We start from the raw sequence: 57,671 nt of genomic DNA, 5'->3' as shown, positions 1-57,671 counted from the left end.
CATGCACGCGAGTCGCGCGCTCCCACTGCGTTTCGTCGACTTCGTCGGCGACGTCGCGGGCGGCGACCTCGGTCACTCGCCCGTGATCGGCGCGGATGTCGGCGCGGTGGTGGGCGAGCGCACCGTCGAGAGCCTTCTGTTCGCGGCCGTCGCGCTCGCGGTCGCGTGGAGCCTGCGGCGGTGGCGGCGCACTCGCTCGCGAAGGCGCGCGACGGGCGCGGTTCCCGGCGTGGTCGTCGCGCTGCCGGTGCTCGCGGCGCTGGTCGTCGGCGCCCGTTTCGGGGCCATGCCGTTCTCGGCACCGCACGCGGCGCTCGTGTCGCGCGCCGGCGCGAGTCTGTTGCCCGCGCTCGCGCTCGGTGCCGGCCTCGCGGCGTGGATGGCCATCGGGCGACGGTCGACGCGCGAAGTCGTCGCCGCGGTCGCGCTCGGGACGATCGTCACCGAGGCCGTCTTCGCGCTGCCCGGCCTCGGGTCGACGTTCGCGCAGTCGACCGCAGGCCTCGATCCGATGACGACGCGCGGTGTGTTCTTCGCGATCGCGGTCGCCGTCCTGCTCGCGCTCGTCGTGCTGCCGGGTGTCGAGCGGGGTGAGACGAATACGGGCTCGCTCGGTGGGCGCGCGGCGCGCGGGGTCGTCGCAACCGCGTGGGTCGCGGCTGTGGTCGTCGCGATCGCGGCGCGTCTCCACCTCGGACTGCCGGCGGCCGCGCGCATCGGCGCCGACGGTCCGAGCGGTAGCTCGGGCGCGCATCCGTTCGGCACGGACGCGGTCGGTCGCGACGTGCTCGCGCGCGTGCTCGCGACCGGGCGCGGCTCGCTGCTGCTCGTCGTCGCCGCGGTCGTGATCGCCACGGTCGTGGGCTCGGTCATCGGCGTGGTGATCGGCTTCGCGGGCGGACCGCTCGAACGCATCGGGGTTGCGGCGTTGAAGGGGTGGGCCGCGTTCCCAGGCGAGCTCGTCGCGCTCGTGCTCCTCACGTTCAACGGCCGCAGCGGTGCGCGCGCCGCGGTCGCGCTCGCGTTCGTCGCCGCGCCCGCGATCGCACGGGGCGCGCAGCAGCGCACGCTCGCCGCGGTGCAGGAGTCGGACCCGGATCTCGCGACCGGCGCGTGGGTGCGGAGCTTCGGCTCACACGTGTCGTTCGGCGTCGTGCGCGCCACGCTCGCCACCGTGTTCGTCGCCGCGGGGCGCGTGCTCGCGGCGGAGATCATCGCCGGGTTGCTCGGCGTCGGGCCCGCGGCGACGCAGACGTGGAGCCGCGAGATCGCGAGTCAGCTCCCGTTCGCCGCGCACGCGCCCCAGGCCGTCGCCGCGCCGCTGCTGGTCGCGCTCGTCACCGCCGCTGCGCTCGCGGCGCTCGGAAATGCGATCCGACCGAGCTCCCCGGTCGCGCTCGCTGCGCCCCCGGTCGACGATCGGTAGCGATCCGGGCGGGAGCAGCGACTCCGCGGAACCGCCGCGCCGACCATCAGGAACGCGGCATACCGAGGATGCGCTGGGCGAGGATGTTCTTGTTCACCTGGGTCGTGCCGCCCGCGATGGTGAGCGCCCGCGAGTAGACGCGATCGCGCGCCCACGCGCCCGACAATGCGTCGGGACCGAGCACGTCGGACGCGACCTCGGTGAGGTGCTGCTCGGTCTCGCTCCACACGAGCTTGGCGATGCTGCCCTCGGGACCCATCGCGCGCCCGTGCAGCTCCGCCGAGATCGCGCGCTCGGAGATGAGCTTCAGCAGCTCGGCCTCGAGGTAGACGCGCGCGAGCTTCTGCCGCAGGACCGGATCCTCGGAGACCGGCGCGCCGTCGCGACCGGGCGTCTCACGCGCCAGCGTCAGCAGCCGCTGCACCTTCGACCGCAAGCCCATGTGGAGCTTCGCGACGGTGCCCCGCTCGTACGCGAGCGTCGTCATCGCGACGCGCCAGCCTTCGTTCACCGGCCCGAGCGTCTGGCTCACCGGCACGCGCACGTCGGTGAAGAAGATCTCGTTGAACTCGACCTCGCCGGTGATCGTGACGAGCGGCCGGACCTCGACGCCCGGCAGCGTCATGTCGACGAGGAGGCACGTGATGCCCTTGTGCTTGGGCGCGTCGGTGTCGGTACGGACGAGCAGCTCGCACCAGTTCGCGAGGTGCCCGAGCGTGTTCCACGTCTTCTGCCCGTTCACGATCCAGACGTCGCCGTCGCGCACCGCGCGGCATTGCAACGACGCGAGGTCGGAGCCCGCGTTCGGTTCCGAGAATCCCTGGCACCAGATGTCGTCACCGCGCAGCATGCGGGGAAGGAGCGTGCGCTTCTGCTCGTCGGTGCCGTGCTCGATGATCGCGGGTGCGATGTTCGACAGGCCGAGCGGGTTGAGCGTGCCCGGCGCGCCGGCGCGGTGCATCTCCTCGGCGAACACCACCTGCTCCATGAGTCCCGCGCCGCGCCCACCCCACTCGTCGGGCCACGCGATCGCGGCGTAGCGCGCGTCGGCGAGCGTGCGGTTCCACGCGCGCAGCCCTTCGAGGCGCTCACCCTCGAGGTCCATCGACCAGCTCGCGCCCGCGCGCACGTCGTCGGTGAGGTTGGCGTCGAGCCAGGCGCGGAACTTTTTCCGGAACGCTTCCGCTTCCGGCGAGTAGTTGAAGTTCATACTTATGGTCGCACTCGCTGCGCTCGCCGCTCCGTGACGCGGGATGGGATGGAGTCGGGTCGCATGCTCGCTCCGCTCGCTGCTGTGCCGGTCAGGTGTCTACTCGCGCACGCCGCCGGCGGCGAGTTGCGCCTCGACCTCGGCCTGACGCGCGACGTTCTCGGCGTGCAGCTCTTCGGTCGTGCGGACGTGCCCGTCGACCTTCAGCTCGCCCATGACGTGGACCTCACCGAGGGTCTCGGTCATGTAGCCGGGGCCCTCACCGGTCGGGATGAACCAGCCCGTCGGGCACATCGTGAGCACCTCGACGAACGAGAACCCCTCGCCGCGAATCTGACTCTCGAACGCGCGCCGGAACATCTTCTTCGTGCGCGCGACCGCGCCCGCGTTGTGCACCGACCCGCGCGCGACGTACGCCGCGCCTTCGAGCCGCGCGATGAGATCGCCGATGAGGATCGGGTAGCCGTGGTATTCGGCGTCGCGTCCGTCGAGCGAGCTCTTCGTGCGCTGCCCGATCACGCTCGTCGCGGTCATGTGCCCGCCGGTCTCGCCGAACACACCGTTGTTCAGCAGGATGCACGTGACCTTCTCACCGCGCGCCGCGGTGTGGATCACCTCCTGCAGACCTTCGTTCACCATGTCGCCGTCGCCCTGGAGCGTGAACACGACCGCGTCGGGACGCATGCGCTTCACGCCCGTCGCAAGCGACGGCGCGCGTCCGTGCAGCGCCTGCACGAGGTCGACGTCCATCGTGCTGCTGAAGCTCGTGTAGCAGCCGATACCCGCAACTCCGATCGAGCGCGGCGCGACTCCGAGCTCGGTGAGCGCCTCGAGGAATCCGCGCACGGCGATCGGCTCGCCGCAGCCGGGACACATGTGGTGCTGCTGCGTGAGCAACAGGTCGGGCAACAGTGGTTCGACGACGCGGGCGCGCTCGGGTGCGCGCGTGGTGTCGAGCACCGGGCCGAGAGTGTGCGAGGTCGTCACGGTGTCGCCTCCTGCTGATGGGCTGCGAGCTCGTAGTGGAAGGCGTCGGTGCCGGGGATGATGCCGAGCGGCTTGCCGGTGTGCACGGCGAGGATGCGCTCCTCGATGACGTCGACGTCGAGCAGCCGCCCGACGCCGAAGCCCGAGCCGTCGGTCGACACGCCGCCGAGGAACTCGACCGGGGCCTGCCCCGCAACGCCGATGCGGACGTCGTCGATCATCTGCCCCGCGCAGAGCTCGAACGAGCCGACGACGTTCGCGCCTCGTGCCGCGTCTCGAACCACCTCGTAAGGGAACGGCCACAGCGTGATCGGACGGACCATGCCGATCTTGTGACCGGCTTCGCGCAGCCGTCCGATCGCGTAGCGCACGAACTTCGACGGGGTGCCGAACGCGACGATCACGGTCTCGGCGTCGTCGAGGTACGCGGTCTCGACGCGCACCTCGCGCTCCATGAACGGGATCTTGCTCGCGGCGTACTGCGCGCGCCCTTCCTGTCCGAACGCGCGCTGGCCGTGCTTGGCGACGCCGAGCGGTGTGACGCCGCGCGAGTGGCCCGATCCGCTCGCGGTGCCGTCGACCGCCCAGTCCTTCGCCGGGAGCGAGGGATAGGGGATCGGCTCGACGGCGACCGCCTCCTGCGTGTGCGCGAGCAGATAGTCGCCGTAGATCAACACCGGATTGCGCCACTTGTCGGCGAGGTGGAACGCGAGCTGCACGAGTTGGACGCCTTCGGTGATGTCGTGCGGCGCGAGCACGATGTGCCGGTAGTCGCCGTGGCCGCCGCCGCGCGTCGCCTGGTAATAGTCCTGCTGGCCGCGCGCCATGTTGAAGATCACGAGCGGCAGCTCGGCGAGCGTGATCTCGGAGAACGACTCCTGCATGAGCGACAGGCCCTGGCCCGTCGAGCCGGTCGCGGCGCGCGCGCCGGTCGCGAGCGCACCCCACGCCATGCCGACGGCTTCGAGCTCCGACTCCGCGTTCACGCACGCGCCGCCGACGTCGGGCAGCAATCGTGCGAAGTGTTCGAGCACCTCGGTGAACGGCGTCATCGGGTAACCCGCGAAGAACTTGCAGTCGGCCGCGATCGCGGCCCGCACGAGGGCTTCGGAGCCTTCCATCAGGGTGCGCTCGGCGCGCGGCCCTGCGGTCGTGGTCGCGGTCACGACGCCTCCTCGATCTCGTGCAGCACCGGCTCGGAGAATCGGAACACCTCGAACACGAAGTCGGGGCAGACGAGCAGGCACGCGGCGCAGCCGGTGCAGCCGGCGTGCAGCTCGGGCCAGCGATAGCCCATGCGGTTGACGGCTTCCGACATCGTGAGCACCGCGGGCGGGCACGCGGGGATGCAGAGCTCGCAGCCCTTGCACGTCTCCACGTCGATCGTGACGGTGCCGCGCGATTTCACAGTGATCGACACGCCGGCCTCCTCAGCTCGCGGCGACGGTCGCGGGCGACCACGCCGGACAGGTGTTGGGTTCCACCGCATCGAACCCGGCGCGTAGCGCGCGCTCGTTCGCGGTGATGTGCTGCGTGCGGTACGACGGGATCGAGTCGGTCATCGCGGCGACGAGCGCGTCGACGGAGACGATGCCGGTGATGGCCGCGTAGGCGCCGGTCATCACCATCGACCCGCCGAGCGCGTGGCCGAGCTCGGTCGCGATCCCCGTCGCGTCGATGCGGTGCAGCACACACGGCACCGCGACGTCGCTCGCGAACGTCGAATCGTTCACGAGCACGAGCGCGTCGGGCCGCAGCCTCGCTTCGATCGGCTCCCAGAACTCGTCGTGCATGCCGATCGCCGACCACGAGCGCGACACGAGCGGCGGCGTGAGCAACGGCGCGTCGCCGATCACGACCGTGCCGTCGGTGTTGCCGCCTCGCATCATGCCGCCGTAGAGGCCGAACAGCATCACGTAGCGATCTTCGAGCGTCGCCGCGCGCGCGAGCACCTGGCCCGCGAGCTGGACGCCCTGCCCGCCGATGCCGGTGATGAGCAGCTCACGTTCCATGCGGTGCCCCCTTGGTTGCGGATGCGCGGATGCCGGCGAGCGCGAACTGCACGACATGCTCGACGTCGGCGCGAGTGGGGGGCCGCCGCTCGACGAGGAAGCGGTGCATCGTGCCCATCGCGAGCTCGCGGACGGCCTCGGTGTCGCGCTCGGCGTCGCCGCCCGCGTCGACGACCGCGGCCCGCAGCGGTGCGAGCAGCCGGTCGAAGCTCGCCGCGGTCTCGGTGGGGAAGCGGTCACGCAGCCGCACCGCGTTGATCGCGAACGGTCGCGTGTTCTCGGCGGCGTCCTTGTTGCGCGCCTGCTCGAGCACGCCCTCGATCCACGCGCGCACGCGCGGCGCGCCGGGCTCGACCTTCTGCATGCGCCGTTCGAGGGTTGCGACCAGCCGGCGCTGGCCCTCGTCGAGGACCGCGACGAGCAGCGCGTCCTTGCCCGCGAAGTGGCGGTAGAAGGCCTGGTTCGACAGGCCGGCTTCCTTGACGATGTCGCCGACGCGCGGGTCGATGTCGCCGCTGCGGGCCATCACCGCATACGTCGCGTCGAGCAGCCGCCGCACCTCGCCGGCGTAGCCCTCGAGCCGGCCGGCGACCGCCCGCCCCGCCAGCTCGTGCTCCAGGCTCGGAACTGCGTTCTGCATCGCCGGAATCATATTCTCGCGAGCGGCCCCGCGCGGTTCAGCGCGGCCACCGGCTCCCGGATCGCTGGACCCCACCCGCCCGCCGGCGTCCGCGCTCACTGGGCGTCCGCCCGGGTCCCGTGGTACTGCGTTATCGGCGTATGGCCGAAGAACGCAGTACCACCTGGAGGGCGGCGGGCTCAGGAAGCGACGATGCGCTCGACGATGAGGGTGCGCTGGACCTGGCCGGTCGCGGGGGTGCGGGGCAGCGCGTCGACCACGACGATGCGGCGGGGATGCTTGAACGACGCGAGCCGGTCGCCGCACCAGGCCCGTAGCGCATCGACGTCGGGCACTTCGGCCGCGTCCGTTGCGATCACCACGCACGCGGTCACGATCTCGCCCCACTGCGCGTCCGGCACACCGACGACCGCGACCTCTGCGAACGCGGGATGAGCCGCGAGCACCTGCTCGATCTCGACCGGCGCGATCGTCTCGCCGCCGCTGCGGATGACATCGCGCGCCCGACCGACGATCGAGAGGTAGCCGTCGTCGTCGAACGCGCCCAGATCACCCGTGTGGTACCAGCCGTCCGCCAGTGCCTCGGCGGTCGCGTCGGGGTTGTCGAAGTAGCCGTCCATGAGGAAAGGGTTGCGCACGCACACCTCACCGCGCGCGCCGAGCCGCACCTCGCAGGTCGGCTGTGCGCGCCCGACCGCGCCCGGATGCGACGCGAGATCGTCGGTGCCGAGGATCGTCGCCGGCCCGGCCTCGGTCGAGCCGTAGAAGATGCGCGTGACCGTGTGCGGCAACGCGTCTCGGATCGCGGCGATGAGCTCGGGCGGCGTCGCCGACGTGCCGGTGTCGGCTTCGTGCAGCGACGACAGGTCGTAGCCGTCGACACCGTGGTCGAGGATGCGCGCCCACACCGCAGGGATCGCGTACAGGCGACCGGCGCGGTGGCGCTGCGCGGTCTCGAGCAGCGTCGCGGGGTCGGCGGGGGCGAAGTGCACCGGGCGCCGGGCCTGCCACGCGCCCAGCGCGATCGTCCAACCCGCCATGTGGAACAGCGGGAACATGCAGACGACGCCGGCGCCGCCGGGCTCAGTCGTCGCGCCGGGAAACGAGCGCAGCCAGTTCGTGCGGTGCGAGAGCACGACTCCCTTTGGTCGTCCGGTGCTGCCGCTCGTGAAGAAGATGACGTGCGGGTCGAGCTCGTCGGGACCGTCGACGGTGAGCGGCGCGGTCGAAGCGGCGGCGGCGGGCCCGAGCGCGTTGTCGTCGACGTGCGGAACGCCGAGTCGCGCCGCGAGCGCCTCCCCGTCGGCATCGTGCACGCGATCCGTCAACACGAGCCGCGGTCGCACCAGCTCGACGACGGGATGCGCCTCCTCCAAGCCGATGCGCGCGTTCACGGGCGCGAACACCACACCGAGCCGCGCAAGCGCGAAGAAGATCGGGATCGCGTCGAGCGACGTCTCACCCCACCACGCGACGCGATCGCCGCGCGCGACGCCCGCGTCGAGGAGGACGCGCGCGACCTGGTTCGCTCGCGAGTCGACTTCGCCGAAGGTCAGCGCGCCGTCGCCGAGGGTCGCGGCGACCGAACGCGGTGCGACCCGCGCCGCGTTGTCGAGGATCGCGCCGACGACGAGCGGAGCGACCATCTTCATGGTCGCGCTCGCTTCGCTCGCCGCTCCGCGACGCGAGGTGGGAGTGAGTCGGGTCGCCCTGCTCGCTGTGCTCGCGGGCTCGGCCACTCACGCGAGGTCGCCCGCAGGAAGCGGCCCGATCGCGCGCCGGTCGAGTGACCATCGCGCGTCGCGACCACACCGTTCACGACCGACGCCGCGACGCCGGTGGCTTCCGACACGAGGCGTCGTCCGCCTGCGGGTTGGTCCGCGACGAAGCGGACGCCGGTACGCGCGATGCGATCGGGGTCGAAGAGCACGAGGTCGGCGACCTGCCCGACCGCGATGCGGCCGCGCTCCGGCATGCCGAGCAGGTCGGCCTGGTCGGCGGTGAGCATCTGCACCGCGCGCTCGAGCGTGAGCACCCCGCGCTCGCGGCACCAGTGCTGGAGCGTCCACACTGCGTACGCGGAGTCCGTGTTCGACAGCACGTGCGCGCCCGCGTCGGACGCGCCGATGCGCGCGAGGGGATGCGCGAGCATGCGTCCGATCTCGTCGTCGTCGGTGTTGCGCATGAGCGTCGAGAACTGCGTGGCGAAGTCTTCGGCGATCGCGGTGTCGAGCAGCACGTCGACCGGCTCGACGCCCTGCTCGCGCGCGAGCGTCGCCAGGTCGCGGTCGACGAGCGCGCCGAACCGGGCGCCATCGACGACCTGGCGCACGAACACGTGGTCCCAACGGCCGGAGAACACGGGAAACGGCGTGATCGCGCGGGCTTCGTCGCGCAATCGCGAGCGCGCCGCCGGATCCGCGGCGACGCGCCGCAGCCCGTCGACACCGTCGTCGCGCACGGCGCGCCGCAGCGTCGGCAGCACGCGCACGAGCAGCGGGTTGTCGTCGAGTCGCTGCCACAGCTCGAATACGAACACCGAGACCTGCGGCACCACGGTCACGCCGGGCCGACGCGAGCGCGCGGTCGCCTCGATCAGGTCGAAGCCCACCCCGGGCTGTTCGAAGTGGTCGAAGCACGGCCCGATCACGACCGGTTTGGCGCTCGCCGCCGCGAGGCGTTCGTGGAAGCGCAGGTCGTCCTCGCGTGCCGCGCGGTCGAGCAGCAGCGCGCGCGGCGCCATCGCGAGCCACCCCGGTCCGGAAGCCGACGCGAGCACGCGCGCGAACGCGAGCAGCTCGTCGTCGCTGCACACCTGACCGGGAAGCTGCGTGCCGCGCGGACCGACGTTGCCGACGACCTGATCGGTCGTGACGCCGAGCGCGCCGAGCTCGAGCGCGTGGCGCAGCAGCGCGCTCATGCGCTCGATCTCGTCCGGTGTCGCGGTGCGGTCGTGCACCGCGTCGGGACCCATCACCGCGGTGCGGATCGGCACGTGCCCCGCGTGGGTCGCGAAGTTCAGGAGCGCGGGCGTCGAGTCGAGGCGCGCGAAGTAGTCGTCGAGCGTCGACCAGTCGAGCGGCACGCCGGCACGGATCGCCTCGATCGGGATCTGCTCGACCTCGCTGAGCGTCTCGACGACGTAGTCCCGCGAGGCACCGGTGCCGAGCGGTGCGAGCGCGTAGCCGCAGTTCCCGGTGACGACGGTGGTGACGCCGAAGCTCGACGACGGCGTGAGGTCGGGATCCCAGAAGAGGTTGGCGTCGAGGTGCGTGTGCGCGTCGATGAAGCCGGGTGCGAGCACGAGGCCGCGGCCGTCGAGCTCCTCGGCGCCGCCCCCGGGGCCGACCGTCCCGATCGCCGTGATCACGCCGCCGGTCACGCCGACGTCGGCCGCGAACGGGGGCCCGCCGCGGCCGTCGACGACGGTGGCGCCCCGCACCACCAGGTCCGCGTCGCTCACCCGCCGATCGTCCCACAGCGCCCGCCGTGGCGCCTCGACTCGGACAAATGCGGCGCAACCGCACTCATCGCCTCAAGGAGGTCCGGCTCCCGGTCGATGAGGACGGGTCGGTGGGGACCCGTGAGCCGGGGGAGCGAATGCCCAAGCGAGTACGGAAGAAGCCGACGCGCGACCAGCGCGGGCACAGTGCGTGGGAGCGCGCGCTCGGTCTCGCCCCCGGTGAGTCGGCGTCGGAGTCGTTCGTCGCCTACTACGAGGACGAAGAGATCGAGGGCGAGCTCGCACGCGCGTTCGGCGTGCGCGAGCGCGGCGCCCTCGTGAACGCGGTGTTCACGGATCGCGGCCGGCTCGTCCTCCGCGAGCCCGACAGCCCCGCCGAGCCGATCGCGTTCGACGCGAAGCTGCCCGCGCGCGTGGCGGTGCTCGGACCGAACAACCGCCGGCTGACCGGGCTGCTGGGTGGTGCCGAGCGCACGCACCTCGTGGAGCTGAGCAGTCACGGCATCGACCCGGTACGCATCATCGTTCCCGAGAGCGGCGTCGCGGTGCTGCTGCGGTGGGGCGACGAGCGCCCCGGTCACGACGAGCGGGAGCGCGTCAGCGCCTGAGCGCGGCTGCGCGCCACAGCTTGCTTCCTGACAATCATTGTCAGTAAGTTCGACGGCGTGAGGAACGCCGCCGAGTTGATGAGCGCGATGCGCGAGCAGGGCCTGCGGGTCACGCCCCAGCGCATGGCGATCGTCACGCAGCTCGCCGGCAACACCGAGCACCCGACCGTCGAGTCGTTGTTCGACGCCGCGCGCGTCGCGATGCCCGCGATCTCGCTGAAGACCGTGTACCAGACCGTGCACGATCTCGAAGCGCTCGGCGAGGTGCGACTCCTCGACGTCGGTACCGGTCAGGTGCGCGTCGACCCGAACGTCGAGCACCGGCACCACCACGTCGTGTGCAACTCGTGCGGGCGCGTGCGCGATGTCCCGGTCGACTTCCCCGACCTGACGCTGCCGCGCCGCCACCGCGCCGGCTTTCGCGTCGACGCCGTCGACGTGATCTTCCGCGGCTCGTGCGACACGTGCGCGAGCGCGCCCGATCCGCAATAGATCCGAACCGATTCGAATCGATCCAGTCAGCCAAGAAGGAGCAACGATGCCCGAGCTCAACGGGTCGCAGACCCACGACAACCTCAAGACGGCCTTCGCGGGCGAGAGCCAGGCGAACCGGCGCTACCTGTACTTCGCGCAGAAGGCGGACGTCGAGGGCTACCCGGACGTCGCGGCGCTGTTCCGCTCGGTCGCCGAGGGTGAGACGGGACACGCGTTCGGCCACTTCGACTTCCTCGCCGAGGTCGGCGACCCGGTCACCGGCGTGACCGTCGGCGCGACCAGCGACAACCTGAAGTCCGCGATCGAGGGCGAGACCTACGAGTACACCGAGATGTACCCGGGCTTCGCGAAGACCGCGCGCGACGAGGGCTTCGAGGACGTCGCCGAGTGGCTCGAGACGCTCGCCCGCGCCGAGAAGAGCCACGCCGGACGCTTCACGCAGGGACTCGAATCGCTCGCCTGAGTTGATTGGTCGCACTCGCTGCGCTCGCCGCTCCTGACTCCCCAGTCGGAGAGGCGGGCACCACCGACGGCCCCGGCAGTGTCCGGGGCCGTCCGCGTTCTCAACGGAGGAGGGCGGCATGCGCAAGCTCACGGTCGACGACATCCTCGACGGCCGCGCTTACGAGCGCGAGCGTGCCGAGATCCGCGCGTCGGTCATCGCGCTGAAGAAGCGCCGGCGCGTCGCGCTCGGCGACTACGTCAGCGTCGTCTTCGAGAACACCGAGACGATGCGCTGGCAGGTGATGGAGATGGCGCGTGCCGAGCGCATGTTGCGCGACGAGCAGATCGAGCACGAGGTCGCGACGTACAACGAGCTCGTGCCCGACGACGGCGAGCTGTCGGCCACGCTGTTCCTGGAGCTGCGCACCGAAGCGGAGCTGCGCGAATGGTTGCCGAAGTTCGTCGGTATCGACCGATGTGTCGCGCTCGTGCTCGACGACGGCACGACGATCCCCGGCGAGCCGCGCGACGAGGAGCGGCTGACGCGCGAGGAGATCACCGCAGCCGTGCACTTCCTGCGCTTCCGCGTCGGCGCGGCGGCGGATCGGCTCGCGTCGGGTCCGGTGAAGCTCGTCGTCACACACCCTGATTACTCGGTCGAGACGCGGCTCGACGACGCGCAGCACGCCGAGCTCGTGCGCGACCTCCGTGGCTGAGCCCACGATCGACCTCGCGGCGGCGCAGCGCGTCGAACCGCTCGCGATCGCGATCCGGCAACTCGATCCCGGCCTGTCGCTACCCACACGCCAGCACTCGCACGACGCCGGCTACGACCTCGTCGCGCGCGGCGACGCGGTGCTCGCTCCGGGCGGCGGGCGCGCGCTCGTGCCGACCGGTGTCGCGATCGCGATCCCGCCCGGCTACGCGGGATTCGTGCAGCCGCGCTCGGGGCTCGCGCTGCGCCACGGCGTCACGGTGCTCAACACGCCCGGGCTCGTCGACGCGGGCTACCGCGACGAGCTGAAGGTGCTGCTCGTGAACCTCGACCCGCACGAGTCGTTCACGGTGACGCGCGGCGACCGCATCGCGCAGCTCGTGATCCAACGCGTCGCCGCCGTCGAGTGGCGCGCGGTCGAATCGCTCGACGACTCCGACCGCGGCCTCGGCGGGTTCGGCTCGACGGGCACCTGAGGCGCGCCACCCTCTAGCGTGCGGCCGGCAACGACCGGCGGCGACAGGGGGCGTGGTGGAGAGGCGGTTCCGCTTCGGGGTGATCGTTCCGAAGACGGGCTCGGCGCAGGAGTTCGCGGAGACCGCGCGCCAGGCCGAGGCGCTCGGCTACTCGACGCTGTACGTGCCCGACCACTTCGTCGAGCACCCCCTTGCGCCGATCCCTGCGCTCGCGACCGCGGCCGCGGTCACCACGACGCTGCGCGTCGGTCCGCTCGTGCTCGGCAACGACTACAAGCATCCGGTCGTGCTCGCACGCGAGGCCGCGACGATCGACCTCCTCTCCGACGGCCGGCTCGAGATGGGCATCGGCGCGGGGTGGATGACGGTCGACTACGAGAAGGCGGGGATGCCGCTCGATCGTGCCGGCGTGCGCATCGCGCGCCTCGCGGAGTCGATCACGATCCTCAAGGGTCTGTTCGCCGACGGACCGTTCTCGTTCCACGGCGAGCACTACACGGTCACCGAGCTCGACGGTGAGCCGAAGCCGGTGCAGAAGCCGCATCCGCCGTTCGTGATCGGGGGCGGCGGTCCGAAGGTGCTCGCGCTCGCGGCGCGCGAGGCGCAGATCGTCGGCGTGAACGCGAATCTCCGTTCGGGCGACGGCAACTCGAGCGACGCCGCGAGCTCGCTCACGAGCGCGCGCACCGACGAGAAGATCCAGTGGCTGCGCGACGCCGCGGGCGCGCACTTCGACGACCTCGAGATCCAGACGCTCGTCGGCTTCGTGCACTTCACCGACGATCGCACGGGCATCGTCGAGGCGATGGCGGGCAGCTTCGGTGTGCCCGCCGACGACGCGGTGATGGCGCCGGTGACGCTCGTCGGCTCCGAGTCGGAGATCGTGGAGTTGCTCGAAGCCCGGCGCGAGCGGTGGCACATGAGCTACACCGTGATCCCGCACGAGGCGATAACCCAGTTCGCGCCGGTCGTGGCGAAGCTCGCCGGCCAGTAGAGGAGTGCGACGATGAGCCATCCGTTCCGGTTCGGCGTGCAGGCGAGCGGCATCGAGAACGCGGACTGGCGCGGCTTCGCGGGTCAGGTCGAGGACCTCGGCTACTCGACGCTCTACATGCCCGACCACTTCATCGACACGCGGCTCGCGCCGATGCCCGCGCTCGCGATGGCCGCCGCGTACACGACGACGTTGCGCGTCGCCGCGCTCGTGTTCGACAACGACTACAAGCACCCCGCGATCCTCGCCAAGGAGATGGCGACGATCGACGAGATCTCCGGCGGTCGCTGCGAGCTCGGCATCGGCGCGGGCTGGATGAAGTCCGACTACGACGCGCTCGGCCTCCCGTACGACTCCGCGGGGACGCGCATCGCGCGGCTCGACGAAGCGCTCCAGGTGATCAAGGGCTGCTGGGCCGACGGCGCGTTCTCGTTCCAGGGCAAGCACTACACGATCACCGATTACGACGCGATCCCGAAGCCGGTGCAGCAGCCGGGCCCGCCGATCCTCATCGGCGGTGGCGCACCGAAGGTGCTCCGGCTCGCGGGGCGCGAGGCGAACATCGTCGGCATCAACCCGAACCTGCGCGCCGGCGCGGTGACGACCGACGCCGCGAAGAGCGCGAGTCGCGAAGAGACGGCGAAGAAGATCGGCTGGATCCGCGAAGGCGCGGGCGATCGCTTCGACGCGATCGAGCTACAGATCCGCTACTTCGTCCTCGCGATCACCGACGACGCGCCCTCGTTCGCGGCCGCGGTCGCACCCGGCTTCGACACGACGCCCGAAGAGGTCCTCGGCTCGGGCGCCGCGCTCATCGGCACGATCCCGGAGATGATCGACGAGCTGCAGAAGCGGCGCGACGAGTGGGGCGTCAGCAACGTCGTCGTCGGGGGCGACAACTTCGAGGACTTCGCGCCCGTCGTCGCCGCGCTCGCGGGCACATAGCGCGCGAGCGCGCGGCTCGACCACGCGCGATCCCGACCCGTCAGATCGCGCCTTCGAGGTATGCGGCGACCGCGTCGGGGTGCGAGAGCGCAGCGAGGTGGCCGCCGGGAACGGAGTCGACGGCGAGCCCCAATCGCTCGCGCGCGACGCGGCGCTGGAAGTCGAGCGGGAAGAAGCGGTCATCGGCACCCGCGGCCACGCGGATCGGGATCGCGGGCCACGCGTCGAACTCGCACGGCGACGCGAACACCGCGTCGGCTTCCGCGCCTTGGTGCTGGCCGCTCTCGGCGACGACCGCGGCCGGCACGTCGTGGAGGAAATAGGTGACCTCGTCGAAGTCGCCGTAGCCACCCGTGGCCGCGGCCGCCTCGCGCGCCTCGACCGCGCCGACGTTGCCCCACCACGCTCCGGGTGTCTCACCCGGTACCGGGATCATCGCGTTGAGGAGTACCAGCGCGCGCACCGGTGTCGTCGCGCACACCATCGCCGCGGTGAAGCCGCCGAGCGATTGCGCGGCGAGGACGACGTCGGACGCGTCGCCGATCGCGTCGACGACGAGACGCGTGTACTCGGGGAGCGCCGCGTGCTCGTCGGCGCCGGGAAGGTCGACCGCGGTCGCGCGATGACCGGCGCGCTCGAGTCGCGACGCGACGAGGTTCCAGTACCAGCCCGAACCACCCGCGCCGGGCACCATCACGAACGTCGCCATACGCGCTCCTTCAGGACGCACCGAGCCGCGCGGGAATCCATTCGGTGAGCAGCGCGCGCAGCTCGTCGCGAGCCTCTTCGAGCAGATGGCCCGCGCCCGCGTAGAAGCGAAGCTCGCCGTGACCCGCGAGCATGCGCACGACCTCGCTCGTCTGCGCCGGCAGGATCTCGTCGCGATCGCCGTGGCACAGCAGCAGGGGAGTGTTGCCGAGCTGCTCGGCGTCCTCGCAGCCCGCGGACTGCGTCGCGAGCGTGACGACACCGCGCGCGAGCGCGCCGAACGCGATCGCGGCCTGGACCGCGACCGCGCCGCCGAAGCTGTGGCCGACGGTGACGACACCCTTCGCGCCGCCTTGTACCGCGAGGTCGGCCGCGGCGGCGGCGTCGTGCACGCAATCGGGAAGATGGTTCGGCTTGCGGTAGCCGACGCGGATCGTCGCGATGCCGTCGGCCGCGAACGTCTCGCCGAGGTAGTGGTAGATCCCGCCCGCGGGACCGAGCAGGCTGCCCATCCCGCCGCCGACGGTGATGACGACGCGATCGGTGTCGCGCGGTCCGTGCCACAACAGTGTGAGCAATCCGCGCAGCGTGTACACCTCGACGTGATGCAACCACGGCGTGATCTCGACCTCGGTCACCGCGAGCGGCTCGAGCAGCATGAGTGGCGACCGGGCCCGGCCTTCGCTCGACGGGGACGCGCCGGTCGCATCGGTCATGATGGGGACGCTACGTCAGGGGGACGACGATGACGCCCGACGACCGCGTGCTCGGAGCCGTGGGGACCCGCCTCGTGTGGGAGAACGACCGCGTCCGGATCTGGGAGATGGTGCTGGAGCCCGGCGCGCGCTCCGACGTGCACGAGCACACGCTCGACTACCTGCTCGTGCCGCTCGCCGGTGATCGCATCGGCGTGGAGGTCGAGCCCGACACCGCGGGTGCGTATCGCGACTCCGGTGACTTCCCGGTACCCATCGGCAAGGCGACGTTCGTCGCGCGCGGCGGCGTCGAGACCGCGGTCAACACCGGAACCCAGAGATATCGCGAGATCCTCGTCGAATTGAAGGATTGAGACGCGACGACGGGAGCGCAGCGCCTTCGGTCGGGCTCGCAAGCTTCGCCCTCCTGACGCCTCACGCGACGAGGCGGGCGGGCCGCAAAGCGACCCGCCCGTGCTGGTGGAAACGACGGCGCGCTCCCTTCCCGCGTGTGAGATTGCTGCCGTGGTCGGTGACTAGGCCGCGGCGGGGCTCGGTGCCCACTCGCGCTTGTCGCGGTACTGGTAGTTCGTGACGAGGCTCACCGCGAGCACCGCGATGCCGGCCACGATGTAGAAGGCGGTCAGCCCCGCGTCGCCACGGTGGAAGTTCAGCGCGAACGGCGCGATCACGAGCAGCGCGACGGCGAGGTAGTCGCCGGCCGAGTGCACGGTGAACGGCAGCACCTTCACGACACCGAGTGGGTACTTCGTCAGCATGCTCACGAGGAGCACGACGGCACCGACGACGACGCCGGTTGCGACGGCACCGTTGCTGCCGCCGACGGCAAGGGCGACGATGACGAGCAAACCGCCGACCGCGTAGTCTGCGATGGCGTGCAGCCACGCCGGGAGAAGTCGAACGATCGACATGGGTTTTCTTGCCCCCTGTTCGGTGCACGGCTCCGGGCCGTGCAATCGGGGGTTATTCGAAGCGCGAATCGAGCGGGATGATGTCGCAACGCGCCTTCACACAACCTCGACACGCGAGGGTCGGGGGCTACAACAGGCTCGCGAGCAGGTCGCGTGTTGCGCGGGCCTCGTCGGGCGACCCGAAGAGCGCGGGAGCGAAGTCGGTGACGCCGATGTCGCCGAGTTGGTTCACCGCGTCGCGTACCGTCGCTGCGTCGCCGACGATCGCGACATCGGCGGGGCCGGCCGCGCCTTCGCGGTCGAGCATCGCCCGGTACGACGGCAGCATGCCGTAGACCGAGAACTCTTGCGCGGCGCGTGCACGCGCCGCATCCGTGTCGTCGGTGACACACACGGGCAGCGACGCGCAGACGCGCGGCGCGGGCCGGCCGGCGTCGCGTGCGGCTTTCGTGATCGACGGGATCGTGTGCTCGGCGAGCGTCGCGGGACCCGTCATCCACGTGATCGTGCCGTCGGCGACCGCGCCCGCGAGCTGGAGCATGCGCGGCGCGAGCGCGGCGATGAGGATCGGGCACGGCGGCGCGTCGGCAACGTTCACGGATCCGTGCGCGCTCAACGTCTCGCCTGCGAACTGCGCGTCCTCGCCGTGCACGAGCGGCACGAGAATCGAGAGGTACTCGCGCATGTGGCGCGCCGGCTTGTCGAACGACAGGCCGAACATGCCCTCGATCACGATCTGGTGCGAGAGCCCGATGCCGAGGATGAAACGGCCGCCGGTCGCGGCCTGGGTCGTGAGCGTCTGCTGCGCCAGCATCATCGGGTGGCGCGGGTAGGTCGGCACGACCGCGGTGCCGAGCTCGATGCGCGGCACCTCGCGACCGACCACCGCGAGGAGGCTGATCGCGTCCATGCCGAAGATCTGCGGCAGCCAGAACGACGCGAAGCCCGCGGCCTCGGTCTCCCGCGCCGCGGCGATCACGTCGTCGATCGTGCGGTTCGCGGTGTCGCCACCGAACATTCCGATGCGCATGTGGGTCCTCCCTGCCGGCCGGAGGCTAACGGTCTGCGGCGCCCGCCGTTGCGGGTGAGCAGCTCCGATGGGCCGGGTCGGCTCCTGTGATGAAGCGCGTGATTTCATCCGCGCGCGAGGCGCGATCGGGCTGGAGCCGAGGCCTCCGAGCCGCTCTAAAATGTGATCTTGGTCACGAGCGAACGTCCTCGCGCCGAGTCGTCCGTCGGGATCGTGCTCGTCGCCGGCCCGCCCGGCTCGGGCAAGGGCACCCAGTGTGCGCGGCTCGCGGAGCAGCACGGCTGGGGCCACCTCTCGAGCGGCGAGCACTTCCGCGATCTCATCGCGCGGCGCACGCCGCTCGGTCTGAAGCTCCAGTCCCTCGTCGATGCCGGCGGCCTCGTCCCCGACGACCTCACCGTCGAGATCGTGCTGCGCGCGCTCGATGAGATGGCCTACGAGCTCGTGCTCCTCGACGGCTTCCCGCGCACGCTCCCGCAGGCGCACGCGCTGATCGAACGGTCGACGCACCACGTCGTGCGGCGCGTGGTCGAGCTGTCGGTGCCGACGCGCGTCTCGTTCGAGCGGCTCGCGGAGCGGGCGCGCTCCGATGACGACGTCAGCGCGATCCGGCTGCGGCTCGCGCTCTACGAGTCGCAGACCCGGCCTGCGATCGAATGGTTCTCGGGTCTCGGCATCGTCGTGACCATTGACGGCAACCAGCCGCCTCCCGATGTCGGCGACGCGATCGCGAGCGCGCTCGCGGACCTGGACGTGCTCGACGGGATCGCGGCGGCGCCGTCGCCGTCGTCATCGTCATCGTCGGGCGCCGCAACCGTCTGAGCACAACGCACGCCGCGGATTGAACCGCGGCGGCCTGCGGTCCGTACCGGGGGCGTGCTCCGGATCCGCCTTCGTTCCCTCGCGGCCGCGTGGCCGGCGCCGCTCGTCGTCGGTCTCGTCGCCTTCGGCTGCTCGAGCACCGCGTCACGCGGTGCGCATCCGGCGTCGAGCCGCGGGCCCACGAGCACCGTCGCCGACGTGCACGTGACGGCGACGAGCTTCACGAGCTTGAAGACGATGACGCCGGTGCGCGGCTTCTTCGTCGCCAACCTGCTCGGCAACTCGAAGGGCACGCTCGCGGTCGCGCACTCCGCCGCCGGCGGCACGTACCCGGTCGGCACCGTGCTCCAGCTCGTGCCGCAAGAGGCGATGGTGAAGCACCGCCCCGGTTGGAATCCCGCGACCGACGACTGGGAGTTCTTCTCGCTCGACGTGTCGAACTCGGGAACCAAGATCCTGACGCGCGGCGTGCAGAACGTCGTGAACCGATTCGGCGGTAACTGCGCGGCGTGCCACTCGGCCGCGAAGTCGAAGTTCGACTTCGTGTGCGAGCACGATCACGGCTGCGCGCCGCTGCCGATCGGCGACGCGCTGATCCGCACGATTCAGCTCGCGGATCCGCGTCCCTCCACCTAGTGCCCCGGCTAGTCGCCCGACAGCCGGCGCGGTTCGACGATCGGGCCCGCGAGCAGCGCCCGTACCACCGTGCCGAGCTCGGCGGGGTACACGATCTCGCTCGTCGCGTCGAGCTCGTCGGGTGTCCACCATCCGTACCGCAGCAGCGAGCGCTGCTCGATCTCGATCCAGCCGCGACCGTGTGGCTCGAAGCGATCGACGCGTAGGGCGAAGAACCACTCGTCCTGCTCGTAGCTGCGGCCGTCGAACGCGAACGTCGTGCGCCGCGTCGCGATGCACGGGCCGAGCGACTCGACATCGACGTGCAGGCCGGTCTCCTCCTCGACCTCGCGCGCCGCGGCGGTCTCGAGTGCCTCACCCTCCTCGATGCCGCCACCGGGCGTGTGCCACCACGGGCCGAGCTCCGGCTGCGAGGGATCGTGACCCTGGATCAGCAACACCGCGCCGTCGGCGATGAGCAGCACGCGCGCGGCGCGACGTTCGACGGTGTCCAAGCCTGTCGACGCTAACGCGAGGTATCGTCGACGCGTCTCGAGCCGACCAGAGGGGCAGGGTCTGACGACCCCGGTTCGGATTTTGCTGGTCGCGCCCGCTTTCGCTCGCCGCTCCTGACGCCGCAGCCGACGGATCGGACGAGCCGCACAGCGACCCGCCCGTTGCGGCGGGACGACGCGGTCCAGACGTCCGTCACCGCGCGTCCGGGAGTTGTGTCATGACCACCGTTCCGAGTCCGAAGATCGAGCTGCACGTCCACCTCGAGGGCACCGTGCGCGCGCCCGAGCTGTTGCACATCGCGCGCCGCAACCGCGTCGGCCTGCCGGTCGACTCCGTCGAAGACCTCGCCGCGCTCTACGAGTTCACCGACTTCGACCACTTCATCAAGCTCTGGGTCATGACGACCCACGTGATCCGCACGGAGCTCGACTTCCGCGAGGTCGTCGTGAGCTACGCGGCCGAAGCCGCGTCCTACGGCGCGGTCTACCTCGAAGGCATCTTCTCCCCGGCGGAGCGCGTGCTCGGGGGCGCGTCGTGGGACGAGGTCTTCACCGGCTTCTGCGACGGCGCGGCCGAGGCGAGGGAACGGCACGGTGTCGAGGTGCGCCTGACCCCCGACATCCCGCGCACGTTCGACCTCGAAGCCGCGATGGAGACCGCGCGGTACTCGCTCAAGTACCGGGACCGCGGCATCGTCGCGCTCGGGCTCGGCGGCCTCGAGGCACAAGGGCCGCCGGAGAAGTACGCGCCCGCGTTCGACCTCGCGAAGGGTGGCGGGCTCGGGTCGGTGCCGCACGCGGGTGAGGCCGCGGGGGTCGAGTCGATTCGCGCCGCGCTCGACCTGCTCCACGCCGACCGGCTGCGGCACGGTGTGCGCGCGGTCGAGGATCCCGCGCTGCTGCGTGAGCTCGCCGACCGCCGTGTCGTGTGCGACGTGTGCCCGGTGTCGAACGTGCGCACGCGCGTCGTCGACACGCTCGCCGCGCACCCGCTGCCGGCGCTCCTCGCCGCCGACGTGCCCTGCTCGATCAGCACCGACGACCCCGCGATGTTCGACACCGACCTCGGCCGTGAGTACGAAGCGGCGGCCCAGCTCGGGTGCACCGCGGAGGCGGCCTTCCGGGCCGGCATCGAGGGTGCGCGGTGCGACGACGCCACCCGGGCCGAATTGCGCGCGATCGCGGCGCGAACGTCCTGGTAGAGGGTGTCCTCGAAGCGCGTTTGTACGACCACGCAGAGTGGTAGGACTGCTTCTGTATGTCCCGCCGCCTGCTGCTGCTCCTCGCCGGTTTCGGAGGTGCGGCCTTCGCGTTCGTGCTCTGGTCGGGCACCGCGTACGCGAGCGCACCGCGGACGCTCGATACTCCGAGCATCCCGGGCGCGCTCGGCGGCGCGTTGCCCCACCCGGGGCACGGCGCGCGGCCGCCGCTCCCGAAGCCCGCGGTGCCGCCGGCGGTCCGACCCGTCGTGAAGATCGTCCATCCGATCGTGCAGCACACGATCACGCGCGTGCGGGAGTCGGTCGCGCCGGTCGTGTCGATCGCTCCGATCGGACACGCGCCGAGCGCGCGGACCCCCGTCGTCGCGCCGCTCGCGGCACGCACGGTCGCGACCCACCCGCACCACGCGGTGACTCGGCATCTGCGTCAGGTCAACGGCACGGCGCCGCGCGCGACGCGTGCGCGCACCACTTCTTCTCCGGCACGCGTGCCCGCGCACGCGGTGCGGCACCGGCGCGCGGATCGCTTCCCGCTCGGTGTCGACGACGGTCCGTTCGGCTCCCCGTCGACGGGCCTCGGTGTTCCGTTCGCAGTCACGACGCGCGATGGCTGCCGTCAACCCGACGGCTGGTCGCACGCGCCGATCGATACGGCGCGCGAACCGGAGACGGTCGTCCTTCGCGACATCGCCCGCCCCGGTTAGCAACACCTCCCTCACGCGTCCGCTCGTCGACGAGTGGACGTCTCGTGCACTCCGCGCGCGCCGCCCGGCGCGCCGAACGAAGGGAAGTGTTGTGATTCGCATTCATGCTCTCGCGCGCGCATTCGCGGCCGCAGCGGTCGCCGGCGTGACGCTCATCGGATTTGGCGGAGTCGCCGGTGCGACGACGCTGTCGGTGTCGGTTCCCGGTCTGCTCGACGGCAGTGGCGCGAGCCACCCGATCGTGACGATCGGAACCGGCTCACCCACTACGCCGCCCGTGCCCGGAACCGACGCGTTGGTTCCCGCACACGTCGACGTGCACCTGCACCCGAACGCGTCGAGCGTCCCGGTCTCGGACCCGACGGGTCAGACCTCGCAGCTCGTCCGTCTGGGCGACACGCACGTGAAGGTCGACGCGTGCATCGCGGCGACGATCCTCAGCGGTGACGACCCGCAGTCGTGCCCCGGCGCGATCGACGGAGCGAACCCGATCGTGGGTCAGGTGTCGGCACTCCAGGACGCCGGCACCCTGCCGCGCGCCCTCGCCGACGTCGGCGGGTGTGTCGAGGTCCGGCAGGCCGCCGGCGCGCCGATCGACACCTGCACGGCGTCGATCCCGACCGGCTCCCTGCCGACGGGTTCGCTGCCGACGGGTTCGCTGCCGACGGGTTCGCTCCCGACGGGTTCGCTCCCGACCGGGTTGCTGCCGACGGGTTCGCTCCCGACCGGCAGTCTCGGTGACGTGTCGAACCTCGGGTCGTTGCCGAGCGGCGCAGCCCTCGACCCGACCACGGTGACGAAGGCCCTCTCGACGAGCGGTCTGTGCGACCTCGTCGGTCAGCTCGGGCTCGACTCGTTGCTGTCGTGCAGCAACAGTGCGGCAGCGCCGAGCGTCCCGGTCGGTACGACCGCGGGCAGCCCGGTCAACGCGAAGACGGTGTGCCTCGGGCTCGCAGCGGTGATCAACGTCGACACCGGCCTGTGCAGCAGCAACGGCGCGTCGACTCCGGCGGCCCACGCCCACGCCACCGTCAAGGCCCGCCACGACGGCGGTGCGACCGCGGTGACGGGTGCGGGCACGACGCCGGCGCAGCTGAACGGCTCGTGCGTCGCGAACGTCGGCGCGTCGTCGTCGTCATCGTCGCCGTTCTCGCCGATGTCGGCGGGTGGCTTCGCGGGTGCGGGCTTCGGCCTCGCCGCCCTCGGCAAGCTGCTCCGCCGCCTGCGCAACCCGCTGGCCGCGTAATCGTCCACCAGATCGGGCGGGTCGCGTCGCGGCCCGCCCGACTTGGGGGCTGGGGCGTCAGGAGCGGCGAGCGCAGCGAGCACGAACCGGGCGGGGCGCCGGCGGGTCGGCGGGTTACTTGCGCTCGAGGTACGCGCCGAGTCGACGGGCGATGCCGCGGCAGGTGTCCTCGCCGTAGCCCATCCCGAGCGTCGCGGGGTAGCGGTTGAACACCGCGATCGAGAACGGGTGCGCGAGCAGCGGGCTGTCGAAGATCGCGGTGCAGTGCACGCGCCAGACCGGCGCGTCGGTGTCCTCGTACCAACCGTTCTTGATCGCCGGCGCGATGTCGGGCGCGACCACATCGGCGAAGCCCCACTGCTCGCTGCTCACCACGTGGTGCATGAGGTTGAGCTCGAGCTGCGTGCTCTGCGGGTCGAGCATGCGGTTGCCCGCGAGCATCGCCTCCAGCCGCGCCTGGTCGTGCGCGGTCGTGAGCGAGAAGCCCCAGCCGTGGCCGACCTGGTACGCGGTCTGCGTGAGTCCGGCGGTGCGCTCGGTCACGAGCAGCGCGTCGGGACCGCCCTCGAACGTCCAGAGTCGTTGCGCCGCGTCGTTGTCGCTCTGCTCGATCATGACCGTGAGGTCGTTCATGATCGTCGAGCTCACCGGCTGACCCTGCGCGTGCAGCTGGCGCAGGATCGCGATCGCGATCGACACCTTCACGACCGACGCGATGCGCATCTGGGTCTGGGGGAGCGGCGTGACGTCGGTGACGTTGCCGGTCGCGACGTCGCCGATCGAGACGTCGGTCGTGCCCTGGCGCGAGTGCACCCACGCGAGCATCGCGGCGTCGGCGTCGTTCGTCGTCGGACGGGGCGCGGTCGTCGTGGTGGTGACCGCAGCCGTCGTGCGCGCCTTGGTCGACGACGACGCACCCGTCGACCCCGCGCCCGACGACGACGACGAGCTGCACGCGCCGGCGACGATCGCGCACGCCGCGACGACGGCCCACAACCCGGGTGACCTTCGATGCATCAGGCGCGCTCCCGGCTGTGCAGGTTCCGGCTCTCGCTCGCGTCGGGCACCGTGTGCACGGTGTCGAACGACGCGCCGGGTACCGGGCGTTCGTCGACCGCCGGGCTCGCGCCCTCGGGCGGCCACGCCTCCGCGATGCCGCAGATGGTGGTGAGCGTCGCGTACCCCGCGTCGGCGAGCGCGGTGTCGGTGTCCGGCGGGAGCTGCTCGTCGACCGCGCGCAACTCGATCTGGAGCTGGCCATCCGACTCCGCAGTCGCGATCGCGGCGCGCACCGCTCCGAACGCGGCGAGCCGCGCCCAGCGCACACCCTTGACGTCGCCGCGCGCGAGTGCGGGCACGTTCAGGTTGAGCACCGAGCGGGGCGGCGCGTCGATGAGCACGTCGAGCACCTCGACCGCGATCGTCGCGGCGGTGTCCCAGCGCCACTCGTCGCCCGCGGCGACGCTCACCGCGAGGCCCTTCGCGCCGAAGTTCTGAGCCGTGAGCGCGGCGCCGACGGTGCCCGAGTGCAGGATGGCGCGGCCGGTGTTGAGGCCTGCGTTGATGCCCGACACGACGATGTCGGGCGGGTCGCCGAACGCGCCGAGACGCGCCGCGAGCGCGCACAAGCCCGGCGGTCCGCCGACCGCCCACGCGGGCGCGTCGCACGACGGCAGGCGCACCTGCTTCACGTCGATGCGCGAGTCGGAGTGGAAGATCCCGATGGCCGCGCCACTGCCGCTCGCGTCGGTATCGGGCGCGGCAACGACGACGTCGTGACCCGCGTCGACGACGGCGCGCGCGAGCGCGTGGAGGCCTTCGGCTTCGATGCCGTCGTCGTTCGTGGCCAGGATGCGCACCGGGTCTCGAACGTATCGGACGTCGGCGCGCCGCCGGTGTCAGTGCGGGTTCGTACGGCTCGTATCCTCGACGTGTGACCGACCCCGTGCTCCAGACCGTGCCGCTCGGCTTCCAGTGGCCCGCGGTGGATCCGTTTCTCTTCTGCGTCCACCATCTCGACCGGTACCCGAAGGCGAACGCGCAGCTCGGTCCCGACGCGTCGCTCGCGGGACGCGATCTCGGCTCGGATTTCAGCGGCGTCGACGGGTGGCGCATGTACCACGGCACCGTCGTGCCCGGCTTCCCGCAGCATCCGCACCGCGGCTTCGAGACCGTGACGTTCGTGCGCCAGGGTCTCATCGACCACTCCGACTCGCTCGGCGCGACCGCCCGCTTCGGCCGCGGCGACGTGCAGTGGCTCACCGCCGGTGAGGGCATCGTGCACAGCGAGATGTTCCCGCTGCTCGACCGCGACGGCCCGAACCCGTGCGAGCTGTTCCAGATCTGGCTCAACCTGCCCGCGGCCGACAAGCTCGTCGATCCGTACTTCACGATGCTGTGGGACGAAGACATCCCGCGCGTCGTCGCGAAGGACGACGACGGCCGCACGACGCGCATCACCGTGATCGCGGGCACGCTCGACGACGCCGCGCCACCCGCGCCGCCGCCGAGCTCGTGGGCGTCACGCGCCGACGCCGACGTCGCGATCTGGCACATCGTCGCGGAGCCCGGCGCGCGCTGGTCGCTGCCCCGTGCCGCGGGCGGATCCGACACGCTGCGCACGCTGTACGTGTTCGAAGGCGCACTACAGATCGGTGCCCACGATCTCGCCGGGCCGACCGGCGCGGCGCTGGCCGCCGGCGCGACCGTCGAGCTCGTCGCGGGCGACGCCGGTGCCGAGGCCCTCGTGCTGCAGGGCCGTCCGATCGGCGAGCCGGTCGCGCAGTACGGGCCGTTCGTGATGAACGACGAGGCCGGCATCGAGCAGGCGTTCGCCGACTACCGCGAGACCGGTTTCGGCGGCTGGCCCTGGCCCGCCGACGGCCCGGTGCAGCCGCGCGACGAGGGCCGTTTCGCCCGCCATGCGGACGGGACCGTCGAGCGTCGATAGCGTTCGCGCCATGAGCAACCACGACGAGTACGTCCCCAGCCCGGCCCAGTGGGTGCGCGACCAGGTCGCGCAGTACGAGGGGTCCGGCGGGCAAGAAGCGAACACGCTGCTCGACACGGGCATGCCGGTCGTGATCGTCACGATGCGCGGCAACAAGTCCGGCAACCTCCGCAAGGTCGCGCTCATGCGCGTCGAGCACGACGGCGAGTACGCACTCGTCGCGTCGATGGGCGGCGCGCCGAAGCACCCGGTCTGGTACTACAACCTCGTCGCGCACCCCGACGACGTCGCGATCCAGGACGGGCCCGAGCCGTTCCCCGTCTCCGTGCGCGAGGTCGACGGCGACGAGAAGGCGCAGTGGTGGAAGCGGGCCGTCGCCGCGTACCCGCCGTACGCGGAGTACCAGGAGCGCACGACCCGCCAGATCCCGCTGTTCGTCGCGAAGCGCAAGGGCTGAGCCCGCGAGCCCGCCGGCCTCGCGGCTCGCTCACCGAACGGCCGAACCGTTCTCAGACGATTCCCAGACTGAATCGTCACAATGTCCGAGGTCATGACGTTGTCCTCGGCGCGCGCGCAACCGTCGGCTCCGCTCCGTGCGCTCCATCGAGAGCGCGCCGCCGCCGCGGATCGCGCCTGGATCGTCGAGATGCTGGCCGTGGTCAACGCGGTCGTGATCGTCGGCATGTGGGTGCGGCACGGCGGTGTCTCGACCCTCGGAACGCCCGGCGGTGTCGCAACCGGCACCGGCCAGCTCACCGGCCTCCTCGGCACGTACGTCGTGCTGCTCGAGCTGCTGCTCATGACCCGGCTGTCGTGGCTGGAGCGCGCCGTCGGGCTCGACCGGTTGGCGATCTGGCACCGCTGGACCGGGTTCACCGCGGTCTCGCTCCTCGTCGGGCACACGGTACTGATCACCATTGGATATGCGCAGAGCGCGCACGTATCGCTGTGGTCGCAGACGTCGGACTTCGTGCGCAACTACGCCGACGTGCTCATGGCGTTCGTTGCGCTCGCGCTGCTCGTCGCGCTCGCGGTCACGTCGGTGCGAGCCGCGCGCCGTCGGTTGCAACGCGAGACGTGGTACTTCGTCCACCTGTACGCGTACCTCGCCGTGGTGCTCGGTTTCGCGCACCAGCTCGCCGTCGGCAACGACTTCGTCACCGACCGGCTCGCGCGCGTCTACTGGGTCGGTCTGTTCGTCGCGGCGGCGGTCATCGTGATCGCGTCGCGCGTCGCGTCGCCGCTGGCGTTCAACGCGCGGCACCGGTTGCGTGTGCGCAACGTTGTCCGCGAGGCACCGGATGTCGTGAGCATCATCATCAGCGGTCACGAGCTCGACCGGATGAGCGCACGCGCGGGTCAGTTCTTCCTGTGGCGATTCCTCACACCCGAGGGCTGGTGGAAGGCGCACCCGCTCTCGCTCTCCGCGGCGCCGACCAAGAACCTGTTGCGCATCACGGTGAAGGACCTCGGTGACACGACGCACCGGCTGCAGCGCGTGCGCCCCGGGACGCGTGTCTTCGCCGAGGGCCCGTTCGGAACGTTCACCGCGCGCCGACGTTCGGGCCGCGCGCTCCTGCTGATCGCGGGCGGCATCGGGATCACGCCGCTGCGAGCGCTGCTCGACGAGATGCCTCGCGGGACGGCCTGCACGCTGCTCTACCGAGTGAACGCGGACGACGACATCGTGTTCGCGCGCGAGCTGCGCGAGATCGCGGACGCGAAGGGGATCGAGGTGATCTGCCTCACCGGTTTCGAGATCGGTGACGACCAGACCGACCGGCTTGGCATCCCGATGCTGCGCCGGCTCGTGCCCGACATCCGCAATCGTGACTGCTTCGTGTGCGGGCCCCCGGCGATGATCGCCGCGGTGCGCCGGCGCCTGCACGCGCTCGGCGTTCCCGACTCGTCGGTTCACTTCGAGCGCTTCGAGTTCTGAGGAGGACAGCACTTCCATGAGACGCGCCGTACCGGCGGTCATCGCGACGGTCGGGGGACTCGCGCTGCTCGCCAACTTCCATACCGGCAGCACCAAGCCGGGCGCGCTCGCCGCGCCGACGAGCTCGACGACGTCGACGACCGTTGCCGGTGCGTCGCCGCCGCCGACGGGTACGCCCGCGACGCGCGCGACCTCACCGAAGAGCACCGCGACGACCACGACTCCCGCGCCCTCGGCCACGCGCCACGTCGACGGATCCGTGGTCGGCACGCAGTACGGCGACGTGGAAGTCGCGGTGACGGTCGCCAACGGTCGCATCACCGACGTTCAGGCGGTCGAGCTGCCGTTCGACCATTCGCGCTCGGCCGAGATCAGCGACCAGGTCGCGCCGATGTTGCGCGACGAGGCGCTCCAGGCGCAGAGCGCGCAGATCGACCTCATCTCCGGAGCGACGTACACGAGCGACGCCTACGTGCAGTCCCTGCAGTCGGCGCTGGATCAGCTCCGCTCGTGAGGTCCACCGCCGACGCGCCGTTGATCGTCACCCGGCCCGTCTGGGGCACCGTCGTGCGGATCGAAGTGCGTGACGCGCTCGACCCGCGTGCCCTCGACGACGTGTGGTCGTGGTTCGACCGGGTCGATCGCGTGTTCAGCACGTGGCGCGTCGACAGCGACATCGCTCGGATCGCGCGCGGTGAGCTGTCGGTGACCGCCGCCGACCCCGATGTCGCGCTCGTGCTCGAGCGCTGCGAGGAGCTTCGCCGCGCGAGCGATGGTGCGTTCGACGTCGCGTTCGCGGCCGGGGAGCCGCCGACGCCCACGTGCGGGCGTGGTCCGCTCGACCCGACCGGCTACGTGAAGGGTTGGGCCGTCGACCGGGCCGCGGCGCGCATCCACGCGCGCGGCTCGTCGCACTTCTCGATCAACGCCGGGGGCGACATCGTGGTCCGCGCGCCGTCGCGCGCGACCGCGTGGCGCATCGGCCTGCAGGACCCGACGCGCCCGGATGCGATCAGAGGAATGGTCACGCTCACCGATGGCGCGGTCGCGACGTCGGGTGCGTACGAGCGAGGCGAGCACGTCTTCGACGCGCGGACGGGTCGCATCGCGCGCGGGCTCGCATCGGTCAGCGTCGTCGGGCCCGACCTCGCGACCGCCGACGGCCACGCGACTGCGGCGCTCGCACTCGGAGTCGAAGGGATGGAGTGGCTGTCGACGCAGCCGCGCGTCGAGGCCTTCGCGATCACCGACGCGGGTGACGCGTGCTCCACCCCGGGCTTCGACCGGTTCCGCGGCGATTGAGCTAGGCGGTCGTGGTCGCGTGCGCGTGCCGCGGCGCGCGCACGAACTCGTCGAGCCAGGCGCTGTGGTTGCCGAGGTGCGAGACGAGCCGGAACCCGTCGGTCTCGAAGGTGCGAGTCTCCGCGTCGTCGGTCACGAGGCGCGCGTGCGAACCGAGGAACCAGATCCGGTCGACGCGCCGGCGATCCTCGATCGGGTCGACGACGTTCGCGGGTCGTCCGCCCGCGACCTCGTAGATGTCGGGTCGCGCCACGTCGGCGGTGAACGGGACCGCGCCCGTCGCGCTGCGCACGAAGCGGACCGGCCAGCGGGTGTACAGCGCGAACCCCCACACGCTCATCCGGTAGATCACGATCGGGTCGCGCGGCGCGGCTCGTGCCTCGAGCGACGCGACCAGCGGCTCGAGGTTCTCGTTCGGGTAGTAGCGGGGCAGCGGTGTGACCGACAGCAGCACCGCGACGAGCGCGATCGGCGCGATCACGAGCCAGCCGCGCCGCCGGAGCAGCGGTTCCACCGCGAAGGCGAGCAGCAGCGCGAACGTCGGATACAGGTAGATGTCGACGCGGCCGCCGATCGGTGCGACGTTCGCGGCCGAGAGCAGCAGTGCGGTCGCGCCCGGCACGACGAGTAGCAGCGCGCGCTCGATGCCGTGTGCGAACGCGACGATCGTCGCGAGCGCGAGGAGTGCGAGCGTCAGCGCGGGCGGGAGCGCGGAGAAGCCGCGCGCGACGTGCGCCAGCGTGAGGCCGAGCTCGCTGCGCACCCGCAGGTGGTCGTCGGTCCAGAAGCCGTCTTCGATCTGCCAGTAGCGGTGCAGCGGCGAGTTCGACGCGGGCCGGATGACGAGGGCCCACCAGCTGCCCGCCGCGAGCGCGTAACTCCCGGTCGCGATCGCGGCGACGACGCGGTGGGTGCGGGTGCGGACGGCACGGATTGTGAGCGCCGCGAACGCGCCCGCGACAACCGGCGCCACCGTCAACGAGGCGACGCTCGCCACGATCGCGGTCGCGGTGAGCACGATCACCCTCCGGCGCGTCGGCGACTCGAGCGTGCGCCACGCGACGACGAGCACCGCGGCGGTGAGCAGCGCGTCGAGCGTGTACTCCTTCACGCGCGACGAGTACTCCATGTGTAAGGGCGCGAACAGCAGCAGCGCTCCCGCGACCAGCGCGGCCGCGCGGTTCATCCGCATCGAACGCGCGACGAGGTACACGGCCGCGGGACCGACGACGCCCGCGACGAACGCGAGCATCTGCGCGTGCAACGACGTGAGACCGACGGCCTTGAGCCAGAGATCGGTCGCGAACGAGAACAACGGGGCCGTGAACGTGGTGCGCGCGAGTTGCGCGAGCCCATGGCTTCGGTAGCCGACCGATACCCACGCGTCGTCGAGGAAGAGGCTGTGCGGCGCGAGCGGCCGGTCGCGCGTGAAGATCGCGAGCGCGGTGAGGCCGGCGAGCACCGCGCCGTCGACCAGATACCGACGAGAACCGACCGCGTCGTCGCGTTGCACGGCGCGGAGTATTCGCGATCGCGACGCGTACGCGGCATCGGCCTCTCATGAGGTCGTGCTCATGAATGCGTGCGGAGAGAAGCGGGCAGACCGACGTCCCGCGGGCGAGATCAACCGCACGCGCGCGCGATTTGGGTGTTTCGTGTCTCGCGAACGTGCAGGTCGGCGGCGTATCCGCGTGCGCCGGCCACATTCAGTCTCAAGGCCAATACGGTGGGGCGTCGATCCCTGGCCCGAGGTGGGGACGCCGAGATCGGACTGGCTGCCACGGATGCGCAGTCCACGGGGGAGCGAGACGATGCGCTCATATCACGCACACCGGCGCCTGCGAATCGGAGTGATCGCACTCGTCGCAACCGGCGTCGCGGTGCCCGTGCTCGCACACGCGTTCGCGTCGACTCCGCAGCCGAAGATCGAGCTGATCGGCGACGCGACGGTGTCGTCGGGACGCTCGACGGCGTCGCCGTCGACCGCGCTGCCGCACGGCACGGCGAAGGGCGACTTCCTCGTCAGCTACGTCGAGGCGTCGCCGAGCTCGACGGTCACGTGCGCGCCGAGCTGGGTCAAGCGGCTCGACGTCGTGAACGGCGAGGCGACGCGCCTCGTCGCGTGCACGCACCTCGAGACGGTGAACGCCGAGCGTCCGCGTGTCACGCTGCAGCCCGCGGGGCACGCGTCGATGGTCACGATGGCGTTCTCGCACGTCGACCTGGTGACACCCGTCGCCGGAGCCGCGGGGGCGACCGGCCTGCAAGGCCCGAGCGTGAACGTCCCGTCGGATCACTCCGTCGTCGTGCTCGCGCAGGGCAGCCCCCACTGGCGGGTCGACTTCGCGCCGCCCGACGGCTCGCGCAAGATCGCGATCACGAACGACGGCGTCGGCGGCGAGGTCGCGACCGCGATCGATCGCGCGTCGCAGTCGCGTGCCATGCCCACGCAGCGCTGGACGTACGGCGTGCGTGAGGCCACGAACACGCCCGCCGGCAAGGCCGCGGCGGAGTCGGACGCCCGCTGGAGCGGCCCGACGTCGGTCACGACCGCGCTCGTGCTGAACCTCGCCGACGAACCGGTCACCACGACGACCACACCGGCGACGACCGCGCCCACCACGACCACGCCCGGCAGCCCGGGCGGTGCGCCGCAGACCCCGCCCGCGCAGATCTGCGGCGATCACTCGGTGCTCGACGGGCCGGCGACCCCGCCCGCCGGCGCGATCGTCGTGCCCGCGGGCGACAACCACGGCCTCACCTGGAACGCGCGCACCACGTACTGGTTCGCGCCGGGCGTCCACACGCTCGGGTCGGGGGAGTACGACCAGGTCATCCCGGCCGACAACGACACGTTCGTCGGCGCGCCCGGCGCGGTGATCGACGGTCAGAGCAAGAACAACTTCGCGTTCACGCAGCACGCCGCGAACGTGACGATCGAGCACCTGACGATCCGGAACTTCGTGTCGCCGCAGGATCAGGGTGTCGTGAACCACGACTCGGCCAATGGCTGGACGATCGCGAACAACACCATCGCCGACAACCAGGGCGCCGCGCTCATGGCGGGGGCGAACCAGACCGTCCGCGACAACTGCATCGATTCGAACGGGCAGTACGGGATCAACGCCTACCAACAGGGCAACGGCATCTCGGCGCTGGTGATCGACCACAACGAGATCGCCGACAACAACACCGGCGACTGGGAGAAGCGCCAGCCCGGCTGCGGCTGCACCGGCGGTCTGAAGCTCTGGGCGGTGCGCGGCGCGTCGATCACGAACAACTACGTGCACGACAACAAGGGCGTCGGTGTGTGGGCCGACACGAACGACGTCGCCATCGAGATCGGCGGCAACTACGTCTCGAACAACGACGCCGAAGGAATCATGTATGAAGCCAGCTACAACGGCTTCATCCACGACAACACGCTCGCGAACAACGCGTGGGTGGCCGGCCCGACGAACCCGGGCTTCCCGACCGGCGCGATCTACATCTCCGAGAGCGGCGGCGACTCGCGCGTCAGCTCGAAGTACTCGACGTTCGAGATCTCGGGCAACGTGCTGTCGAACAACTGGTCGGGCGTGATCCTCTGGGAGAACGCGGATCGGTTCTGCAACTCACCGGCGAACCCGACGAGGGACTGCACCGAGGGCGGCCACGCGAGCCTGTCGACGTGTGTCGCGGGGACGATCGACCACGCGCCGTACTTCAGCGACTGCCGCTGGAAGACGCAGAACCTGTCGGTGCACGACAACGAGTTCGGCCTCGACCCGACGAAGGTCCCCGGATGCGCGCTCAACAAGGGCTGCGGACTCAACGGCGTGTTCTCGCAGTGGGGCACGTACCCGTCGTGGTCGCCGTACCAGGGCCAGGCCATCGAGAACGCGATCACGTTCCATCAGAACAACGTGTTCTCGAGCAACACCTACACGGGCACGTGGCGGATGATGGCGCACGACCAGGGAACCGAGCTCCAGCTCGCCGCGTGGCAGGCGAGCCCGTACAACCAGGATCACAACAGCTCGATGAATCCGTAGTGCGGGTGCCTCGACCGCGAGGTCGAGCTACTCGGCGCCGCTGAGCGCGGGCTCGCCGCGTGCGGGCTCGAGCGCCGCGGCCCGCGGGCGCAGGTGCGCCCACAGGTGCCAGCCGAGAAACCGCTCGCCCCGTGTGCCGTGCACCGGCAACGGCGGCGCGTGCATGAACCGCCGATAGGTGTCGGTGACGTCGAAGTCGGGGAAGTCGTCGCGCAGCCGGCGCCGGTCGTAGACCCGCGCGAACGGGTTGTCGGGCCCGTCGGTGTTGCTGTGCACGAAGCGCCGGAGGCGGAGGTAGTGCAGCAGGCCCTCGCGCTTCGCGTTGCGCACGTGCGCGGCGACCATCGGGTTGCGTGTCGTCACGCCGGCGCGCACGAGCGGGTAGGCGCCGAGCAGCGCGGCGCGCCGGATGAGCCCGATCGCGACGAGGTAGTTCAACGACCAGCGCGCGTACATCATCACGACGAGCTCGCCGTCGGGGCGCAGCACGCGCCGGATCTCGCGCTGCGCGGCGTGGATGTCGGGGACGTGGTGCAGCACCCCGTGGCTGAACACGAGGTCGAACGAGTTGTCGGCGAACGGCAGCTCGACCGCGCTCGCCTGCCGCAGGTCGTCGTAGGGGAGGCCGTGCAGGTCCAGCCGGGCGCGCACCCGCCGGATCGACTCCGGCGTGAGGTCGACGCCGGTCCAACGCGCGCCCCGCCGGATGAGCTGCTCGGACTCCGCGCCCTCACCGGTACCGATCTCGAGCACGCGCCGGCCCGCGAGGTCGAGCCGGTCGAGACACTCGGGGATGTGCGCCTCGATCCCGTACTTGAAGCGGTCGTACTCGGTGAAGAACCGGCCGGGATCGTCGTGGTCGTACGCGCGGGGCGCGCCGTCCTGCTCCTGCCCGCACGGATGCGCGTCCCAGAACTCGCAGATCTGGTTCTCGGCGGCGCCGGCCGTCGGGCTCGCGGTGCGCCGCGGGCGGGTCGGATGTTCGATCGCGAAGCGGTACGCATCGAGCAGTTGCGCGACGTTCGCGTCGGGATCGAAGCGGCGCGCGTACTCGGCGCGCGCGGTGGCCCCATACTCCGCGAAGCGTTCGGGATGCTGATCGACCTCCGCGAAGACGCGTGCGAGCGCGTCGGCGTCGCCGGGCGCGACGAGCACCCCGCTGTGCCGGTCCTCGATGAGCTCCGGGAACGAGCCGTGCGCGGCGGCGACCGGCGCGACGCCGAGGGCCATCGCTTCGACCGCGACGAGGCCGAACGCCTCCTCCCACGCGGACGGAACGATCGCGGCCCGCGCGCTCGCGACGAGCGCGGCGCAGTCGGCGCGGCTGAGCATGCCGCACACGTCGACCGACGGGCGCCCGTTGGCCCAGGTCCGTACCGCGGCTTCCAATGGTCCCGCGCCCGCGATGACGAGCCGGAGCGCGCCGCCGGCGGCCGCTTGGAAGCGGTCCCACGCCTCCATCAGCAGGGGCACACCCTTCGCCGGCGCGAGCCGACCCGCGTAGACCACCACGTGGCGCGGGGCGGGACGTACCGGCGGCACGATGTCGGCCGGTACGAGGTTGGGCTTCACGAACACGCGCTCCGGCGGCAGCTGGAGCCCCTCGAGGATCTGGCGCTGGCGATCGGAGATCATCAGGAACGCGGCGGGGATCGTGCGCCACGCACCGAGGTGCAGCGACGACGAGAGCGCGATCGGCGCGGTCGGCAACGACCCCTCGCGGTAGCAGCCGTGGCGCACGCCGGGCCCGAGCGCGCGGTGGCCGAGGCAGTCGTGGCAGACGTGTCCGTCGCGGAAGAGGTCGCCGCTCGCGCACGCGAGCCGGTAGTTGTGCAGCGTGACGACGACCGACACGTCGGTGGCGCGGCACGCGTGCAGGATCGACGGGCTGAGGAGCGGGAACGTGTTGTGCACGTGCACGACGTCGGGACGGAAGTCGGCGATCGCGCGCGTGAGGTCGCGGCGAGCCGCGTCGTTCCACACGACGCGCGCCGGGATCGCCGAGCGGCGCGCGAGCGACCAGCTCTGGATGTCGTCGTTGAAGCGCTCGAACCGCTCGACGGTGTGCCCGGCGGCCTGCAACGCGTCGCGCTCCTGGTCGACCACGCGGTCCTCGCCGCCCGGCGACGTCGACCGGTAGCGGTTGTGTGCGACGAGGATCCTCATCGCGAGACCACCGCGCGCAGGCCGTCGCCCGGTAGCGCGAGCAACGACGCCGCGACCGTGAGGTCGAGCACGTAGGGCGACACGTCGCCGAGCCCGGTCTCCGTGAACGACGCGATCGCGCAGTAGACGACGAGGAACACCGCGATCGCAACGCCGGGACCGCGCGGTCGCATGCTCGCGAGCAGTAGTAACGACAGCAGGATCGCGGCGCACAGCGCGTCGCCGAGCAGACCCTGGTCCTGGTACGTGGCGAGCCAGCTGTTGTCGATCGGCAAGCCTGCGAACGACTTGTTCGTGAGCCCGATGCCGAACACCTCGGTGACGCGTGTGCGCGGCGCCTGCACGAGCTCGTTCCACACGGTGCGGCGGCCGTTCAGCTGCCCGACGAGCTCCGACGACTCGCCGCGCGCGAACCACGTGCGCAGCGCGGGCGCGAGCACGGTCGCGCCGAGGATGCCGAGCACCACCGCGACGATCAACGCCTGCCGCACGCGTCGCCGCATCGTCAGCACGCTCAGCATCGCGAAGATCACTCCCGCGATCATGGCGATGAGCGCGGTGCGGGTGTGCGAGAGGAGCAGCACCGCGACCGCCGGCATCGCGATCAGCATCGCGGCACGGGCGCGCAGCACACCGCACAGGCCGAGCACGACGACGATGCCGGCGAGCACCGCCGCGTAGTGACCGACCTGCGTCGGCGGGATCGGCCACAGCTGCCCGCCGAGCCGGCCGTCGGTCTGGCGCGCCCGGCCCGGCGCGACGAAGAACCCCACGACCACCGTCGACAGGACGCCGAGGAGACAGGTCACGTGCCACTTCAGCAGCGTGCGATCGGGTCGCCCGAACAGCGGCGTCAGCAACCACAGCACGGCGACGAACGCGCAGAAGCGCCCGGCGCGAAAGAGCGTCCCGAAGCCGTAGACCGCGTGGATGCTGACGGTGAGCGACGCGAGCGCCAGGACCGTGAACAGGGTGAGGAACAAGTTCGGCCGGACGACGCGATCGCGGTTGAGCCACAGCGCGAGCACGACTGCGAGCGCGAGCGCGCCCTGCGTCAGGAGCTTGCCGACGAAGGTCGGGATCGGGACGAGCAGCGGCATCTGGTTGAACGCGAGCCCGTTGAAGAACAGCAGCGCCCACACGAAGAGGCCGAGGCGCCGGCGGTCGCGCCGCGCCGGCTTCGGCTCCGTCGCGGCGAGCGCGGTCGGGATCGGTGCGACGGTCGTCGTGCTCACGACACCGGCGCCTTCGGCGCGCGGCGGTGTGCCGGCGCGTTCTCGACCTCGGCGGACACGGGCACCATGAACGCGCCGAGGCTGTCGTCGTGCGGATCACTCCCGACGAGCACGACCGACCGCAGCTTCAGCCCCGCGGCGCGGATCATCGTCGCCTGCGACTGGAGCGTCGCGGTGCTCGCCCGGCCCGCGGTGACGACGATGACCGCGTCGCTCGCCCACTCGCGCAGGTGCTCCGCGCCGCGCGCGGGCGCGAGCACCGCGAGCACGACCACCCCGTCGCGCCGCGCGTCGGCGCCCGCTTCGACATCGTCGTCCGCGGGCGACGCCAGCGCACCGCCGGTCTCGTTGACGACCGTGACCACGAAGCCGTCTTCTGCGAGCCGGCGATCGAGCGCCCCGACCGCGGCCTTCGCGACGCCGATGTCGCCGACCGCGACGACGACGAGCGCGGGCGGCTTCGTAGTGGCGGACTTCAAGAGCCCGACGAGGTGCCGCACGACGAGCGTCATGTCGTCGGGGCCCTTCGAGCGTCGCGCGAAACGCCACGGCACCCGTCGCATCCGGCCGACGCTCACGAGCACCGGCGCCGACAGCGCGGCCGCGACATCGGCGCGTCGAACCGGACGCGTGGAGACGACCGCGGCGAGGGTCACGCCACCCAACGCGAGCGCGAGCGCGGCGACGAGTCCCGTCCCGACGTCGGCGAGGAGCGTCTTGGCGCGCGAGAGCGCGACCGGCGCGGCCGCGTCGATGACATGACTGCCCTCGACGACGGTCGTGGTCGCGAGCACGTTCGTCTCGACCTGGCTCTCGATCTGGTCGATGCCGCTCGTCTGCGCGGCGCGCTGCGTCAGGAGATCGCTGAGCGTCGGCGCGTCGGGCGCGGTCGGTTGGTCGGGAGTGGTACCGAGCGCCGTGATCTGACGGTTCGTCGCCGTGAGCTCGATCTCGAGCGCCTGCTCGCGTTGCCGCAGCACCTTCTCGACCACGGTGAGCTGGTAGTCGTAGGTCTGCTTGCGGAACTGGAGGAATGCGCGGGACAGCGCGTTCGCGCGCCGCACGGCCTCGGTCGAGTCGCCGGCGCGCGCGGTGATCTCCAACACGGAGTTGCTGAGGACCGTGCCGTGGTAGCTCGCGGCGAAGCTCACCGGAGACTGGTGGAGCCCGAGTGACTTCTCGGCCGCGCGCGCGACCGCGCGCGTCTCGAGCAGGCTGAGATCGGTCTGGACCGCCTGCGACGGATCGACGCCGTTCGGATACTGCAGCAGCAACGACGTGGTCGCCGAGCGGCGCTGCGACACCCCGAACGCGAACACGAGGCCGGCGACGACGCCGACGATCGCGAATGCCGCGACGAGGCGGCGCGCGCGTCGCCACGCGGCGAGGACCGTGTGCACGCTGACGAGACCGTCGGCCGGTCCCGCGAGGAGGTCGGACGGGCGCGCGCTCATCGCGATCCCGCGCGGTGCGTGGGGTTGATCGGGAACGGCAGGATCGGCCGTGGCTCCTCGAGCTCCGCGGCATCGCGTCCGCTGCTGTCGTCGCGCGGTTCGGGATTCGCCACGATCACGCCCAGGAGCGAGCGACCGGACTCGGACGCGGCCATCGACACCGCGCCCAGCGTCTCCGACGTCGCGAAGCCGGACGAGACCGCGAGCAGCGTCGTCGTCAACCGGTCGGGGTTGCCCCGCTCGATCGGACTGCCGTTCGCGACGAGGACGCCGATCACGAGCTGCGGGTCGCACCGTTCGATCTCGCGCGCGTCGGCGCGCGGGTCGACGAGCCACAGGTTGGGGAGCGCGGGGATCGACGGGTCGTCGTCGTCGTGGTCGGCGCCGCCCGTCGTCAGGTCGATCGCCGGTCGCGCGATCGGATCGACGAGCACCGTGCGGACGCCGGCGCGCGCGCTGAACGCGGCCAGCTGCAGCGGCACCGCCTGGGCGGCGTCGTCGCCGGGGAGCTGCAGCACCAGCACGCGAGCGGGGCCGTCGTCGTGCGCGGTGAGCAGATGGCGGAGGATCCAGCGCAAGCCGAAGCTCGCGTCGAGCGTCGGCTCGTAGCGCGACATGAGCTCGAGCCGCTCTTCCGGGCTGCGCGCCGAAGTGGTCGATACCGAGGCGATCGTCGGCACGCCGGCGGCGCGCGCGATGTCGTCGCGCCGGCGGAGTCGTCGGTCGCGACGCTCGTAGGCGAGTGCGACGACCGCGCCCGCGATGAGGCCGAGCAGCAGCCCGAGGCCGAGGTCGCGCGTCAGGGTGAGCGCGAGCGCGCTCGACGCGCCCGAGGCGCGCTGGAGCACGCTCGTACCCGAGTTCGTGACCGCGGAGTTCGACTGGACGTCGGAGATCTGGCTGTTGAGGTTGAGCAGCTGCGACGTGAGGTCGGACTGCTGCGATCGCAACGAGTCGAGGTGCGCCTGCTCGCTCGCGGCCGCGGCGCTGGTGGGGTCGAGCTGGCCGAGGGCGGCGAGTCCTGCGTCGATCTGGCTCTGGAGGTTGGTCGCCTGGGCGGTGAGCGTGGTCGCGCGGGCTTTCAATGTGGTGACGACACGCGACACCAGCGCCGAAGTGCCCTGCTGCGACCATTGGACGTAGGAGGCCGCGACCTGGTTCGCCGTCGTCTCGGCCACCTGCTTCGACGGTGCGTGCACCGCGAACTGGAGCAGGTCCGGGGTCGGCGCGCTCACGTGGACGCGGTGGCGCAGCTCGGCGATGCCGGGCGACGGGTGCAGCGCGCGGCTCGCGCGCCCGAGCACGTCGCTGCTCGACGCGATGCGCACCTGGGTCTGTACGTCGCGCGTCGGCGCGCCGGTGGAGTCGAGCCCGGATGCGGGCAGCAACACGAGCGCGCGCGCCGTGTAGGGCGGTGGAGACGCGATCGCGAGCGCGGTCCCCAGCAGGAGACCGATGACCGCGCAGGCGAGAAAACGGATTCGCTGGCGCCAGATCGCGCCCGCCATGCGCCGGAGGTCGAGGGGTTGCTCGGTCACGACACCACCGCGCGTTCCACGTCGTCCTCGAACTTTGCGTGCGGATCCAACGCGAACGCACGGCTCGTGCGGTAGTACGCCGCGATCTCGACGACCGCGGTGACCGCCGCGGTGGCGACGAGTGCCCACGCGGTGCCGTTCACGCCCCACGCGAACGAGCATGCCGGGATGAGCAGGCACGCGGCGACGACCGAGGTCACCGCGATGTTGAAGAGCATGCGCGCCTGCTTCGTCGCCTTGAGCACGAGGATGGGCCCGAGCCCGAGCGTCTGCACGAGCCACGCGAACGCGATGATCCGCGCCGCCGTGGCGTAGTGCGCCGACGAGCCGCCGTACACGACGCGCAGGATACGCGCGCCCTGTGCGAATACGACCGCGGCGACGAGCCCGACGCTCGCGACACCGGCGAGGGTGACGAACAGCGCGACGCGCCGCAGCCTCGGCCAGCCGCCGCGTTCGAGCGACCGCGAGGCCTCGGGCAGGCCGATGCTGCCGCCGGCCTGGATGAGAACCAGCGTCGGCCCGCTCATGAGGTTCTGCGCGGCCTTCAACCCGCCGAGCCCGACCGAGCCGACGCCCGGGCCTGCGAGCAATGGGTACGCCTGCGCGCTGCCCCAGCTCGCGAGGCCGCCGGCGAACAGCCACTTGCTCATCGGCCAACGCGAGCGGATCATCGCGGGCCCGCCGTGCCGGGTGAAGCGCACCGAGAACTGCCGCGCGCCGTACACCGCGCCCGCAGCCGCGCCCACCCCCCACGCGACGATCGCGATCGACGGCGATCGGAACCCCGCGCCGATGAGCACGACGAAGCCGAGCGCCTGCACGCAGTTGAAGAGCGTGTCGTTCGCGAGTGACCGCTCGGGCCGCGCCTGCATGAAGCCGACCCAGCGCCAGTAGTCCTGCACGAGCAGCACCGGTAGGAAGAGCGCGAGGACGAGCAGTGCGATCGCGTAGGACCGCAAGCCGGTGAAGAGCAGGGGCGCGGCCAGGAGCGCGAGGAGCGCGGCCGCGCCGAGACCGAGCGTGACCTCGGCCGCGAGGCCGGCGCTCATGCGCGCGCTCGCATCGGCGCGCAGCACGTCGTTGTCGATCGCCATCGGATCCGTGATCAGTGCGCGGTGCGCGGTGCCGAGCGCGAGCCACGCGGTGTACGCGACCGCGAAGGCACCCAGACCTGCGAGGCCGGCGATGTGCGCGACGACGACCCCGACCGCGAAGTTCGACGCCGACGAGAACGCCTGGTCGACCGTCGTGATGAAGACGCGGCGCGACGGCTTCGCGCGCCCGGCCGCGTCGTCGGGCTCGACGATCTTCGGCTCGGGTGGAAGCGGTGGTGGTGGGTTGCGATCGCCGCGCGTCGCCGTGTCGGGTGCGGCGGCCACGAGCGGCAACTCACCGCGCCGACCGTGCACGAGGAAGTCGACGAGCAGCGGGCCGACGACGCGTGCGTCGTAGCGGTCCTCGAACCGGACGCGCGCCTGCGCGCCGAGCTCGGCGCGGTGCGGTTCGTCGTCGAGCAGCCGGACGAGCACCTCGGCCGCGGCCGGCGCGTCGTCGAGCGGCCAGAAGTAGCCCTCCGAACCGTCACTGATCATCTCGGCGATCCCGCCGATGCGCCCCGCGACGACCGGCAGCCCCGCGGCCATCGCCTCGATCACCGCGTAGGGCAGCACCTCGCGCGTCGCGGTGTGCGCGTAGGCGCGATACGCGGGCAGGAAGTCGCGCGCACCCGACACGTAGCCGAGCAGGTGCACCTGGTCCTCGATCCCGAGCTCGCGCGCGAGTCGCGCCAGGGGCCGGCGGGTCGGGCCGTCGCCGATGATGTCGACGGTGTACCGCCGGCCGAGATCCTTGGCGGCTGCGAGCACGTGCAGCAGGTACTGGTGGTTCTTGTAGAGCTCGAGTCCGCCCACGGTCACGAGGTCGGCGCCGCCGGTCGGTGGGATCCGCGGCGTGCTCGGCGCCGCGAAGTTCGGCACCAGCTGACACGCCGACGCGTCGAGGCACAGCCCGTACCGGCGCAGTGACTGCGTCGCCGACGCCGACATGAACACGACGCCGTCGACGTTCGGGATCGTGAGCCGCTCGAGCGCGCGGATGCGGCGGTACACGCGGCCGCCGTCGCGGATGAGCCCCTTGTCGACCCACTCGTCGGCCTGCGACCCGTCGAAGTGCACGGCCATCACGACGCGCTGGTGCGGACCGCGCCGTACGTCGAGCGCGGCGCGCGCCGCGAGCGGGCACTGCGCGTAGACGACGACATTGCTCGCCTGCGCGAGCTCGGTCCGGAGTGCGCGCCGCAGGAAGCGCCAGTGCCACTCGCGGTACCAGGCGATGCCCGCCTCTTCGCTGGCGGCGGCGACCGGCACGCGCGCCGCGAACACCGCGAGCGCGAGCGCGGCCTCGTGCGATCGCGGGTGCACGATCGTCACCTCGCGCCCGACGCTCTCGAGGTAGGCGTGGACCTCGCGCACGTGGGTCTGCACGCCGGTCGACCCGTCGGGCGGCAGGATCGTCGCGATCACGACGCGCGGCGCGGCGGTCGCGGCGTCGTCGGGCGCGGCGCGCAGGTCGATGACCGTCGGGGTCGCCGTATCAGTCATGATTCCGGGGTCGGGCTCGCAAGCTCGCCCTCCTCGACGCGCCCGGGAACTGTCGAGGCGGCGCCGCTCGCTTCGCGCGCGTGCGGTCGTGCTTCGGCGTCCTCGAAGGCCAGTTCCGTGTGGAGGCGACGCGCGGTCTCGACGCTGGTGCCGGTGCCGACGAGCGTCGTCGTCGGCTGCTTCACGCCGAAGCTCGGGGAGTACCAGCCGAGCACCGGGTCGAGTCCGCCCCGCACGACGCGCCACTCGAGCGCGTCGGCGAGCACCAACGTCGCCGTCGCGCAGCCGGCGGCCGTCGGCCACGCGAGCGCGAACACCGAAGCGTCCGTGGTCGCGGGCCGCACCGACACGTCGCAGCCGAGGTGGAACGCGAGCTGTAACGCGTGCGCGCCCGTCGTGTCGATCTCGTCGACGATCTCCAAGCGGCGCGCGTCACGGTCGAGCCGAACGGTGCGCCGATGGATCGCGGGCGGACTCAGGTCGGCGTAGCCGTCGTGCTGCGCGGTCCACGACTCGATCTCGCCGTCGCCGTCGACGACGACCTCCAATACCTGCGTCTGCGCGTGTCGCACCCACATGAACGGCCCGCCCGAACGCGACTGGTCTCGGCCCGCGAGCTCGACGGTGTTGTGCGCGAGCGTCGAGCGGAAGTACTGCCGCCACGCGGCCTCGCCGTGGTAGCAGTACGTGCCGGGGTCGACGAAGATCTCGACACCGCCGTGACGCACCTCGATCGAGAGCGCGTCGGCGTGCCCGTGAGCGGCGGTGCTGAGGAAGCCGTGGGGTCCGCCGTCGGCGCGGCACCACAGCTCCGGCCGCGGGTCGTCGGGGCGCGTGCGGAGGAGTGCGAGGCCGGCGTCGGGGAAGCGCGCGGGCCGGAGCGCGGCGCGTTCGGGCCGCGCGACCGGTGGACGCGTCGCGAGCGAGCCGAGCAGCCGGCTCCCGACCGTCGACGTGTGCTCCGGCCACCACGGCGGTGCGCCGAACAGACGGGCGCCGATGTCGAGCAGTCCGTCCCAGCGCGACGCGGCGCGGTCGTCGACGACGAGCGCGCGCCCGTCGTCGGCGTCGCCCTGCCGCGGCGCGCCGCCCGACGCGTCGAGCACGGCCGCGGCGACGTCGATCATGCGCCCGATCGCGTTCCACACCGAGTCGGCGAGCGGCAGGCCCCGGCAGTCGCTCTCCACGGCCGCGAGCAGGAGCAGCTCGGCGACGAACAGGTGGTAGTCGGTCGCGAGCTCGCGGTTCACACCGCTCGCGAACGTGTTCGCGTCCGCCGATCGCGTGAGGAGCTCGGCCGCGTCGGTGCGCCACTGCGCGCTGCGTGCGAACCAGGGCATCGCGCAACTCGCGACGAGTTGCCCGGCGGCTTCCGCGATCACATGGTTGTTCGCCGACGAGCCGACGCTGCGGAACGCGGCCAGGTACTGCTGGTGCCACGCGAGCTGGCGGAGCGCGTCGTCGTTGTCGTCGAAGAGCGCGTGCACGCCGTCCCAGCCGTCGAGGAGGCGCCGGATCCACACCCAGGCGACGAGCCGGAGCGCGATCTCGATCCCACTCGTCCAGTGGACGCCTGAGAGGAACGGATTGCGCCGCCACCACGATCGCAGCTGGGTCGCGACCGCCTGCGCGTAGCGCGCGTCGCCGGTGAGGTAGAACGCGGTCGCGAGCACGGTGAGGTGCTGGTGCCGCGAAACCTCCCAGACCTGCTTCACGTTGCCGGTCTCGGCTTCCGAACGGAAGCGGATCCCGAACGCGTAGCGCTCCGACGGCGCGCGCCGGCCGGTGATCGGGTCGTGGAACCAGTCGGGATCGTCGAGGTCGTCGCGCCGCGCGCCGAGCACCTCCGAGCGGCCGGTCAAGAGTCGGTCGGCCTCCGCGATCACCGCCGCACAGCGTTCGGGCGGCAACGCGAGGCCGGCCGCCGGCGCGAGGACGGTCGTGAACCGGCGGTCGGACCGCGTCTCGACGCGACCCGCGTCGGCGCCGGGCCGCACCTGGCGCGTCCGCCACACCTGCTGGCGCACGGAGTCGCGCACGCGCACAGCCGTCTCCGCGGGTGACATCCGGGACGCCCGGTGCACGTACCAGCGCAGGTCGGCGGCGGTCGTCACGGTCGCTCCGGCCGCCCGGTGTCGAGGCTGCGCGCGATCGCGAGCGTCGCGCGCGTCGTGGTGGCGAGCGACTCGAGCGGGATCGGCGACGGCCTCTGCGTACGCACCGCGTCGACGAAGGCGCGCAGCTCCGCGCCCTGTCCCTTGTCGATGCCGAGCGCGGGGCGGCTCGTGTGCTTGTGCCGGCCGTTCCACGCGGTCGTGCGGCGGAAGTTCTCGAGGCGCGCGGTGTGACCCGCCGCCGACGCGTCGAACGTCTCCTTGGGTGCCCGCGCGCTGCCGTCGGTGACGTACGTGATCGTGCCGAGCGAGCCGTTGTCGTAGCGGATCGTCGCGATCACGTCGTCGCGGTTGATACCCGGCATCGCGCGCACCTCGACCGGCGCGGCGTCGAACCACCACGAGAGCGTGTCGACGAAGTGACCGCCCTCACCGACGAAACGCGAGCCTTCGAGGACCTCGTTCGCGTACCAGCTCGTGGCATCGAGCCGGCCCGCGCTCACGAGGTAATGCGCGTGCCCGGGCTCGCCCCGGCCCGCGAAGCGCTGCTTCAGATCGACGAAGCGCGGTGCGAACCGGCGGTTGAAGCCGACCATCAACATCGCGCCGGGCGTCGCGTGCGCGGCCGCGAGCACGCGGTCGAGCTCGTCCTCCGACAGTGCGAGCGGCTTCTCGACGAACACCGCCTTCCCGCGCTCGAGCGCGCGGCACGCGAGGTCGGCGTGGGAGTGATGACGCGTCACGACGAAGACGGCGTCGATGCGCTCGTCGTCGAGCACGCGATCCACCGACGTCGTCGTGTCGACGAAGCCGAACTTGCGCTGCGCGTCGAGCGCGGAGAGGGACCGGTTCGTCGCGACGCACGCGAGCTCGACGCGCTCATCGTCGCGCAGCAGGGGGAGCAGGGTCGACGACGCGTAGCTTCCCGCGCCGAGGAAGCCGACGCGTACGAACCCGGACGCCGCGCGCGCCGTGCGCCGGGCCGGAGCGGCGGCGGCCGCCGGCGCTTCCAGTGCGGCTGCGGCCGCTTCGGTCTGCTCGGCCACCGACGCGGGCGGATACTCGAAGAGCAGGCCGATGTCGCGGCGCGCGCCGGTGCGCATCTCCTCGTACACCTCGGCCGCGCGCGCGAACGGAACCGTCGCCGAGTGCACACGTGTGAGATCGAGCGCGTTGCGCTCCAGGAGGTCGACGAAGCACGCGAGGTTGCGGCGCTCGGTCCACCGCACGTACCCCGCGGGGTAGTCGATCCCCTCGAGCTCGTAGGTCTCGTCGTAGCGGCCGGGTCCGTACGACCGCGAGAATCGGACGTCGAGCTCCTTCGCGTAATAGTCGTTCCACGGCAGGTCGATGCGGCACTTGCCGACGTCGACCACGCGTGCGCGATCGCGCGCGACGCGCGCCGCGATGCGCAGCGGCTCGTTCGTGTCGCCGCCCGCGGTGACCAGCACGCAGTCGGCGCCGAGGTCGCCGCTCGCGTGCAGGATCGCCTTCTCGACGAGATCGACCCCCTCGGCGTCGGGCGCCGCGCACACGGTCGCACCCGACTCCTCCGCGATGCGGCAGCGCTCGGCGACCGGGTCGAACCCGAACACGCGCACGCCCGCCGCGACGAGCAGCTGCACGGTGAGCTGCCCCACGAGGCCGAGGCCGATCACGCACGCCGACTCACCGAGCTGGGTCTCCGCGCGCCGCACGCCCTGCAGTGCGATCGCGCCCACGGTCGCGAACGCCGCGTGCTCCGCGCGCACGCCGGAGCCGACGGGCACGCAGAGGTTGGTCGGCACCCAGTTGACCTCGGCGTGCAGCGCGTACTCGTTCCCCGCGCACGCGACGAGCTGGCCGACCGCGAGATCGCCGGCACCGCGCCCGACCTCGACGACCTCGCCCGCGAGCGAGTAGCCGAGCGGCGTGAGCGAGTCGAGCTTGTTGGTCGCGCGCCGGTACGCCTCGAGCGGGCCGACCTGGACCGCGGTGTCGACGACCTTGCGCACCTGGTCGGGGCGCGCCCGCGCCTTCCCTGCGAGCGAGAGCTTGGCCTGCTCGATCTTCATCATCTCGGTGCCGGTCGACACGAGCGAGAAGTGCGAACGCACGAGCACGCCGCCGGGCCGGCACGCGGGCGGCGGGACGTCGACGAGCAGCAGCTCGCCCGACCGGTAGTTCTGCGCGATCTGCTTCACGTCAGCTCCTCACACCGAGCGCGCGCATCTGCCGGTACCAGAGCTCGAGGCTGAGCAGCTGCCAGATCTGCTTGGCGCGGTCCTCGCGGCCCGACCGCTCCTCGGCGATCAGCTCGCGCACCGGCGCGTCCTGCAGCAGGCCGTCGGCGATGAGGTCGCCCGACACGAGCACGTCGTCGACGAGGGGGCGCAGCTCGCGCGAGATCCACGAGCGGATCGGCGCGCCGAACGACGCCTTGGGGCGGTGCACGATCTCGTCCGGGAGCCACTGCCGCGCCGCCGACTTCAGCGCGAGCTTGCCCGCGCCGTGGCGGATCTTCGCGGAGCCGGGGAACGTGAACGCGGCGCGCACGACGTCGACGTCGACGAACGGCACGCGCACCTCGGTCGACGCGGCCATGCTCGACCGGTCGGTGTACGCGAGGTTCAGGCCCGGCAGGAAGAGGCGCGTGTCGGCGAGGCACATGCGGCTCACGTGATCCGGCAGCCGGCTGTCCTCGTACACGCCGCGGTGCTCGTCGATCACGTCCGCGACGTGGCCGCGCAGATCGGGACCGACGAGTCGCTCGAGCCCGCCCGAGTCGTAGAGCGTGTAGCTGCGCCGGAACGCAGGCTCTTCCGACAGCTCCGCGAACGTGAGGAAGCGCTTCGCCCAGCGCGTCGAGCGGATGCCGCGATTGCCGACCGCGACCGGCAGCCGGTCGACGGCGGGGCGCACCATCCGGCGCACCGGCCGCGGCACCCGGCGGTACCGCGCCGCGGCGACGCACGCGACGTGCTTGCGGTAGCCGCCGAAGAGCTCGTCGGCACCCATGCCCGAGAGCAGCACCTTGGCGCCCGCGTCGCGCGCGGCCTCGCAGATCAGGATCGTGTTGAGCGCGGCGGGATCGCCGGTCGGCTCGTCGAGCGCCTCGACGACGCGCGGGAGCATCGCGGCCACGTCGGGATTGATCTCGATCTCGTGCAGCGGCATGCCGAGGTCGGCCGCGACCTTGCGCGCGTACACCGCGTCGTCGGGCATCGCCTCGTACTTCTGGTCTTCCGGGCGGAACGCGATCGTGTACGCCTCGATGCCGGCGTGGCGTTTGTGCGCGAGCGCGGTGATGACGCTCGAGTCGAGGCCTCCGCTGAGGAACGTCGAGACCGGCACGTCGGCGACGAGGTGCGCGGCGACCGACTCCTCGACGACCGCACCGAGATCGGCGGGCTCGCTCTCGGCCGCCTCCGCCGCGACCTCGGCGACCGACCAGTAGCAGCCGACGCGCTTCGAGCCGTCGGGCCGGAACTCCGCCCACGTTCCCGGCTGCAGCTTCTCCACGCCGGCGATCGCGCACCGCTGGTCGGGGACCCAGTAGTAGAGGACCGACGCGACGATCGACGCGCGATCGATCTGGAGCTCGGACCCGATCGTGCTCGTGAGCGCCTTCAGCTCCGACGCGAACACGACCGTGCCCGCGCGCGCCCGGTAGTAGAGCGGCTTGATCCCCAGCTGATCGCGGACGAGGAAGAGCGAGCCCGTGCGCTCGTCGAACATCGCGAACGCGAACATGCCGCGAAAACGCGACAGGCAGTCGGGACCCCAGCGGCGCCACGCCTCGAGCACGACCTCGGTGTCGCTCGCCGAGCGGAAGGTGACGCCGCGTGCCGCGAGCTCGCGCCGCAGCGCCGCGTAGTTGTACAGCTCGCCGTTGTACGTGAGGGTGAGCCCGTTCTTCGAGAAGGGCTGCGCGGCCGCGGGGCTGAGGTCGATCACCGACAGCCGGCGGTGTCCGAGCGCCACGCGCACGCCGTCCCGTTCGTACTCCCACACGCCGGATCCGTCGGGCCCGCGGTGCGCGAGACGGGCCGTCATCGCGCGCGTCAGCGCGACACCGTCACCCCGCTGGTAGCAACCTGCGATCCCGCACATCGTGCGTTTCCCGTCAGTCCCCGGCCGCGAGCGCGGCGGCGCGTTCCTCGCGCCTCGGCGCGAGCCCGAACATGCGCTCGTACACCGACAGGTAGCTCGCACCCTGATGCGACCACGCGAGCTCGTCCTCGATGCGGCGCCGGCCGAGCGCGCCCATCCACTGGCGCCGGGGCTCGTCGGCGAGGAGGTCGAGGATCGCCTGCGCGAACCCGTCGATGCGGTTCGGCTCGACGTACACCGCGGCCGGTCCGCCCGACACGCGCGTCTCGATCAGGTCGAACGCGACGACCGGCAGCTCGAACGCCATGTACTCCATCGTCTTGTTCATCGTGGAGACGTCGTTGAGCGGGTTGCGCGGGTCGGGGGAGAGCCCGAGGTCGGCGGTCGAGAGCACGCGCGCGACGACGTCGTCGGGCACGCGGCCCGTGAGCTCGACGTGATCGCGCAGGCCCAGCTCGTCGCGCAGGGTCACGAGCGACTCGAAGCAGTCACCGCCGCCCATGATCGTGAACGCGATGTCGTGGCGGCCGTGGCCGTGCACGATCTCGTGCGCGGCGCGCAGGATGTTGTCGACGCCGTCCTGCGGTCCCATCACTCCGATGTAGGCGACGAGGTATCGGTGGTCGCGCCGGCGGGCGGGATCGGGCGTCACCCGCCGCAGCCGCTCGGCGTCCGGCCCGGTGCGGACGACCGTCACGCTGTCGGGCGCCTTCCCGCCCCGCTCGAGCGCGACCTTCCGGTACGAGTTGTTCGTCGCGATGACGTGGTCAGCGGTGCGGTAGTTGAGCCGTTCGAGCAGCCGGAGCACGCGCGCGGCGACCGCCGAGCCGTCGGGGAAACGCGACTCGTACAGCTCGGGGCAGAGGTCGTGCTGGTCGTACACGTACCGACAGCCGGTGAGCGTGCGGAACAAAAGACCAAGCGGCCAGAAGATGTCGGGCGGGTTGCACGACTGGAGCACGTCGAAGCGGCCGCCGCGGAACTCCCGCGCCGTCAGCCACGCGGTCATCACGAACGACCACGTGTACTCCACGATGTAGCCCGCGATGCCCGACCCCGCGGGCGGGGGCCGGTACTTGTGCAGCGCGATGCCGTCGACGACCTCGTGCGTCGGGTCCCCGGGCCCCTTCGGGCACACGACGTGGACCTCGATGCCGGCGTCCTTGAGCGTCTGGCTCTCGAGCCAGACCCGCCGGTCGAAGGGCACCGGCAGGTTCTGCACGACGATGAGGACCCGACCGGGCACACCGTGCGACCGGCCTGCGCGTCGGCGCCGCCGCGTCACCACCCGATGCCCACGTAGCCGGGAACCGTCTCGACCTCGCGACTCAGGCGACCGCTGAGGTCGATGAGGACGGGCGGCGGGTTCTCGAGCAACGCCTCGATCGCGTCGCGGTCGGTCGAGGAGACGATCGCGACGTCGACGTCGGCGAGCGCCTCCTTCGCGCTGTCGGCGAGCAGGCGGCACAGGTGCGGCAGCTTCGACTCGACATACGTGCGGTTCGCGCCGACGAGCCGCGCCGGGTTCACGATCGGGTCGTAGATGCGGAGCCGGAAACCCTTGCCGAGCAAGGTCTCGGCGAGCTCGACGTTGGGGCTCTCGCGCAGGTCGTCGGTCTCGGGCTTGAAGCTGAGTCCGATCAGCGCGATGTCGCGGCCGTGGGTCGCGATCGTGCGGTCGACGACGTCGCTGACGGTGAGCTCGTTCGACTGGAGCGCGCCCGACATCAGCGGAAGATCCACGTTGTGCGTGCGCGCCGCGTGGAGCAGCGCGCGCAGGTCCTTGGGCAGGCACGATCCGCCGAACGCGAAACCGGGGCGGAGGTAACGGTCCGACAGGTTGAGCCGCGTGTCCTCGCAGAAGAGGTCCATCACGGTGCGCGAATCCACGCCCTGACTGCGCATGAGTCGCGCGAGCTCGTTCGTGAACGAGACCTTCGTCGCGTGGAACGCGTTGCACACGTACTTCAGTGCCTCGGCCTCACGCGTCCCGACGACGCGCACCTCGCGTCCGAGGAACGCGAAGAGGTCGGCGAGCGCGGCCGCGGTCTCGCCGTCGGAGGTGCCGATCACGACGAACGGGGGATCGAAGAAGTCGGCGATGCCCGAGCTCTCGCGGAGGAACTCAGGGCACATCGCCACACCGAAGCGCCAGCCGCGCGGCTGCACGGTCGCGAGGATCGGTGCGATGACGTCGTCGACGGTGCCGACCGGAACCGTGCTGCGCATCACGACGCTGCGGACACCCGACGCCGGCGGCGCGGCGCGCTCCGAAGCGTCGGCGACCTCGCGGGCCGCGCGCTCCACTTGCGAGAGGTCGACCCGGCCGTGCGCGGTCGACGGCGTGCCGACGCAGATGATGGCCATGTCGGCGCCATCGAGCGCCTCGACGGAATCGGTCGTCGCGTGCAACCGGCCCGCGTCCACGACGGTGCGCACCAGCTCGTCGAGGCCGGGCTCGACGACGGGGCTCGAGCCCGCGGCGACGACCTTGACCTTCTCTTCGTCGACGTCGACTCCCCAGACGTCGTGGTCAGCGCTCGCGAGGCACGCGGCCGAGACCGTCCCGGCGTACCCGAGACCGAAGACCGCCACCCTCATGCTCGCCCCTCCCTGGCGCCGAACGACCGGTCGGCGCCGGAAGAACCCGGGCCGAGACGGGAGGCAGTCGCCCACACCACCAGAAAGGAGCCGTGAACCGCCCGCGAGATACAACTCTGCGCGTTCAGAGAATGTGCTCGTCTCCGTGCGCTCGCGAGATGTGGTCGGCGGCGGTCGCGACCACGGCCACCCAGAGCGCGCCCAGCACGACACTGCCGACCACATCGCTGAGGTAGTGATCGAGCAGGTACACGCGCGTCCAACCGACGAGGAGTGCGAGCACGACGAACGCGGCCGCACCGGTCACGCGGACGACCACTCGCGCCGCGGACCGCGCGACGAAGACCGCGAAGGTGCCGTAGACGGTCGCGGCGAAGAGTGCGTGGCCGGACGGGAAGGTCCCGGACGTGAGGTCGGGCACCACGCCCGAGGCCGGGTAGCGGTGTACGCCGATCTTCACCGTCACCGTGAGCAGCGCGGCACCCGCGAACGCGGCGACGGCCTGCGCGACCAGGACCGGAGCTCGGCGGCGCACCGCGACGAGCGCGCCCCCGACGACCGCGAGAACGCCCGTGACCGTCGCGGTCCCGAGGTCGCTGACGTCGGAGAGCAGGCGATGCCAGGGCGGTCCGCCGTGTGCGACCGAGAACCGGCGTGCGGGCGCGTCGAGATCACGCGCGACGACGTGCGCGAGCGGTCCGGTCACGAGCCGCCCGAGCCCGACACCGAGCAGCGCGATCGCGACGAGCCCGAACGCGGCGCGAACGGCGGTCTCGCGCGCTCGGGGGTCGCGGACTCCGGCCCGCTTCACAGGTGCAGGAGGCGCCGCGCGTTGCCGGCGTACACCTGCTCGAGCACGGCGCGGGGGAGTCCGAGCCCGGAGATCGCCCACCGGCCGTGCGGGGGAACGCCGTCCGCCGAGTACGGGAAGTGCTCGTCGAGGGTCTCGAGCGCGCGGAAGTAGACGCGGTACCGCGCTGCGTCGATGGGAAGGAGGTCGGTGCCGAAGAGAATCCGGTCGGCGTGGCGCTCGATGAGCGCGGCCGCGGCTCGGGGCTGACGGCCGAGCTCCGCGATCCGCGCCGACACGTCGATCGCCACGTTCGGGTAGCGCAGCAGCGCGTCGACCCAGCTCAGGTCCTCGGGGAACCCGCCGACGTGGGCGCCGACGAACGTGGTCGCGGGGTGCGCGGCGACGGTGGCCTCGAAGGCGTCGAGCAGCCGCCGGAAGCCGTCGGGCCCGACGCTCGCCTGCGACACGCTCGGGTGCCGTCGCAGCTCTTCGACCCGTTCGTTGAAGCGGTTCACCGGCTCGAAGAACGCGGCCGGATCCGCGGTGTGGACGACGACCGGCAGGCCGAGCGATCCCGCGGCGTCCCAGATCGGCGCGAGCAGGGGATCGTCGCTCCGCACCAAGCGGCCGCCGACGCGCACGCTCAGACCCAGGTCCTTCCAGACCTTCAGCCCGCGCGCGCCGCGTGCCGCCGAGCGTTCGAGCGAGCGCACGAGCGCGTCGGTGCCGCCCGGCACGTCGAGCTGCGACCAGTCGAGATGGCAGAAGGTGAAGAACCGGCCGGGGTGCGCGTGGTCGTACCGCTCGAGGTTCTCGTCGAGCTCCCGGTCCCAGCGCCCGTCGAGGTTCACCACCGCTTCGAGGTTGCACTCGTCCATGAGCCCGAGCAGGGCTCCGACATCGGGCGCGATCCAGCTCGAGTCGGACGTCAGCCACCGTCCGAGGTGCGCGTGCGCGTCGATCGCGGGAACGCAGGCGCGATCGACGAGGTGTGGCGCGTGCCGAAGCATCGACCGCGGCTCGAACCGGTCGAGGCGCGGGACCGGTCGCAGTTGCGCGCGTCCCCATCGCAGCAGCGGCAGCGCGCGCCGCAGCAACGTTCCGCGCCGATACGGCCCGTTGTCACCGCGCGCCCCGTCTTCCACACGAATCACGCTATCGAACGGTCGCTCGTTCGCGACCGGCGAGGCGCGGGCGTTTCATGCAGTTTCTACGTCTTGTCGGCGCGGGCGGGAGAGGGGAGACTGCGCCGACCAGCCGCTCGCTCTCACGTTGGGGGACGATGGAGCGCGTCGAATTCGAGGTTCACCAGCCGCGGGCTGGTACGGGCGATCTCGTGCGTGCCGCCGCGGCCGGAGACGCGCACGCGTGGAACGAGCTCGTCGCGCGCTATGGCGGAATGGTGTGGACGGTCGCGCGCCGGCATCGGCTGAGCGCGGCCGACGCGGCCGACGTCTCGCAGACCACGTGGCTGCGCCTCGTCGAGCACCTGGACCGCATCCAGCATCCCGAACGGGTCGGTGGATGGCTCGCGACGACGGCCCGCCGCGAGGCGCTGCGCGTGGTGCGCCAGTCGCGCCGCCAGGTCAGCACCGACGACGACAACGTGCTCGATCTCACGCTCTTCGACGAGGCCTCACCCGACGTGATCGTCACGACCCGCAGTCGGGACGAGGAGCTCTGGCGGGCCTTCGCGACCCTGCCGGTCCGGTGCCAGCTGATCCTGCAGCTGCTCGGCGGCGACGAGCCGTTGAGCTACGCGGAGCTCGCCGACGTGATGGAGATGCCCGTCGGCAGCATCGGGCCGACACGGGCGCGCTGCCTGGAGCAACTGGGGCGCCGCGTCGCGAATCGAGGTATCTCGTCCGCCTGAGCGCCCTCTTCACGCGTGATGGCCGATCTGCGCTCGACGCCCGCGTGTGCGCCCGTCGACGACCCGCCGCCGCGAGTGCTCGGCGCGGCTCGCCGAGCCTTCGGTGACGCGGTCCGCGGCGCGGTGCGCATCGGGCCCGCGCACGACTCGTGGGACGACGTGCACGTCGAGCGGACCCTCGTGTTCCGCGTCGCCGACGTATCGCTCGTCCTCACCTACCGGGTCGTGCCGGGTGGCGTGTGCATCGCCGGTGGATTCCTCGGCTCGCCGGGCGAGCCCCGCCTCGTGCTGCAACGGCCGGCGCGGCCGAGCGTGCGCCTCGATCCCGCGTCGGACCTGCGGTTCCCGCCGACGCGCGTGCCGCGAGGTCTCGCGAGCTTCGCGGCCGAGTACGACGACGCCGGCGCCTGGACCGGTTGGTGGTCGGACTGGCTTCGGTTGTGACGGGCCGGGCCGGCGCGCCGTCAGCGCTTCGGGCGCTCGGGCTTGCGCGTCGAGGCCCGGTTTCGAAAGGCGCGCCGAGCGGTCTCGGTGACCTCGTCCGGGACCGGGTCGAGCCGGGCCGCGAGCTCCGCGAGCCGGTCGGCTTCGAGATCCGCTTCCGACCCGTCCGAGTCGTCCGACGTCGAGCCCGTCGAAGAGCGATCGCGGTCCGGGGCCGCTCGCCCGGGCGCCGGTTCGGCCATGACGACCAGGCTAGGTCCGCCGCGCGAGGGCATCGGGGACCCGCTCGCGGCACCGCGGGCGGGGTCACGACGAGGTGAAGATCGCCGGTCGCGACCGCTTCGCGCCGCGGATGGATGTATCTGGGAGCCGTCCGCCGTGCTCCTGAGACGGGGTGGGGGCCCAGGTCCGGGCGCCCCCGAGGGACGGCCTGATGGTCACGACGGACAGCGCGCCCGGCCTGCGGGTGAATTCACGATCGGTCGGCGATCGCGCGCGGAACGGGGGTGGCGCGCCATGACCACGGGCATCCGCCACGCGACCCCGCCGCTCGCGCCGGTGATGGCGCGCCTCGCCGCCGAGGTCGCGGCACCACACGCCGACGACGTCGACCGCGACGCGCGCTTCCCGCACGAGGCCGTGGACGCGTTGCGCGCCGAGCGCCTCCTCTCGGTCCTCGTGCCGCGCGATCTCGGGGGCGCGGGCTGCAGCGTGGGCGAGGTCGCCGAGATGACGCGGATCCTCGCGGCCTCGTGCGCGTCGACCGCGGTCGTGTTCGCGACCCACCAGGCGCAGGTCGAATGTCTCGCGCGCCACGGTCGCACCGCCGCGCTCCAGTCGTTCCTCGCCGAAGTCGCCGACGAGCAGCTCTTGCTCGGCTCCGCGGTCGCGGAGGCCGGAGTGGGCGACGACCTCGGCGCGAGCGTCTGTGCGCTCACGCGCGCGGGTGAGCGCTTCCGGCTCGAGAAGGACGCGCCCGTCGTCCTCTTCGCGCTGCACGCCGACGCGGTGCTCGCGTCGTGCCGCCGCTTTCCCGACAGCCCGACCGACGAGCAGGTCCTCGTGCTGTGCCGGCCGCCGGGCCTGCTGCTCGCGCCCTTGGGCGACGACGACGTCATCGGGCTGCGGGGCGCGTGGGGCCCCGGCTTCCATATCGAAGCCGAGGGCACCGACGACCTGATCCTGCCCGATCAGTTCGCGCGCGTCGCGAGCCGCACGCTGCAACCGGTCGAGCACATCCTTTGGAGCGCGGCGTGGCTCGGCATCGCCAACGCCGCGGTCGAGCGCGCGCGCCGCTTCCTCCGCGAGGAGCCGTTCGCGCGGCTCACGCCCGCGGCCGCGACCCGCCTCAGCGAGTTGTCGGCCGCGCAGCAACAGATGGACGAGCTCGTCCGGTCCGGGGCGCGCCGCTACGACCTCGTCGGCGACGACGACGCGACCGGCACGATGCGCTTCGCGATCTCGATGAACAACCTGCAGCTCACGAGCGCGCGGCTCGTCGTGGAGATCGTGACGCGCGCGTTGTCGATCTGCGGCATGGCGGGCTACCGCGAAGGCTCGCCCTACGGGTTGGGTCGGCTGCTGCGCGACGCGCACGGCGCGGGGCTCATGGTGAACAGCGACCACATCGTCGCGACGAACGCGAAGATGCTCCTGCTCTCGGAGGAGACCTGAGTGGGGGCGTACCTCGACGTCGATGCGGGCGCGTTCCAGAGTGCGTTCGCGCAGCGCTCGATCGCGTTTCGGCACGCGCTCGCGGATCATCCGCTGCTCGATCTGGGGTCGATCGCGGAGCTGGCCGACCGGCTCGCGCCCGACCAGGTCCGTCGGGAGCGCAGCGACCTCCCGCTCGACGACCGCGGGTACGTCGATGTCGGTGACGGCTCTGCGTCGACCTCGGTGCTCGGCATCGCGCGCAACGGCTTCCGCATCTCGTTGCGCGAGATCCAGGACGACCGCCGCTTCGCACCGCTGATCGCCGACTGCCACGCGGAGCTCGCGAAGCTGCTCGGGGACCGCGAGGGCGGGGTGGCGCGTCCCGCGGCCTACATCTTCGTGACCGCGGCCGGCGGCACGACGCCGATGCACTTCGACGGCGAGCACAGCTTTCTCCTGCAGGTCCGCGGCACGAAGTCGACGCACACGGTGCCGCGCGCGGGCGCGGGAACCGATGTCCAGCGGGAGCTCGATCGCTACTACGACGGTCGCGACTGTTCGTTCGATCGCATGCGCGCGACCGCCGACGGGTTCGAGCTCGGACCCGGCGACGCCGTCTACTTCCCGTCGTTCCTCCCGCACTGGGTGACGACCGGCGCCGAGCCGTCGGTGTCATTCTCGTTGCCGTTCTACACACGCTTCAGCCGCCGGGCCGAGGACGTCAACCGCCTGAACCGCCACCTCCGTCGCATCGGGTTGTCGCCCCGTCCGCCGGGCGCGTCCGAGCCCGTCGACGCGGCCAAGGTCGCGCTGTTGCGCTCGGTGCGCGCGCTGAAGGATTCGGTGCGCCACGCGCGCGCCCGTGAGGCCGCGACGTGAGCGTCGCCGCGTCGCGCGGCGCGGAACCGACGGAGGTCGTCGACCTCGCGCCGTTGGTCGGCGAACCCGACGGCTTGCGTGCCGAGTGGAACGCGCTCGCAGCCGACTGCCCGGGCACGTCGTACTTCCAGACGGCGGACTGGGTGTGGAGCTGGTGGGAGACGGTCGCGCTCCGGCCGCCGACGCGCGTCGCGTGCTGGCGCGCGCCCGACGGCACGCTCGAAGCCGTCGCCGCCGTGAGCTCGGGACGCGTCGCGCTCCATCGCCGGCTCCGTCTCTCCGTGCGCGCGCTCACACTCGCCGGTAGCGGCCCCGGCGACGCCGATCACTGCGGTGCGATCGCGCGCGAGGACCGGCGGGAAGACGTCGCGCGCTGGCTTCACGACGTTGCCGATCGGAGCACGCTCGTCGCCGAGGCGCTCGACCCGGACGAAGGGATCGCGCCGCGCGGTGCGCGCCTCTTGGAGCGCATGCCGTGCCCCGTGTTGTCGATGACGGCTTCAGACGGGCCCGGCGGGTCGACGACCCACCGCAGCTCGCTCCGCAAGTACGCGCGCCGCGCCGAGCGTGCGGGCATCGCGTTCGAGTGGTTCGCACCCGCGACGGTGACGACCGCGATCGTCGACGCGCTGTTCGAGCTGCACTCGGCGCGCCGCGAGAGCCGGCGCGCGTCGACCACGCTCGGGCCGCTCCACCGCGATCTTCTGTTGCGGTGCTGCGAGCGCGCGGATGCGGATCGCGGCCCGGTCGCGGTGGTCGCGCGTCGAGACGGCGACGTGATCGGCGTGCTCCTCGGCTTCGGCTGGCAGCGCGGCGTCGCGCTGTACCAGAAGGGCTGGCACCCCGACTACGCCTCGTTGAGCATCGGCAGCCTGCTCGTCGCGGAAGCGGTCGACGCCGCGGTCGCGCGTGGCGTCGAGACCGTCGACTTCCTGCGCGGCACCGAGGACTACAAGTTCCGCTTCGGCGCCATCGTGCGCGAGGACCGCACGATGGTGGTGCCGTCGGGCGCGGTCGGCGCGTTGCTCGTCGCGCGGAGCCGGGTCATGGTGCGGCGCGAAGCGCGGGCACCGTGGCGGCGCGCGGAGTCGCCCCT

General features: G+C 71.8%; 54 protein-coding genes (1 of these 54 running past the window's edge). 25 read left to right on the top strand and 29 right to left on the bottom strand.

The window, feature by feature from the left end; genetic code table 11:
* Nucleotides 1-1,426, top strand: partial view of a hypothetical protein gene (locus VH914_19265; GenBank protein ID HEX4493352.1) — the 3' portion only. Its footprint begins 158 nt before the window's first position; only the last 1,426 of its 1,584 coding nucleotides appear in the window; its start codon lies beyond the left edge, outside the window; it ends in the stop codon at nt 1,424-1,426.
* Nucleotides 1,427-1,472: 46 nt separating this feature from the next.
* Here the strand turns inward: VH914_19265 and VH914_19260 are convergent, their stop codons facing one another.
* The 8 genes from VH914_19260 to VH914_19225 form a co-directional block, all read right to left on the bottom strand.
* Nucleotides 1,473-2,636 carry an acyl-CoA dehydrogenase family protein gene (locus VH914_19260; GenBank protein HEX4493351.1) on the bottom strand — a complete coding sequence of 388 codons (1,164 nt, stop codon included), beginning with the start codon at nt 2,634-2,636 and terminating at the stop codon, nt 1,473-1,475.
* Nucleotides 2,637-2,735: 99 nt separating this feature from the next.
* Nucleotides 2,736-3,623 carry a thiamine pyrophosphate-dependent enzyme gene (locus VH914_19255; protein HEX4493350.1) on the bottom strand — a complete coding sequence of 296 codons (888 nt, stop codon included), beginning with the start codon at nt 3,621-3,623 and terminating at the stop codon, nt 2,736-2,738.
* Nucleotides 3,620-4,789 carry a hypothetical protein gene (locus VH914_19250; protein HEX4493349.1) on the bottom strand — a complete coding sequence of 390 codons (1,170 nt, stop codon included), beginning with the start codon at nt 4,787-4,789 and terminating at the stop codon, nt 3,620-3,622. Before VH914_19250 ends, VH914_19255 begins: the two co-directional genes overlap by 4 nt.
* Complete coding sequence (locus VH914_19245; GenBank protein HEX4493348.1) at nt 4,786-5,043, bottom strand: 4Fe-4S dicluster domain-containing protein; 258 nt, start codon at nt 5,041-5,043, stop codon at nt 4,786-4,788. Before VH914_19245 ends, VH914_19250 begins: the two co-directional genes overlap by 4 nt.
* A 10-nt stretch (nt 5,044-5,053) precedes the next feature.
* On the bottom strand, nt 5,054-5,635 hold the full coding sequence (locus VH914_19240; protein HEX4493347.1) for a 2-oxoacid:acceptor oxidoreductase family protein: 582 nt from the start codon (nt 5,633-5,635) through the stop codon (nt 5,054-5,056).
* Nucleotides 5,625-6,275: a TetR/AcrR family transcriptional regulator gene (locus tag VH914_19235; protein HEX4493346.1), complete on the bottom strand. Its 651-nt coding sequence runs from the start codon at nt 6,273-6,275 to the stop codon at nt 5,625-5,627. The genes VH914_19240 and VH914_19235 overlap by 11 nt, the downstream gene beginning before the upstream one ends.
* A gap of 179 nt (nt 6,276-6,454) precedes the next feature.
* Entirely contained in the window at nt 6,455-7,927 is a 1,473-nt protein-coding gene (locus VH914_19230; protein HEX4493345.1) for an AMP-binding protein, read from the bottom strand.
* Nucleotides 7,924-9,738 (bottom strand): amidohydrolase family protein, encoded by a 1,815-nt coding sequence (locus tag VH914_19225; protein HEX4493344.1) that lies wholly within the window; start codon nt 9,736-9,738, stop codon nt 7,924-7,926. Before VH914_19225 ends, VH914_19230 begins: the two co-directional genes overlap by 4 nt.
* 137 nt (nt 9,739-9,875) lie before the next feature.
* On the opposite strand from VH914_19225, the gene VH914_19220 reads away from it, so the two are divergent.
* The 7 genes from VH914_19220 to VH914_19190 all read left to right on the top strand — a co-directional run bounded on the left by VH914_19220 (nt 9,876) and on the right by VH914_19190 (nt 14,415).
* Nucleotides 9,876-10,346, top strand: coding sequence for a hypothetical protein (locus tag VH914_19220; protein ID HEX4493343.1), 471 nt, complete (start codon nt 9,876-9,878; stop codon nt 10,344-10,346).
* Nucleotides 10,347-10,403: 57 nt separating this feature from the next.
* Nucleotides 10,404-10,838 carry a Fur family transcriptional regulator gene (locus tag VH914_19215; GenBank protein HEX4493342.1) on the top strand — a complete coding sequence of 145 codons (435 nt, stop codon included), beginning with the start codon at nt 10,404-10,406 and terminating at the stop codon, nt 10,836-10,838.
* A 46-nt stretch (nt 10,839-10,884) separates the two neighbouring features.
* A complete protein-coding gene (locus tag VH914_19210) occupies nt 10,885-11,304 on the top strand; it encodes a rubrerythrin family protein (GenBank protein ID HEX4493341.1) in 420 nt (139 codons plus the stop codon).
* 118 nt (nt 11,305-11,422) lie between these two features.
* Nucleotides 11,423-12,001, top strand: coding sequence for a DUF3501 family protein (locus VH914_19205; protein HEX4493340.1), 579 nt, complete (start codon nt 11,423-11,425; stop codon nt 11,999-12,001).
* Complete coding sequence (dut, locus tag VH914_19200) at nt 11,994-12,476, top strand: dUTP diphosphatase (GenBank protein ID HEX4493339.1); 483 nt, start codon at nt 11,994-11,996, stop codon at nt 12,474-12,476. Before VH914_19205 ends, dut begins: the two co-directional genes overlap by 8 nt.
* 55 nt (nt 12,477-12,531) lie before the next feature.
* Entirely contained in the window at nt 12,532-13,470 is a 939-nt protein-coding gene (locus tag VH914_19195; GenBank protein HEX4493338.1) for a TIGR03621 family F420-dependent LLM class oxidoreductase, read from the top strand.
* Between the two features lie 12 nt (nt 13,471-13,482).
* On the top strand, nt 13,483-14,415 hold the full coding sequence (locus VH914_19190; protein HEX4493337.1) for a TIGR03621 family F420-dependent LLM class oxidoreductase: 933 nt from the start codon (nt 13,483-13,485) through the stop codon (nt 14,413-14,415).
* Between the two features lie 40 nt (nt 14,416-14,455).
* Here the strand turns inward: VH914_19190 and VH914_19185 are convergent, their stop codons facing one another.
* Together VH914_19185 and VH914_19180 are read right to left on the bottom strand one after the other, a co-directional pair.
* Entirely contained in the window at nt 14,456-15,124 is a 669-nt protein-coding gene (locus tag VH914_19185) for an alpha/beta hydrolase family protein (protein HEX4493336.1), read from the bottom strand.
* Between the two features lie 10 nt (nt 15,125-15,134).
* A complete protein-coding gene (locus VH914_19180) occupies nt 15,135-15,839 on the bottom strand; it encodes a dienelactone hydrolase family protein (GenBank protein ID HEX4493335.1) in 705 nt (234 codons plus the stop codon).
* A gap of 29 nt (nt 15,840-15,868) precedes the next feature.
* Between VH914_19180 and VH914_19175 the strand changes: the two genes are divergently transcribed.
* Nucleotides 15,869-16,192 (top strand): cupin, encoded by a 324-nt coding sequence (locus tag VH914_19175; GenBank protein ID HEX4493334.1) that lies wholly within the window; start codon nt 15,869-15,871, stop codon nt 16,190-16,192.
* Between the two features lie 162 nt (nt 16,193-16,354).
* Here VH914_19175 and VH914_19170 read toward each other — a convergent pair whose 3' ends face one another.
* Together VH914_19170 and VH914_19165 are read right to left on the bottom strand one after the other, a co-directional pair.
* Nucleotides 16,355-16,750 carry a hypothetical protein gene (locus tag VH914_19170; protein ID HEX4493333.1) on the bottom strand — a complete coding sequence of 132 codons (396 nt, stop codon included), beginning with the start codon at nt 16,748-16,750 and terminating at the stop codon, nt 16,355-16,357.
* Nucleotides 16,751-16,877: 127 nt separating this feature from the next.
* On the bottom strand, nt 16,878-17,780 hold the full coding sequence (locus VH914_19165) for a TIGR03564 family F420-dependent LLM class oxidoreductase (GenBank protein ID HEX4493332.1): 903 nt from the start codon (nt 17,778-17,780) through the stop codon (nt 16,878-16,880).
* Nucleotides 17,781-17,948: 168 nt separating this feature from the next.
* Here VH914_19165 and VH914_19160 point away from each other — a divergent pair, with 168 nt between their 5' ends.
* Together VH914_19160 and VH914_19155 are read left to right on the top strand one after the other, a co-directional pair.
* Entirely contained in the window at nt 17,949-18,602 is a 654-nt protein-coding gene (locus VH914_19160; GenBank protein ID HEX4493331.1) for a nucleoside monophosphate kinase, read from the top strand.
* A 54-nt stretch (nt 18,603-18,656) separates the two neighbouring features.
* Nucleotides 18,657-19,238 carry a hypothetical protein gene (locus tag VH914_19155; protein HEX4493330.1) on the top strand — a complete coding sequence of 194 codons (582 nt, stop codon included), beginning with the start codon at nt 18,657-18,659 and terminating at the stop codon, nt 19,236-19,238.
* An 8-nt stretch (nt 19,239-19,246) separates the two neighbouring features.
* On the opposite strand, the gene VH914_19150 is transcribed toward VH914_19155, so the two are convergent.
* The gene (locus tag VH914_19150) at nt 19,247-19,732 is read right to left on the bottom strand and encodes an NUDIX domain-containing protein (GenBank protein ID HEX4493329.1); all 486 of its coding nucleotides are present in this window, start codon (nt 19,730-19,732) and stop codon (nt 19,247-19,249) included.
* Nucleotides 19,733-19,950: 218 nt separating this feature from the next.
* Between VH914_19150 and add the strand changes: the two genes are divergently transcribed.
* From add to VH914_19135, 3 genes are all read left to right on the top strand, one after another.
* Entirely contained in the window at nt 19,951-20,934 is a 984-nt protein-coding gene (gene add / locus VH914_19145) for an adenosine deaminase (GenBank protein ID HEX4493328.1), read from the top strand.
* Between the two features lie 56 nt (nt 20,935-20,990).
* Nucleotides 20,991-21,656 (top strand): hypothetical protein, encoded by a 666-nt coding sequence (locus tag VH914_19140; GenBank protein ID HEX4493327.1) that lies wholly within the window; start codon nt 20,991-20,993, stop codon nt 21,654-21,656.
* 145 nt (nt 21,657-21,801) lie between these two features.
* Nucleotides 21,802-22,902: a hypothetical protein gene (locus tag VH914_19135; GenBank protein ID HEX4493326.1), complete on the top strand. Its 1,101-nt coding sequence runs from the start codon at nt 21,802-21,804 to the stop codon at nt 22,900-22,902.
* 114 nt (nt 22,903-23,016) lie between these two features.
* Here the strand turns inward: VH914_19135 and VH914_19130 are convergent, their stop codons facing one another.
* Nucleotides 23,017-23,919 (bottom strand): serine hydrolase, encoded by a 903-nt coding sequence (locus tag VH914_19130; protein ID HEX4493325.1) that lies wholly within the window; start codon nt 23,917-23,919, stop codon nt 23,017-23,019.
* Nucleotides 23,919-24,761, bottom strand: coding sequence for a 5'/3'-nucleotidase SurE (locus tag VH914_19125; GenBank protein ID HEX4493324.1), 843 nt, complete (start codon nt 24,759-24,761; stop codon nt 23,919-23,921). The genes VH914_19130 and VH914_19125 overlap by 1 nt, the downstream gene beginning before the upstream one ends.
* 74 nt (nt 24,762-24,835) lie before the next feature.
* On the opposite strand from VH914_19125, the gene VH914_19120 reads away from it, so the two are divergent.
* From VH914_19120 to VH914_19100, 5 genes are all read left to right on the top strand, one after another.
* On the top strand, nt 24,836-25,852 hold the full coding sequence (locus VH914_19120) for a pirin family protein (protein HEX4493323.1): 1,017 nt from the start codon (nt 24,836-24,838) through the stop codon (nt 25,850-25,852).
* A gap of 10 nt (nt 25,853-25,862) precedes the next feature.
* A complete protein-coding gene (locus tag VH914_19115; protein ID HEX4493322.1) occupies nt 25,863-26,309 on the top strand; it encodes a nitroreductase family deazaflavin-dependent oxidoreductase in 447 nt (148 codons plus the stop codon).
* A 93-nt stretch (nt 26,310-26,402) separates the two neighbouring features.
* Entirely contained in the window at nt 26,403-27,791 is a 1,389-nt protein-coding gene (locus VH914_19110; protein ID HEX4493321.1) for a ferredoxin reductase family protein, read from the top strand.
* 16 nt (nt 27,792-27,807) lie between these two features.
* Nucleotides 27,808-28,305 (top strand): FMN-binding protein, encoded by a 498-nt coding sequence (locus VH914_19105; protein HEX4493320.1) that lies wholly within the window; start codon nt 27,808-27,810, stop codon nt 28,303-28,305.
* The gene (locus VH914_19100) at nt 28,302-29,093 is read left to right on the top strand and encodes an FAD:protein FMN transferase (protein ID HEX4493319.1); all 792 of its coding nucleotides are present in this window, start codon (nt 28,302-28,304) and stop codon (nt 29,091-29,093) included. The genes VH914_19105 and VH914_19100 overlap by 4 nt, the downstream gene beginning before the upstream one ends.
* 1 nt (nt 29,094) lies before the next feature.
* Here VH914_19100 and VH914_19095 read toward each other — a convergent pair whose 3' ends face one another.
* Complete coding sequence (locus VH914_19095; protein HEX4493318.1) at nt 29,095-30,606, bottom strand: glycosyltransferase family 39 protein; 1,512 nt, start codon at nt 30,604-30,606, stop codon at nt 29,095-29,097.
* Between the two features lie 337 nt (nt 30,607-30,943).
* On the opposite strand from VH914_19095, the gene VH914_19090 reads away from it, so the two are divergent.
* Nucleotides 30,944-33,127, top strand: a complete 2,184-nt coding sequence (locus tag VH914_19090; protein ID HEX4493317.1) for a right-handed parallel beta-helix repeat-containing protein — start codon at nt 30,944-30,946, stop codon at nt 33,125-33,127.
* A gap of 27 nt (nt 33,128-33,154) precedes the next feature.
* Here the strand turns inward: VH914_19090 and VH914_19085 are convergent, their stop codons facing one another.
* The 12 genes from VH914_19085 to VH914_19030 all read right to left on the bottom strand — a co-directional run bounded on the left by VH914_19085 (nt 33,155) and on the right by VH914_19030 (nt 52,868).
* Nucleotides 33,155-35,293: a glycosyltransferase gene (locus VH914_19085; GenBank protein HEX4493316.1), complete on the bottom strand. Its 2,139-nt coding sequence runs from the start codon at nt 35,291-35,293 to the stop codon at nt 33,155-33,157.
* Nucleotides 35,290-36,528: an O-antigen ligase family protein gene (locus VH914_19080; GenBank protein ID HEX4493315.1), complete on the bottom strand. Its 1,239-nt coding sequence runs from the start codon at nt 36,526-36,528 to the stop codon at nt 35,290-35,292. Before VH914_19080 ends, VH914_19085 begins: the two co-directional genes overlap by 4 nt.
* Entirely contained in the window at nt 36,525-37,982 is a 1,458-nt protein-coding gene (locus VH914_19075) for a hypothetical protein (GenBank protein HEX4493314.1), read from the bottom strand. The genes VH914_19080 and VH914_19075 overlap by 4 nt, the downstream gene beginning before the upstream one ends.
* Nucleotides 37,979-39,520, bottom strand: a complete 1,542-nt coding sequence (locus VH914_19070; protein HEX4493313.1) for a Wzz/FepE/Etk N-terminal domain-containing protein — start codon at nt 39,518-39,520, stop codon at nt 37,979-37,981. Before VH914_19070 ends, VH914_19075 begins: the two co-directional genes overlap by 4 nt.
* A complete protein-coding gene (locus tag VH914_19065; protein ID HEX4493312.1) occupies nt 39,517-42,123 on the bottom strand; it encodes a glycosyltransferase in 2,607 nt (868 codons plus the stop codon). Before VH914_19065 ends, VH914_19070 begins: the two co-directional genes overlap by 4 nt.
* Nucleotides 42,120-44,189 carry an alginate lyase family protein gene (locus VH914_19060; protein HEX4493311.1) on the bottom strand — a complete coding sequence of 690 codons (2,070 nt, stop codon included), beginning with the start codon at nt 44,187-44,189 and terminating at the stop codon, nt 42,120-42,122. Before VH914_19060 ends, VH914_19065 begins: the two co-directional genes overlap by 4 nt.
* A 44-nt stretch (nt 44,190-44,233) precedes the next feature.
* A complete protein-coding gene (locus VH914_19055; GenBank protein ID HEX4493310.1) occupies nt 44,234-46,420 on the bottom strand; it encodes a bi-domain-containing oxidoreductase in 2,187 nt (728 codons plus the stop codon).
* A 1-nt stretch (nt 46,421) separates the two neighbouring features.
* Nucleotides 46,422-48,329, bottom strand: a complete 1,908-nt coding sequence (asnB, locus tag VH914_19050; protein HEX4493309.1) for an asparagine synthase (glutamine-hydrolyzing) — start codon at nt 48,327-48,329, stop codon at nt 46,422-46,424.
* Nucleotides 48,330-48,342: 13 nt separating this feature from the next.
* The gene (locus VH914_19045; protein ID HEX4493308.1) at nt 48,343-49,575 is read right to left on the bottom strand and encodes a glycosyltransferase family 4 protein; all 1,233 of its coding nucleotides are present in this window, start codon (nt 49,573-49,575) and stop codon (nt 48,343-48,345) included.
* Nucleotides 49,576-49,610: 35 nt separating this feature from the next.
* Nucleotides 49,611-50,930, bottom strand: coding sequence for a nucleotide sugar dehydrogenase (locus VH914_19040; protein ID HEX4493307.1), 1,320 nt, complete (start codon nt 50,928-50,930; stop codon nt 49,611-49,613).
* Nucleotides 50,931-51,054: 124 nt separating this feature from the next.
* Nucleotides 51,055-51,741: a phosphatase PAP2 family protein gene (locus VH914_19035; GenBank protein ID HEX4493306.1), complete on the bottom strand. Its 687-nt coding sequence runs from the start codon at nt 51,739-51,741 to the stop codon at nt 51,055-51,057.
* Entirely contained in the window at nt 51,738-52,868 is a 1,131-nt protein-coding gene (locus VH914_19030; protein ID HEX4493305.1) for an amidohydrolase family protein, read from the bottom strand. Before VH914_19030 ends, VH914_19035 begins: the two co-directional genes overlap by 4 nt.
* A 137-nt stretch (nt 52,869-53,005) precedes the next feature.
* Here VH914_19030 and VH914_19025 point away from each other — a divergent pair, with 137 nt between their 5' ends.
* Entirely contained in the window at nt 53,006-53,596 is a 591-nt protein-coding gene (locus VH914_19025; protein ID HEX4493304.1) for a sigma-70 family RNA polymerase sigma factor, read from the top strand.
* A gap of 18 nt (nt 53,597-53,614) precedes the next feature.
* On the top strand, nt 53,615-54,040 hold the full coding sequence (locus tag VH914_19020; GenBank protein HEX4493303.1) for a hypothetical protein: 426 nt from the start codon (nt 53,615-53,617) through the stop codon (nt 54,038-54,040).
* Nucleotides 54,041-54,060: 20 nt separating this feature from the next.
* On the opposite strand, the gene VH914_19015 is transcribed toward VH914_19020, so the two are convergent.
* On the bottom strand, nt 54,061-54,282 hold the full coding sequence (locus VH914_19015) for a hypothetical protein (protein HEX4493302.1): 222 nt from the start codon (nt 54,280-54,282) through the stop codon (nt 54,061-54,063).
* A 274-nt stretch (nt 54,283-54,556) separates the two neighbouring features.
* On the opposite strand from VH914_19015, the gene VH914_19010 reads away from it, so the two are divergent.
* The 3 genes from VH914_19010 to VH914_19000 form a co-directional block, all read left to right on the top strand.
* Nucleotides 54,557-55,714 (top strand): acyl-CoA dehydrogenase family protein, encoded by a 1,158-nt coding sequence (locus VH914_19010; GenBank protein HEX4493301.1) that lies wholly within the window; start codon nt 54,557-54,559, stop codon nt 55,712-55,714.
* Nucleotides 55,715-56,575 (top strand): cupin domain-containing protein, encoded by an 861-nt coding sequence (locus VH914_19005; GenBank protein HEX4493300.1) that lies wholly within the window; start codon nt 55,715-55,717, stop codon nt 56,573-56,575.
* Nucleotides 56,572-57,671, top strand: a 1,100-nt coding sequence (locus tag VH914_19000) for a GNAT family N-acetyltransferase (protein HEX4493299.1), incomplete at its 3' end; no start/stop codon positions are given. The genes VH914_19005 and VH914_19000, both read left to right, overlap by 4 nt.

It is taken from the genome of Acidimicrobiia bacterium, from assembly GCA_036271555.1.
Lineage (GTDB): Bacteria > Actinomycetota > Acidimicrobiia > IMCC26256 > PALSA-610 > DATBAK01.
This window is presented reverse-complemented; position numbering and strand designations above follow the sequence as displayed.

Coding starts and splice junctions, on each gene's coding strand:
- VH914_19010 (HEX4493301.1), top strand. CDS start 54,557: ATGACCACGGGCATCCGCCACGCGACCCCGCCGCTCGCGCCGGTGATG.
- VH914_19240 (HEX4493347.1), bottom strand. CDS start 5,635: ATGGAACGTGAGCTGCTCATCACCGGCATCGGCGGGCAGGGCGTCCAG.
- VH914_19060 (HEX4493311.1), bottom strand. CDS start 44,189: ATGTCACCCGCGGAGACGGCTGTGCGCGTGCGCGACTCCGTGCGCCAG.
- VH914_19015 (HEX4493302.1), bottom strand. CDS start 54,282: ATGGCCGAACCGGCGCCCGGGCGAGCGGCCCCGGACCGCGATCGCTCT.
- VH914_19025 (HEX4493304.1), top strand. CDS start 53,006: ATGGAGCGCGTCGAATTCGAGGTTCACCAGCCGCGGGCTGGTACGGGC.
- VH914_19130 (HEX4493325.1), bottom strand. CDS start 23,919: ATGCATCGAAGGTCACCCGGGTTGTGGGCCGTCGTCGCGGCGTGCGCG.
- asnB (HEX4493309.1), bottom strand. CDS start 48,329: ATGTGCGGGATCGCAGGTTGCTACCAGCGGGGTGACGGTGTCGCGCTG.
- VH914_19085 (HEX4493316.1), bottom strand. CDS start 35,293: ATGAGGATCCTCGTCGCACACAACCGCTACCGGTCGACGTCGCCGGGC.
- VH914_19105 (HEX4493320.1), top strand. CDS start 27,808: ATGAGACGCGCCGTACCGGCGGTCATCGCGACGGTCGGGGGACTCGCG.
- VH914_19115 (HEX4493322.1), top strand. CDS start 25,863: ATGAGCAACCACGACGAGTACGTCCCCAGCCCGGCCCAGTGGGTGCGC.
- VH914_19190 (HEX4493337.1), top strand. CDS start 13,483: ATGAGCCATCCGTTCCGGTTCGGCGTGCAGGCGAGCGGCATCGAGAAC.
- add (HEX4493328.1), top strand. CDS start 19,951: ATGACCACCGTTCCGAGTCCGAAGATCGAGCTGCACGTCCACCTCGAG.
- VH914_19040 (HEX4493307.1), bottom strand. CDS start 50,930: ATGAGGGTGGCGGTCTTCGGTCTCGGGTACGCCGGGACGGTCTCGGCC.
- VH914_19165 (HEX4493332.1), bottom strand. CDS start 17,780: ATGCGCATCGGAATGTTCGGTGGCGACACCGCGAACCGCACGATCGAC.
- VH914_19140 (HEX4493327.1), top strand. CDS start 20,991: ATGTCCCGCCGCCTGCTGCTGCTCCTCGCCGGTTTCGGAGGTGCGGCC.
- VH914_19185 (HEX4493336.1), bottom strand. CDS start 15,124: ATGGCGACGTTCGTGATGGTGCCCGGCGCGGGTGGTTCGGGCTGGTAC.
- VH914_19180 (HEX4493335.1), bottom strand. CDS start 15,839: ATGACCGATGCGACCGGCGCGTCCCCGTCGAGCGAAGGCCGGGCCCGG.
- VH914_19205 (HEX4493340.1), top strand. CDS start 11,423: ATGCGCAAGCTCACGGTCGACGACATCCTCGACGGCCGCGCTTACGAG.
- VH914_19110 (HEX4493321.1), top strand. CDS start 26,403: ATGACGTTGTCCTCGGCGCGCGCGCAACCGTCGGCTCCGCTCCGTGCG.
- VH914_19075 (HEX4493314.1), bottom strand. CDS start 37,982: ATGAGCGCGCGCCCGTCCGACCTCCTCGCGGGACCGGCCGACGGTCTC.
- VH914_19230 (HEX4493345.1), bottom strand. CDS start 7,927: ATGAAGATGGTCGCTCCGCTCGTCGTCGGCGCGATCCTCGACAACGCG.
- VH914_19170 (HEX4493333.1), bottom strand. CDS start 16,750: ATGTCGATCGTTCGACTTCTCCCGGCGTGGCTGCACGCCATCGCAGAC.
- VH914_19220 (HEX4493343.1), top strand. CDS start 9,876: ATGCCCAAGCGAGTACGGAAGAAGCCGACGCGCGACCAGCGCGGGCAC.
- VH914_19260 (HEX4493351.1), bottom strand. CDS start 2,636: ATGAACTTCAACTACTCGCCGGAAGCGGAAGCGTTCCGGAAAAAGTTC.
- VH914_19235 (HEX4493346.1), bottom strand. CDS start 6,275: ATGCAGAACGCAGTTCCGAGCCTGGAGCACGAGCTGGCGGGGCGGGCG.
- VH914_19020 (HEX4493303.1), top strand. CDS start 53,615: ATGGCCGATCTGCGCTCGACGCCCGCGTGTGCGCCCGTCGACGACCCG.
- VH914_19175 (HEX4493334.1), top strand. CDS start 15,869: ATGACGCCCGACGACCGCGTGCTCGGAGCCGTGGGGACCCGCCTCGTG.
- VH914_19065 (HEX4493312.1), bottom strand. CDS start 42,123: ATGACTGATACGGCGACCCCGACGGTCATCGACCTGCGCGCCGCGCCC.
- VH914_19210 (HEX4493341.1), top strand. CDS start 10,885: ATGCCCGAGCTCAACGGGTCGCAGACCCACGACAACCTCAAGACGGCC.